Source organism: Streptomyces sp. NPDC015139, assembly GCF_043079785.1.
Classification (GTDB): Bacteria; Actinomycetota; Actinomycetes; order Streptomycetales; family Streptomycetaceae; genus Streptomyces; species Streptomyces albidocamelliae.
This window is the reverse complement of record NZ_JBIBUW010000005.1, coordinates 340532-397515: the sequence shown is the minus strand read 5'-3', so window position 1 is coordinate 397515 and position 56984 is coordinate 340532. Positions and strand designations below refer to the sequence as shown.

50 protein-coding genes and 2 pseudogenes (2 of these 52 running past the window's edge) are annotated in these 56984 nt (G+C 71.3%); 21 read left to right on the top strand and 31 right to left on the bottom strand.

Annotated features, from left to right (window positions below; genetic code table 11):
• The 13 genes and pseudogenes from pgi to uvrC form a co-directional block, all read right to left on the bottom strand.
• Window positions 1-822 carry the 5' portion of a glucose-6-phosphate isomerase gene (gene pgi / locus ACF08B_RS16720; protein WP_392318000.1) on the bottom strand. Its footprint begins 831 nt before the window's first position, so 822 of the gene's 1653 nt are visible here — the first part of the coding sequence; its start codon is at window positions 820-822; its stop codon lies off the left edge, out of view.
• 73 nt (window positions 823-895) lie between these two features.
• Window positions 896-1441: an MFS transporter gene (locus tag ACF08B_RS16715; RefSeq protein ID WP_392317999.1), complete on the bottom strand. Its 546-nt coding sequence runs from the start codon at window positions 1439-1441 to the stop codon at window positions 896-898.
• 1 nt (window position 1442) lies between these two features.
• A pseudogene (locus ACF08B_RS16710) lies at window positions 1443-1973 on the bottom strand (MFS transporter); the annotation flags it as partial.
• Window positions 1974-2170: 197 nt separating this feature from the next.
• A complete protein-coding gene (locus ACF08B_RS16705; protein WP_003957010.1) occupies window positions 2171-2506 on the bottom strand; it encodes an RNA polymerase-binding protein RbpA in 336 nt (111 codons plus the stop codon).
• 213 nt (window positions 2507-2719) lie between these two features.
• The gene (gene secG, locus ACF08B_RS16700) at window positions 2720-2956 is read right to left on the bottom strand and encodes a preprotein translocase subunit SecG (protein WP_073892607.1); all 237 of its coding nucleotides are present in this window, start codon (window positions 2954-2956) and stop codon (window positions 2720-2722) included.
• Window positions 2957-3064: 108 nt separating this feature from the next.
• Window positions 3065-3841: a triose-phosphate isomerase gene (gene tpiA, locus ACF08B_RS16695; protein WP_392317998.1), complete on the bottom strand. Its 777-nt coding sequence runs from the start codon at window positions 3839-3841 to the stop codon at window positions 3065-3067.
• Between the two features lie 5 nt (window positions 3842-3846).
• Window positions 3847-5058: a phosphoglycerate kinase gene (locus ACF08B_RS16690; protein ID WP_392317997.1), complete on the bottom strand. Its 1212-nt coding sequence runs from the start codon at window positions 5056-5058 to the stop codon at window positions 3847-3849.
• Between the two features lie 134 nt (window positions 5059-5192).
• Window positions 5193-6203 carry a type I glyceraldehyde-3-phosphate dehydrogenase gene (gene gap / locus ACF08B_RS16685; protein WP_392317996.1) on the bottom strand — a complete coding sequence of 337 codons (1011 nt, stop codon included), beginning with the start codon at window positions 6201-6203 and terminating at the stop codon, window positions 5193-5195.
• A gap of 310 nt (window positions 6204-6513) precedes the next feature.
• The gene (locus tag ACF08B_RS16680) at window positions 6514-9468 is read right to left on the bottom strand and encodes a M14 family zinc carboxypeptidase (protein ID WP_392317995.1); all 2955 of its coding nucleotides are present in this window, start codon (window positions 9466-9468) and stop codon (window positions 6514-6516) included.
• 174 nt (window positions 9469-9642) lie between these two features.
• The gene (gene whiA, locus ACF08B_RS16675) at window positions 9643-10632 is read right to left on the bottom strand and encodes a DNA-binding protein WhiA (RefSeq protein WP_073892612.1); all 990 of its coding nucleotides are present in this window, start codon (window positions 10630-10632) and stop codon (window positions 9643-9645) included.
• Window positions 10623-11717 carry a uridine diphosphate-N-acetylglucosamine-binding protein YvcK gene (gene yvcK / locus ACF08B_RS16670; protein ID WP_093478574.1) on the bottom strand — a complete coding sequence of 365 codons (1095 nt, stop codon included), beginning with the start codon at window positions 11715-11717 and terminating at the stop codon, window positions 10623-10625. The genes whiA and yvcK overlap by 10 nt, the downstream gene beginning before the upstream one ends.
• A complete protein-coding gene (rapZ, locus tag ACF08B_RS16665; RefSeq protein WP_392317994.1) occupies window positions 11714-12730 on the bottom strand; it encodes an RNase adapter RapZ in 1017 nt (338 codons plus the stop codon). The genes yvcK and rapZ overlap by 4 nt, the downstream gene beginning before the upstream one ends.
• Window positions 12727-14850 (bottom strand): excinuclease ABC subunit UvrC, encoded by a 2124-nt coding sequence (gene uvrC / locus ACF08B_RS16660; RefSeq protein WP_392317993.1) that lies wholly within the window; start codon window positions 14848-14850, stop codon window positions 12727-12729. Before uvrC ends, rapZ begins: the two co-directional genes overlap by 4 nt.
• A gap of 472 nt (window positions 14851-15322) precedes the next feature.
• Here uvrC and ACF08B_RS16655 point away from each other — a divergent pair, with 472 nt between their 5' ends.
• Window positions 15323-16270, top strand: a complete 948-nt coding sequence (locus ACF08B_RS16655) for a hypothetical protein (RefSeq protein ID WP_392317992.1) — start codon at window positions 15323-15325, stop codon at window positions 16268-16270.
• Window positions 16271-16356: 86 nt separating this feature from the next.
• Here ACF08B_RS16655 and ACF08B_RS16650 read toward each other — a convergent pair whose 3' ends face one another.
• On the bottom strand, window positions 16357-16785 hold the full coding sequence (locus ACF08B_RS16650) for a Rieske (2Fe-2S) protein (protein WP_392317991.1): 429 nt from the start codon (window positions 16783-16785) through the stop codon (window positions 16357-16359).
• Window positions 16786-17092: 307 nt separating this feature from the next.
• On the opposite strand from ACF08B_RS16650, the gene ACF08B_RS16645 reads away from it, so the two are divergent.
• Window positions 17093-18124, top strand: a complete 1032-nt coding sequence (locus ACF08B_RS16645) for a LacI family DNA-binding transcriptional regulator (RefSeq protein ID WP_392317990.1) — start codon at window positions 17093-17095, stop codon at window positions 18122-18124.
• A gap of 47 nt (window positions 18125-18171) precedes the next feature.
• Entirely contained in the window at window positions 18172-19083 is a 912-nt protein-coding gene (locus ACF08B_RS16640; protein WP_392317989.1) for a carbohydrate kinase, read from the top strand.
• A gap of 198 nt (window positions 19084-19281) precedes the next feature.
• Here the strand turns inward: ACF08B_RS16640 and uvrA are convergent, their stop codons facing one another.
• On the bottom strand, window positions 19282-22308 hold the full coding sequence (gene uvrA, locus ACF08B_RS16635) for an excinuclease ABC subunit UvrA (RefSeq protein ID WP_392317988.1): 3027 nt from the start codon (window positions 22306-22308) through the stop codon (window positions 19282-19284).
• 224 nt (window positions 22309-22532) lie between these two features.
• Between uvrA and ACF08B_RS16630 the strand changes: the two genes are divergently transcribed.
• The 5 genes from ACF08B_RS16630 to ACF08B_RS16610 all read left to right on the top strand — a co-directional run bounded on the left by ACF08B_RS16630 (window position 22533) and on the right by ACF08B_RS16610 (window position 26932).
• On the top strand, window positions 22533-23219 hold the full coding sequence (locus tag ACF08B_RS16630) for a maleylpyruvate isomerase family mycothiol-dependent enzyme (RefSeq protein WP_392317987.1): 687 nt from the start codon (window positions 22533-22535) through the stop codon (window positions 23217-23219).
• Window positions 23220-23265: 46 nt separating this feature from the next.
• Entirely contained in the window at window positions 23266-23922 is a 657-nt protein-coding gene (locus ACF08B_RS16625) for an MBL fold metallo-hydrolase (protein ID WP_392317986.1), read from the top strand.
• A gap of 465 nt (window positions 23923-24387) precedes the next feature.
• Complete coding sequence (locus ACF08B_RS16620; protein ID WP_392317985.1) at window positions 24388-25272, top strand: ABC transporter substrate-binding protein; 885 nt, start codon at window positions 24388-24390, stop codon at window positions 25270-25272.
• On the top strand, window positions 25269-26183 hold the full coding sequence (locus ACF08B_RS16615; protein ID WP_392317984.1) for an amino acid ABC transporter permease: 915 nt from the start codon (window positions 25269-25271) through the stop codon (window positions 26181-26183). The genes ACF08B_RS16620 and ACF08B_RS16615 overlap by 4 nt, the downstream gene beginning before the upstream one ends.
• Entirely contained in the window at window positions 26180-26932 is a 753-nt protein-coding gene (locus ACF08B_RS16610) for an amino acid ABC transporter ATP-binding protein (RefSeq protein WP_093478556.1), read from the top strand. The genes ACF08B_RS16615 and ACF08B_RS16610 overlap by 4 nt, the downstream gene beginning before the upstream one ends.
• A 10-nt stretch (window positions 26933-26942) precedes the next feature.
• Here ACF08B_RS16610 and aroQ read toward each other — a convergent pair whose 3' ends face one another.
• Complete coding sequence (aroQ, locus tag ACF08B_RS16605) at window positions 26943-27416, bottom strand: type II 3-dehydroquinate dehydratase (protein WP_392317983.1); 474 nt, start codon at window positions 27414-27416, stop codon at window positions 26943-26945.
• Between the two features lie 210 nt (window positions 27417-27626).
• Here aroQ and ACF08B_RS16600 point away from each other — a divergent pair, with 210 nt between their 5' ends.
• A complete protein-coding gene (locus tag ACF08B_RS16600) occupies window positions 27627-28898 on the top strand; it encodes an MFS transporter (protein WP_392317982.1) in 1272 nt (423 codons plus the stop codon).
• Window positions 28899-28953: 55 nt separating this feature from the next.
• Here the strand turns inward: ACF08B_RS16600 and ACF08B_RS16595 are convergent, their stop codons facing one another.
• The 6 genes from ACF08B_RS16595 to ACF08B_RS16570 form a co-directional block, all read right to left on the bottom strand.
• Entirely contained in the window at window positions 28954-30054 is a 1101-nt protein-coding gene (locus ACF08B_RS16595; protein ID WP_392317981.1) for a calcium:proton antiporter, read from the bottom strand.
• Window positions 30055-30188: 134 nt separating this feature from the next.
• Complete coding sequence (locus ACF08B_RS16590) at window positions 30189-31157, bottom strand: TerC family protein (protein ID WP_392317980.1); 969 nt, start codon at window positions 31155-31157, stop codon at window positions 30189-30191.
• A 234-nt stretch (window positions 31158-31391) separates the two neighbouring features.
• Window positions 31392-33410, bottom strand: coding sequence for a TerD family protein (locus ACF08B_RS16585; RefSeq protein WP_392317979.1), 2019 nt, complete (start codon window positions 33408-33410; stop codon window positions 31392-31394).
• Between the two features lie 62 nt (window positions 33411-33472).
• Complete coding sequence (locus ACF08B_RS16580; RefSeq protein ID WP_093478548.1) at window positions 33473-34051, bottom strand: TerD family protein; 579 nt, start codon at window positions 34049-34051, stop codon at window positions 33473-33475.
• Between the two features lie 157 nt (window positions 34052-34208).
• Window positions 34209-36356: an excinuclease ABC subunit UvrB gene (uvrB, locus tag ACF08B_RS16575; RefSeq protein ID WP_392317978.1), complete on the bottom strand. Its 2148-nt coding sequence runs from the start codon at window positions 36354-36356 to the stop codon at window positions 34209-34211.
• A 40-nt stretch (window positions 36357-36396) separates the two neighbouring features.
• Entirely contained in the window at window positions 36397-37278 is an 882-nt protein-coding gene (locus ACF08B_RS16570; protein WP_392317977.1) for an MHYT domain-containing protein, read from the bottom strand.
• A gap of 279 nt (window positions 37279-37557) precedes the next feature.
• Here ACF08B_RS16570 and ACF08B_RS16565 point away from each other — a divergent pair, with 279 nt between their 5' ends.
• Window positions 37558-38448 (top strand): glycerophosphodiester phosphodiesterase, encoded by an 891-nt coding sequence (locus tag ACF08B_RS16565; RefSeq protein ID WP_392317976.1) that lies wholly within the window; start codon window positions 37558-37560, stop codon window positions 38446-38448.
• 40 nt (window positions 38449-38488) lie between these two features.
• Window positions 38489-39043 carry a methylated-DNA--[protein]-cysteine S-methyltransferase gene (locus ACF08B_RS16560; protein WP_392317975.1) on the top strand — a complete coding sequence of 185 codons (555 nt, stop codon included), beginning with the start codon at window positions 38489-38491 and terminating at the stop codon, window positions 39041-39043.
• Window positions 39044-39048: 5 nt separating this feature from the next.
• Here the strand turns inward: ACF08B_RS16560 and ACF08B_RS16555 are convergent, their stop codons facing one another.
• Window positions 39049-39480 carry a VOC family protein gene (locus ACF08B_RS16555; RefSeq protein ID WP_093478541.1) on the bottom strand — a complete coding sequence of 144 codons (432 nt, stop codon included), beginning with the start codon at window positions 39478-39480 and terminating at the stop codon, window positions 39049-39051.
• 97 nt (window positions 39481-39577) lie between these two features.
• Between ACF08B_RS16555 and ACF08B_RS16550 the strand changes: the two genes are divergently transcribed.
• Together ACF08B_RS16550 and ACF08B_RS16545 are read left to right on the top strand one after the other, a co-directional pair.
• The gene (locus ACF08B_RS16550; RefSeq protein ID WP_392317974.1) at window positions 39578-40486 is read left to right on the top strand and encodes a pseudouridine-5'-phosphate glycosidase; all 909 of its coding nucleotides are present in this window, start codon (window positions 39578-39580) and stop codon (window positions 40484-40486) included.
• The gene (locus ACF08B_RS16545; protein WP_392317973.1) at window positions 40471-41409 is read left to right on the top strand and encodes a carbohydrate kinase family protein; all 939 of its coding nucleotides are present in this window, start codon (window positions 40471-40473) and stop codon (window positions 41407-41409) included. The genes ACF08B_RS16550 and ACF08B_RS16545 overlap by 16 nt, the downstream gene beginning before the upstream one ends.
• 135 nt (window positions 41410-41544) lie before the next feature.
• Here ACF08B_RS16545 and ACF08B_RS16540 read toward each other — a convergent pair whose 3' ends face one another.
• Entirely contained in the window at window positions 41545-42339 is a 795-nt protein-coding gene (locus ACF08B_RS16540) for a methyltransferase domain-containing protein (protein ID WP_392317972.1), read from the bottom strand.
• Between the two features lie 375 nt (window positions 42340-42714).
• Here ACF08B_RS16540 and ACF08B_RS16535 point away from each other — a divergent pair, with 375 nt between their 5' ends.
• Entirely contained in the window at window positions 42715-43842 is a 1128-nt protein-coding gene (locus tag ACF08B_RS16535) for a magnesium and cobalt transport protein CorA (RefSeq protein WP_392317971.1), read from the top strand.
• 43 nt (window positions 43843-43885) lie between these two features.
• Here the strand turns inward: ACF08B_RS16535 and ACF08B_RS16530 are convergent, their stop codons facing one another.
• Window positions 43886-44518, bottom strand: a complete 633-nt coding sequence (locus ACF08B_RS16530) for a uridine kinase (RefSeq protein WP_392317970.1) — start codon at window positions 44516-44518, stop codon at window positions 43886-43888.
• Between the two features lie 303 nt (window positions 44519-44821).
• Between ACF08B_RS16530 and ACF08B_RS16525 the strand changes: the two genes are divergently transcribed.
• From ACF08B_RS16525 to ACF08B_RS16515, 3 genes are all read left to right on the top strand, one after another.
• Entirely contained in the window at window positions 44822-45517 is a 696-nt protein-coding gene (locus tag ACF08B_RS16525) for a DUF2293 domain-containing protein (protein WP_392317969.1), read from the top strand.
• Window positions 45518-45724: 207 nt separating this feature from the next.
• Window positions 45725-46204, top strand: coding sequence for a DUF1772 domain-containing protein (locus ACF08B_RS16520; RefSeq protein ID WP_392317968.1), 480 nt, complete (start codon window positions 45725-45727; stop codon window positions 46202-46204).
• 281 nt (window positions 46205-46485) lie between these two features.
• Window positions 46486-47973: a glutamate synthase subunit beta gene (locus ACF08B_RS16515; protein ID WP_093478533.1), complete on the top strand. Its 1488-nt coding sequence runs from the start codon at window positions 46486-46488 to the stop codon at window positions 47971-47973.
• A 75-nt stretch (window positions 47974-48048) separates the two neighbouring features.
• On the opposite strand, the gene ACF08B_RS16510 is transcribed toward ACF08B_RS16515, so the two are convergent.
• Complete coding sequence (locus ACF08B_RS16510; RefSeq protein ID WP_392317967.1) at window positions 48049-48597, bottom strand: carboxymuconolactone decarboxylase family protein; 549 nt, start codon at window positions 48595-48597, stop codon at window positions 48049-48051.
• A 46-nt stretch (window positions 48598-48643) separates the two neighbouring features.
• On the opposite strand from ACF08B_RS16510, the gene ACF08B_RS16505 reads away from it, so the two are divergent.
• A complete protein-coding gene (locus ACF08B_RS16505; RefSeq protein WP_392317966.1) occupies window positions 48644-50092 on the top strand; it encodes a PLP-dependent aminotransferase family protein in 1449 nt (482 codons plus the stop codon).
• A gap of 210 nt (window positions 50093-50302) precedes the next feature.
• Here ACF08B_RS16505 and ACF08B_RS16500 read toward each other — a convergent pair whose 3' ends face one another.
• Together ACF08B_RS16500 and ACF08B_RS16495 are read right to left on the bottom strand one after the other, a co-directional pair.
• The gene (locus ACF08B_RS16500) at window positions 50303-50557 is read right to left on the bottom strand and encodes a DUF397 domain-containing protein (protein WP_073892674.1); all 255 of its coding nucleotides are present in this window, start codon (window positions 50555-50557) and stop codon (window positions 50303-50305) included.
• Window positions 50558-51418, bottom strand: a complete 861-nt coding sequence (locus ACF08B_RS16495; protein ID WP_392317965.1) for a helix-turn-helix domain-containing protein — start codon at window positions 51416-51418, stop codon at window positions 50558-50560. It lies immediately after the preceding gene.
• 216 nt (window positions 51419-51634) lie between these two features.
• On the opposite strand from ACF08B_RS16495, the pseudogene ACF08B_RS16490 reads away from it, so the two are divergent.
• From ACF08B_RS16490 to ACF08B_RS16480, 3 genes and pseudogenes are all read left to right on the top strand, one after another.
• A pseudogene (locus ACF08B_RS16490) lies at window positions 51635-52348 on the top strand (ATP-binding protein); the annotation flags it as partial.
• 329 nt (window positions 52349-52677) lie between these two features.
• Entirely contained in the window at window positions 52678-53133 is a 456-nt protein-coding gene (locus ACF08B_RS16485; RefSeq protein ID WP_392317964.1) for a hypothetical protein, read from the top strand.
• 178 nt (window positions 53134-53311) lie between these two features.
• Window positions 53312-55255 (top strand): ABC transporter ATP-binding protein, encoded by a 1944-nt coding sequence (locus tag ACF08B_RS16480; protein WP_392317963.1) that lies wholly within the window; start codon window positions 53312-53314, stop codon window positions 55253-55255.
• A 45-nt stretch (window positions 55256-55300) separates the two neighbouring features.
• On the opposite strand, the gene ACF08B_RS16475 is transcribed toward ACF08B_RS16480, so the two are convergent.
• From ACF08B_RS16475 to ACF08B_RS16465, 3 genes are all read right to left on the bottom strand, one after another.
• The gene (locus ACF08B_RS16475) at window positions 55301-55477 is read right to left on the bottom strand and encodes a hypothetical protein (RefSeq protein WP_093478526.1); all 177 of its coding nucleotides are present in this window, start codon (window positions 55475-55477) and stop codon (window positions 55301-55303) included.
• Between the two features lie 152 nt (window positions 55478-55629).
• Complete coding sequence (locus ACF08B_RS16470; RefSeq protein ID WP_392317962.1) at window positions 55630-56274, bottom strand: DUF899 domain-containing protein; 645 nt, start codon at window positions 56272-56274, stop codon at window positions 55630-55632.
• 259 nt (window positions 56275-56533) lie between these two features.
• On the bottom strand, window positions 56534-56984 hold the end of the coding sequence (locus ACF08B_RS16465) for an FUSC family protein (protein ID WP_392317961.1). The gene runs 1562 nt beyond the window's last position; 451 of the gene's 2013 nt are visible here — the last part of the coding sequence; its start codon lies beyond the right edge, outside the window; it ends in the stop codon at window positions 56534-56536.

Sequence of the window (56984 nt, the reverse complement as noted above, 5' to 3'; positions counted from 1 at the left end):
GTACCGGCCCCCCACCCAGTCCCAGAACTCGAACATGTTCGCCACGTCGATACCGAACTCCGACACCTTCTCGGCGTTCGTCGACAACGCCACGAAATGCCGTGCCACCGCCTCCTGATCACCCAGCGCGTCCAGCACCCACTTCCGCGCCGACGTCGCGTTGGTGATCGTCTCGATCGTGGTGAACGTCTTCGACGCGATGACGAACAGCGTCTCGGCCGGATCCAGATCCCGCGTGGCCTCGTGCAGATCCGCACCGTCCACGTTGGAGACGAAACGCACCGTCAGATCACGGTCGGTGAACGCGCGCAACGCCTCATAGGCCATCGCCGGGCCCAGATCCGACCCACCGATCCCGACGTTGACCACGTTCCGGATCCGCCGGCCGGTATGACCCCTCCACTCACCCGAACGCACCCGGTCCGCGAAAGCGGCCATCTTCTCCAGCACGGCATGCACAGCGGGCACGACGTTCTCACCATCGACCTCGACCACCGCGTCCCGCCGCGCACGCAACGCCGTGTGCAGCACCGCCCGGTCCTCGGTCACATTGATCCGCTCACCACGGAACATCGCGTCCCGCAACGCGAACACGTCTCTCGCCGCGGCCAGCTCGCGCAGCAGCCGCAGCGTCTCGTCGGTGACGAGGTGCTTCGAATAGTCGATGTACAGGTCACCGACCTGGAGCGTGTACCCGTCGCCGCGCTGCGGATCGGCGGCGAACAGATCCCTCAGACGGGTGTCCGCGAATTCCTCGCGGTGCTTGGCGAGAGCGGCCCATTCGGGCGTCTGGTTGAGCCTGGTACGGCCGTCTGCGTTCATTTCCGACCTCAGCCTTCTTTCCTGCACCTGTCCTGCTGCGTACCTTGCCCGCTGCCGGTCCCAACCTAGTTGATCACCACGCGGGAGGAGCGCTCGCGACGCTGTCCTCACGGGCAACAACAGGTACGTCCGGCCGGCGCGCCGGTATCAGCGCGGTGACGGCCGGCGTGAAGAGGACAGCGGCGAGAAAGGCCGGCCCGTTCAGCCCGTACACCCTGGCGGCCACTCCGCCGAGGAGGGCACCGAGCGGGGCGCCGGAGGTCGAGGCCGTGCGGAACGCGGAGGAGACGCGGCCCACCATGGCGGCGGGGCTGCGCTGCTGCATCAACGTGACTTGGTTGACGTTCCACACCATGTTCATGGCCCCCAGCAGCAGCATGCCGGCGATCAGCGCGGACAGGTGCCCTACGGAGCCGATGAGCAGCAGCGAGCCGGTCTGCACCGCCCCACCGAGCAGCAGGGCCCGTACCCGCCCGGTGCGGCGCGCGATCCGCTGGGCGACGAAACCGCCGGTCAGGCTGCCGGCCGAGTACGCCGTCATGGCGGCGACGTATCCGGTACCGCCGGCGTGCAGCCAGCGGGTCACGTGCAGCGCCAGGGTGGCGATCAGGGCGCCCATGCCGACGTTGCGGCCGTGTCCGCAGGGACGCCACGAGGACGGCCGCCAGCGCGTAGGTGCCCGCGTCCGCCGCGAACGGCATGAACGCACCCGCCGTGAGCAGCAGCGGCACGAACGGGCCCGCGAGCAGCCCGCCCGCCAGCTGCTGACCGGTCATCAGCCGCGCGTTCGCGCCGCCGAGGGCCTCGCTCCGCACGAGGGAGGGCAGCAGGGCGGTGGCGGCGTTGTCGAAGAGCGTCTGGAGCGCGGTGAGCGAGAAGGCCAGCGCGATCAGCAAGGGGATCGAGGCGTGCCCCAGTCCGACGGCGAGGGCGAAACCGGCGACGAGCAGGCCCCGTACCGTGTCCACGGACCACGTCGCCCGCCGCTGGTCGACGCGGTCCGCCACGGCTCCGCCGAACAGCCCGAACAGCAGCCAGGGCACATAGCCGCACGCGGTCACCGAGGCGACGACGAGCGGATCGTCGGTCAGCCGCACGGCGAGCAGCGGCAGCGCGGCGGTCCGCAGCGCGTCCCCGAACCGGGAGACCACCGCTGCCGTCCACAGCCGTCCGAATCCCCCGCGCCAGGCGGGGGCGCCCTCACCCGCCCCTTCGACCGCAGCCACGCGTCCCCCTCACGATGTGCCGTTGTGGCCAACCGTAGGGGGCACCACTGACAACGGGCCGTCCGCGGCGGGACGAGACGCCTTCGGCCAGGAGCCCGCAGGCGCCCGGCCGATGAGAAGTTCTAGATCTCGCCCCGCAGTTTGGCGAGCGCCTCGGCGAGGATGGCCTCGCCGTCCGCGTCGCTGCGCCGCTCCCGTACGTACGCGAGGTGCGTCTTGTACGGCTCGGTGCGCGGCGGGTCCGGCGGGTTGTCCCGGTCCTGGCCGGCCGGGAAGCCGCAGCGCGGGCAGTCCCAGGTGTCGGGGACCTGAGCGTCGCTGGCGAAGCTCGGCTGGGTCTCGTGCCCGTTGGAGCACCAGAAGGAGATGCGCAGACGCGGCGCGGACTCGCCGCGCTCGGCCTCGCCCATCGGCCCCGCACCGACCCGGCTTCCCCGGATCGCGTTGCCACTTGCCACGGTCGTAACTCCCTGCGTGATGGTGCCGCGAAGCGAGTCGGCGTTCCGCTTCGCCGCGAGCGCCTCAGTCTACGTAAGGCCCAACGCGCGTCCAGTGATTGGAGTTACAGGCCCCATATCAAGACGCAAGCCCCATGATAGGCCGCGCTCGGGAGCGCGTACCGAACATGGGGCGTTACGTGCGGAATATGCGTGATGTGCCTGCTGTGCGAATCAGCTGTTCGTCTTCATCAGCATGCCGAGGACGATGATGCACGCGAACCAGCACAGACCGATCACGATGGTGATCCGGTCGAGGTTGCGCTCGGCGACCGAGGAGCCGCCTACGGAGGACTGCATGCCGCCGCCGAACATGTCGGAGAGGCCGCCGCCCTTCCCCTTGTGCATCAGCACCAGCAGCATCAGCAGCAGGCTGAAGACGATCAGGGCGATCGAGAACCCCAAAACCACGGCTGGACCAACTTCCTCGGATTCGGATGGACGACGGGGGCACAGCGTCTCGGCTGCGCCCCCGCAAGGGTACGACGTATCGCCGCTACCGCCTACTCGCGGACATGATCACTGATCGCGGAAACGCACGATCTTGACGAACTCGTCCGCGTCCAGCGAGGCGCCCCCGACCAGGGCTCCGTCGATGTCGGCCTGGGCCATGATCTCGGCGACGTTGCCCGCCTTCACGGAGCCGCCGTACTGGATGCGGACCTTGTCGGCCAGCTCCTGCGAGTACAGCTCGGCGATCTTGGTGCGGATGGCGGCGCAGACCTCCTGGGCGTCCTCGGCGCCGCAGACCTTGCCGGTGCCGATGGCCCACACGGGCTCGTAGGCGATCACGACGGTCTCGGCCTGCTCGGCCGGGAGGTCCTTCAGGCCGCCCTCGACCTGCGCGAGGGTGTGGGTGACGTGGTCGCCCGCCTCGCGGACGTCCAGCTCCTCGCCGACGCACAGGATCGGGGTCAGGCCGTGCTTGTACGCGGCCTTGACCTTGGCGTTGACCAGCTCGTCGGTCTCGTCGTGGTACTGGCGGCGCTCCGAGTGGCCGATCGCCACGAAGGTGCACTTCAGCTTGGCCAGCATCGGGCCCGAGATCTCGCCGGTGTAGGCACCGGAGTCGTGCTGCGAGATGTCCTGGGCGCCGTACTTGATCCTGAGCTTGTCGCCGTCGACCAGGGTCTGCACGGAGCGCAGGTCGGTGAAGGGCGGCAGGACGGCGACCTCGACGGCCTCGTAGTCCTTGTCGGCCAGGGCGAAGGCGAGCTTCTGTACGTGTGCGATGGCCTCGAGGTGGTTGAGGTTCATCTTCCAGTTGCCCGCCATCAGCGGCGTGCGCGTGCTCATGTAGGTCAGTCCTCCAGTGCGGCGAGGCCGGGGAGCGTCTTGCCCTCGAGGTATTCGAGGGAGGCGCCGCCACCGGTCGAGATGTGGCCGAATGCGTTCTCGTCGAAGCCGAGCGTACGCACGGCCGCGGCGGAGTCGCCGCCACCGACGACGGTGAAGCCCTTCGATCCGACGAGGGCCTGGGCGACCGCCTTGGTGCCCTCGGCGTAGTCGGGGTGCTCGAAGACGCCCATGGGACCGTTCCAGAAGACGGTCTCGGCGTCGGCGAGCTTCGAGGCGTACAGCTCTCGGGTCTTCGGGCCGATGTCCAGGCCCTCCTGGTCGGCGGGGATCTTGTCCGCGTCGACCACGGTGTTCTCGGTCGGCGCCTTGGTCTTCAGGTCCGGGAATTCCCGGGAGACCACGACGTCGACGGGGAGCAGCAGCTCCACGCCCTGCTTCTCGGCGCGCTCCAGGTACTCGGTGACGACCGGGACCTGGTCCTCCTGAAGGAGGGAGATGCCGACCTCGTAGCCCTTGGCCTTGAGGAAGGTGTAGGCCATGCCGCCGCCGATGAGCAGCCGGTCGGCCTTGCCCAGCAGCTGGTCGATGACGGCGAGCTTGTCGGAGACCTTGGCGCCGCCGAGCGCGACGACATAGGGGCGCTTGACGTCCTCGGTGAGCTGCTTCAGGACGCCGACCTCGGTGGCGATCAGGTAGCCGGCGTAGTGCGGCAGCCGGGCCGGGAGGTCGTAGACGGAGGCGTGCTTGCGGTGGACCGCGCCGAAGCCGTCACCGACGTAGACGTCGGCGAGGGCGGCGAGCCGGTCGGCGAACTCGCCCCGCTCGGTGTCGTCCTTGGAGGTCTCTCCGGGGTTGAAGCGCAGGTTCTCGATGACCGCGACCTGGCCGGGCTGGAGGCCGTCGACGGCGTCGTGCGCGGCGGGGCCGACGGTGTCCTGGGCGAAGGCGACCGGGGCGCCGAGCAGTTCACCGAGGCGCTCGGCGGCGGGCAGCAGCGAGAAGGCGGGGTCCGGGGCACCCTTGGGGCGGCCCAGGTGCGAGGCGACGACCACCTTCGCGCCCGCGTCGGCCAGTGCCTTGACGGTGGGCAGGACGGCGCGGATGCGGCCGTCGTCGGTGATCGTCCCGTCGGCGAGCGGCACATTGAGGTCGGCGCGGACGAATACCCGCTTACCGCTCACGCCGTCGGCGAGAAGTTCGTCGATCGTCTTCATTGAGTGGACTCCTGAGGAGGGCTCGTGGTGCACCTGATCGTAAGAGGACGTGGTCCGGGCGTAGGACAGGGCCCGGACAGCGCGACGGTGCGCTGCCCGAGCCCTGCTCTCACTTCAAGGTCCTGCTTCGACGATCAGAGCTGGTCGCCGACGAAGACCGTGAGGTCCACGAGGCGGTTGGAGTAGCCCCACTCGTTGTCGTACCAGCCGAGGATCTTCACCGAGCTGCCGTCCTGAACCATGGTCAGGGAGGAGTCGAAGGTGCAGGAGGCCGGGTCGCCGACGATGTCCGAGGAGACGATCTCGTCCTCGGTGTAGGTCAGGTAGCCCTTGAGGTCGCCGTCCTCGGAGGCCTTCTTGAACGCGGCGTTGACCTCGTCCTTGGTGACCTCGCGCTGAAGCTGCACCACGAGGTCGGTGGCCGAGCCGGTGGGAACCGGGACGCGCATCGCGATGCCGTCCAGCTTGCCCTTGAGCTGCGGCAGGACCAGGGCGGTGGCCTTTGCGGCGCCCGTCGTGGTCGGGATGATGTTCTCGGCGGCGGCACGGGCGCGGCGCAGGTCCTTGTGCGGGAAGTCCAGGATGCGCTGGTCGTTCGTGTACGCGTGCACCGTCGTCATCAGGCCCTTGACGATGCCGAAGTTCTCGTCGAGGACCTTCGCCATCGGCGCCACACAGTTGGTGGTGCAGGAGGCGTTGGAGATGACGTTGTGCTGCGCCGGGTCGTACTTGTCCTGGTTGACGCCCATGACGATGGTGATGTCCTCGTCCTTGGCCGGAGCCGAGATGAGGACCTTCTTGGCGCCGCCGGCGAGGTGCTTGGCGGCGTCGTCGCGCTTGGTGAAGATGCCCGTCGACTCGATGACGATGTCGACGCCCAGCTCGCCCCAGGGGATCTCGGCGGGGTTGCGCTCGGAGAGCACCTTGATGGTGTGGCCGTCGACGGTGATCGTGTCGGCGGTGTGGGAGACCTCCTGCTTGAGGCGGCCCAGGATCGTGTCGTACTTCAGCAGGTGAGCGGTGGTGGCGGTGTCACCAAGGTCGTTGACAGCCACAACTTCGATGTCGGCACCCTGCTCCAGCAGCGCGCGGAAGTAGTTACGCCCGATACGGCCGAAGCCGTTGATGCCTACGCGGATCGTCACGAACCGATCTCCTCGTTGGTACGCCGGCCATGCGGTGCCGGCGAGCTGTATTTGGGATGTCCCCGACCACCCCCGACCCTACCCCTCCGGGGCCCCCGGAGTGACATCGAGATGCCGCATAGAGGGCAGGCGTTCCGTACCCGTCGGTAGGGGTACGGAACACCAGGGATCGACTGTGGTTTCGCCCGTATTCCTTACTGTTTGCGGCCCGTTTTCGGCGCCTCTTTCACTCGTTCGTGAGCGGGTCTGCTCACCTGTCGACTACCCCATTCCCGCACCCCTGAGAGGGGGTTCCGCTCACCTGTTTCGTTCACCGGCCGAGCGAGGTGAACGCCTTCCTCAGCAGCGCTACCCGATCGGCCGCGGAGGGCACCTGTTCGAGGCCGAACCCGAGCAGCACGGTGTCGCCGGTGGTGACCGCTCCGTACGTCTGGAACAGGGTTCCGGTGCGGGTCCAGTCCTTCAGCACCGCCGGGCTGCCCGGCGGCGGTCCGGCCGCCTTCCACGCCCCCAGTGACGACTCGAAGCCCTCGGTGTCCCTCGCCGTGGTGCCGGTGACGAGCGAGGCGTCGTCGGCGAGCACACCGTGGCCGCCGCTGCCCGGGTCGGTGACGTAGCTGATCGAGAGCTCGACCGACCTGCCGGCGTACGCGCTCAGGTCGAAGCTCACCTGCTGCCAGCCGGCGGAGCTGCCGGTGAGGCTGTTCCAGGTGCCGGTGGTGCCGCTCGCGGCGCAGGTGTTGCCGGACAGCGTCAGATAGTGCTTGAGCCACGGGTGCTCGTTGATCAGGAATCCGGCCCCGCACTCGGCCGGCACGGCCGTCTTCGTGGCCCCGGAGGCCTCCGGCAGGGTCGTCCAGTCGTCGGCGCCCACGGTGTGCGCCTCGATCACCGCGTGGTCGTAGCCGGGTTCGGTGTCCCACAGCAGCCGGGTGCTCAGGGCCGGCCGGTCGGCAGCGGTGACACCGGTGAGGTCGATGGTGCGGGTGAGGCGCTTGTAGGCGTCGTCCGTGTGGACGGCGGCGGCCATGCCCGAGCCGGAGTACGGCCCGTACGGGTTGACCGTCCCGGCGAATCGGCCTGCGCCCGCGCTGCTGAACTGCGGATAGGCGGAGGCAGGCAGCTCGTCGGAGGTGACGCCGTACGTGCCGGCCCTGTCCAGCGGGTTGCCGGGGGCGTCGGCGAGGGCGGCGCCGAAGCCGTCGAGGCCACCCGTCCCGGTGAAGCCGGTGGCCCCCTTCGTCGACGTACGGCTGTACGCGCCCAGGTAGTACTGGCTGAAGTCGTCCGACGGGGTGCCGTCGCCGAGGTCGACGCTGCCGCCGGCGAGTTCGCCGGCCTCGATCAGCCGGCCGCCCTCGTTGAGGTAGGCGCGCAGCTGGAGCTGGACGGGGTTGCCCGGGCCCTCGGCGCCGGAGTAGTGCACGACCGTACGGAAGTGCTTCAGCACGCCGAGCGCGTCCGGCACGCCCTGCGTGGCCACGTCCCACACGATCGCCCTGTGCCCGGCCGCCTTCAGCGCGTCCGCGTACGTGCGTGCCTGCGTGGCGGCCGCGCCCTCCTCGGCGACCACCAGGGTGTCCGCCCCGGGCCGCTGGGCGACGGTGTACGTGAAGTGGGCGCCGGAGACCTTCTTGCCGCCCTTCGTCCTGCCGGTGAACCACACCTCGACCTTGTCGCCGGGCTCGCCGTCGCGCACCGCGGCCCGGTACTCGTCGAAGTAGAGGTCGTCCTCGCCGCCGTAGACCTCGCCGCCCTTCCAGTGCCTCAGCGCCCGGTCGCGGACACGGCCGCCGTTGACGCGGTACCTGAGCTCCTTGTCGCGGATCGCCTTGCGCACGACGACCGAGACCTGCTGGTCCGCGCCCCGGGAGTACGACGTGGTGAACGCGGCCGGGGTGAAGTCGGCGGCGCTCAGGCCGACCGGGGAGACCGGCCGGTCCGGGTGCGCTGCGGTCTCCGCGACGGAGAGCGCGAACGGGACGTTCTTGGCGAACTCCTGCTGGATCAGCTTCTCGTCGTCGGGGAAGTTGAAGACCGACCGGCAGTCCGCGGCCTTCCACGCGTCGTCCGGGTCGACGTCCGACGCGGTCTGACAGGTCGACATCTCGGGGGTGAACATCGCCATCCCGTTGACGTTGGACGCCTGGCCGTCCGCCTCGCCGTTGGTGGTGTACAGCTCCGAGGAGACCTGCGAACGGTAGCCGGGGATGGCCGGGTGGTCGGGGGTGCCGGCGAGTGCCTTGTAGAGGACGTCGTCCGGGGTCGGGGTGGCCACCTGCCAGCCGACGCCGTAGAGGAGGAGCTCGGCGGCGGAGTGGTAGTTGATGCCGTACGTGAATCCGATGCGCTTCTCGAAGGCGTCGAGGGCCCTGGTCTCGGGTTCGGAGGCGGGGCTCGCGCCGCGGAAGGTCTGACTGGTGGGGTTGGGGGACGAACCTTCGTCGTCGTAGCCCCACTTGTAGGCGAAGTTGCGGTTGAGGTCGACGCCGTCGCCGGTGCTGATGGCGCCGTCGCCGTTGACGTCCCGCAGGTTCTTGCGCCACAGGCGGTTGTCGGCGCTCTTGAACGTGTAGTCGTAGCCGTCGGGGTTGGCCGAGAGCACGAACCACAGTTCCGTCGAGTCGACGATCTTCCTGACGCGCTTGTCGGTCCGGTAGTGGTCCAGGTAGTAGTGCATCAGCCGGCGGGTCATCTCCGGCGTGATCCATTCCCGCGCGTGCTGGTTGGACATGTACAGCACGGACGGCTTGGAGCCGTCCTTGGACTTGCGGGCGTTCCTGGTCAGCCTGAGCGCGAGGATGTCCTGGCCGTCGACGGTCTTCCCGATGGACTCCACCTTGGTGAGACCGGGGTTGGCCCGGGCGGCCGCGAGGATCTCCTGCCGGAGCCCCCCGCTCCCGCCGTACGGGCGGAACACGCCCTGTGCGGCGCCCTCCACGCGTGCCTCCGCCTTCGCGGAGAGGGTGTGCTCGGTGAGGTCGACGCCCTGTTTCCTAAGCTTCGCGGCCTGCTCGTCGGTGAGGTAGATCTCGACCCGGGTCCTCCCCCGCGCCGCGGACCGCTCGCCGAGTTCGTGGCCGTCCTGGCCGGCCTTGAGCAGGAGGGGTACCTGCTGCTTGGTGACGTCGGCGCGGAAGACCTTGACCTCGTCCTGGTCGGACTTCGCCGGGTTTCCGCTCTGTGCCTGGGCTACGGGTGCAAGACTCGCTCCGCCGATGAGAAGCGCGCCGACAGCGAGGATCGATCTCGCTCTGTGTCTCATGAACCCCCCTAGCGGTGGTCCGCCACGGCGGCGAACAGGTTGCCAGGCTCATGTCACTCGATGATCGAGTCAAGAGCGCCTCATGGACACGCAAACGGCGGTCGGCCCGGCCCGGAGGCGCCGGTGCCGACGGATCCAAGTGGCCGTCGGCACCGGCGTGTTGTCGTGAGGTGGTCAGCCCGCGAGGTTGTCCGCGAGCTCCTCCGAGAGGTTGGCCTCCGTGCCCGGGATGCCCAGGTCGGACGCGCGCTTGTCGGCCATCGCCAGCAGCCGGCGGATACGGCCCGCGACCGCGTCCTTGGTCAGCGGCGGGTCGGCGAGCGCGCCCAGCTCCTCCAGGGAGGCCTGCTTGTGCTCCATGCGCAGGCGCCCAGCGGCGGCGAGGTGCTCGGGGACCTCGTCGGCGAGGATCTCCAGGGCGCGCTGCACCCGGGCACCGGCGGCCACGGCCGCGCGGGCCGAGCGGCGCAGGTTGGCGTCGTCGAAGTTGGCGAGGCGGTTCGCGGTGGCCCGCACCTCGCGGCGCATCCGCCGCTCCTCCCAGGCCAGCACCGACTCGTGCGCGCCGAGCCGCGTCAGCAGCGCGCCGATCGCGTCACCGTCCCGGACGACCACCCGGTCCACGGTCCGCACCTCGCGGGCCTTGGCGGCGATGGAGAGCCGGCGGGCGGCACCGACCAGCGCGAGCGCGGCCTCCGGCCCGGGGCAGGTCACCTCCAGGGAGGAGGACCGGCCCGGCTCGGTCAGCGAGCCATGCGCCAGGAAGGCCCCCCGCCAGGCCGCCTCGGCGTCGCAGGTGGCCCCGGACACGACCTGCGGGGGCAGACCCCGGATCGGTCGGCCCCGGCCGTCCACCAGGCCCGTCTGACGGGCCAGCTGGTCACCGCCGGCGACGACCCGCACGACGTACCGCGAGCCGCGCCGCAGCCCGCCGGGAGCCATCACGATCAGCTCGGAACTGTGGCCGAAGATCTCCAGGATGTCCCGCTTGAGACGCCGGGCCGCCATCGCGGTGTCCAGCTCCGCCTCGATCACGATGCGCCCGCTCACCAGGTGAAGGCCGCCGGCGAACCGCAGGATGGCGGAGACCTCCGCTTTCCTGCAGCAGGTGCGGGTGACGGGGAGCCGGGAGATCTCATCCTTCACCGCTGCCGTCATCGCCATGGGCCGATCCTTCCATGCATCCGAAAAATACGGTCGTACGCGGCGGCCAACAGCTCCGGGTCGTGCCGGGGGCTTCCGTCGGTCCGGGCGACAGGCGCCAGCTCGACCGCGGCTCCCAGCCGCTTGGCGGCCTCGGTGAGCGAGTCGCGGTCGGGCACGGCGGCCTCGTCGGCCAGCACCACGTCCAGGGCGAGTTTAGGGGCGTGTCGCCCCAAAACCTCCAAATGACGCTGCGGAGAGAAGCCCTCGGTTTCTCCCGGCTGCGGGGCGAGGTTCAGCGAGAGGACCTTGCGCGCCTTGGTCTCGGTGAGCGCGTCCAGCAGCTCGGGGACGAGCAGATGCGGGATCACCGACGAGAACCAGGAGCCGGGTCCCAGCACCACCCAGTCGGCGTCCAGGACCGCGGCCAGGGCCTCCGGCACGGCCGGCGGGTCGTGCGGCAGCAGATGCACCGACTGCACCTCACCGGGCGTGAGCGCGACGGTCGCCTGACCGCGCACGGTGTCCACGTCCTCCGGCCGCTCCGGGTCGTGCCCCTTGACCAGGGCCTGCAACTCCAGCGGTACGGCGGACATGGGCAGCACACGCCCGTGCGCGCCGAGCAGCTTGCCCACCAGGTCCAGGGCCTGGACGTGGTCGCCCAGCTGCTCCCACAGGGCGACGATCAGCAGGTTGCCGACCGCGTGGTCGTGCAGGTCGCCCTGGGACTGGAAGCGGTGCTGGATGACCCGGGCCCAGGTCTGGCCCCAGTCGTCGTCGCCGCACAGCGCGGCGAGCGCCTTGCGCAGGTCGCCGGGCGGCAGCACGCCCAGCTCGTCGCGGAGCCGGCCGCTGGAGCCGCCGTCGTCGGCCACGGTGACGACGGCGGTGAGGTCACCGGTGATCCGGCGCAGCGCGGCGAGCGAGGCGGACAGGCCCATGCCGCCGCCGAGCGCGACGACCTTGGGCTGGGTGCCGCGCCGGCGGGGCCGGCCGCCGCGGGCCTCGACGGGCCGCGCCGTCCGCGACTCGGCCGTGGCGCGGCTCGAGCGGCCCTCCGGCACCATCCGGCGGAGCCTGCTCAGCCGCCGTGTACGTTCCGTCATTCCCGTCCCATGTCCCGGTGTACGACCACCGTCTCCACGCCCTCGGCCGCGAGGCGCGCGGCGAGCTTCTCCGACACCGCGACCGAGCGGTGCTTGCCGCCGGTACAGCCGATGGCGATGGTCACATAGCGCTTGCCCTCGCGCCGGTACCCGGCGGCGATGAGCCGCAGCAGCTCGGCGTACCGGTCGAGGAACTCCTTGGCGCCGGGCTGGTTGAAGACGTAGGCGGCGACCTCCTCGTTGAGGCCGGTGTACGGGCGCAGCTCCGGGACCCAGTGCGGGTTGGGCAGGAACCGCATGTCCGCCACCAGGTCGGCGTCGACCGGCAGGCCGTACTTGAAGCCGAAGGACATGACGGTGGCCCGCAGCTCGGGCTCTTCCTCGCCGGCGAACTGGGCGTCCATCTTGGCGCGCAGCTCGTGCACGTTGAGGCTGGAGGTGTCGATCACCAGGTCCGCGTCGCCGCGCAGCTCGCGCAGCAGTTCGCGCTCGGCGGCGATGCCGTCGACGATCCGGCCGTCGCCCTGCAGCGGGTGGGGGCGGCGCACCGACTCGAAGCGGCGGACCAGGGCCTCGTCGGAGGACTCCAGGAAGACGATCCGCCGGGTGACGTTCTTCGCCTCCAGGTCCGCCAGCGACTCGCGCAGGTTGTCGAAGAAGCGGCGGCCGCGGACGTCCACGACGACCGCGATCCGCGCCACGTTGCCCTGGGAGCGGGCGCCCAGCTCCACCATGGTGGGGATGAGCGCGGGAGGGAGGTTGTCCACGACGAACCAGCCGAGGTCCTCCAGACACTTGGCGGCCGTCGACCGGCCCGCTCCGGACATGCCGGAGATGATCACCAGCTCGGGGATGGCCGCCTCGGGGGCCCCGGCTGTCTCGCTGCCCCTACTCACCTGTGCTCCGTTGTCCTGAACCGTGTCCTGCCCGGCCGTGTCCCGGACGACGTCGTCGCCCGTTCCGCCGTGCGCCCGATCCCGCGGCGCCGTGGGCTGTGTCTCGTGCTCGGTCATGTCTCCTGCCCCCGTCGTTCGTCCGGGGCGCCCGCGGTCACGGGCTCCCCCGAGGAACCCCCCGTCGTGTCGGGTTCCTCGTCCTCAATGATCTCTCCAGTCGCCGTGTTCACGGCGGGTGCGGCCGGGGCCGCCCGGAGGAGGGCCACGGCGATGGTCTCGGCCGTCTTCCGGCCTATCCCGGGCACTTCCTGGATCTGCTCGATTGTGGCGGACCGCAGCTTCTTCACCGAGCCGAAATGCTTGATGAGCGCCTGTTTGCGGGTCTCGCCGAGGCCGGGCACGTCGTCGAGCGGGCTGGAGCGGAAACGCTTCGCGCGTTTGGTGCGCTGGTAGGTGATCGCGAACCGGTGGGCCTCGTCACGGACGCGCTGGAGCAGATAGAGGCCCTCGCTGGTGCGGGGCAGCACCACCGGGTCCTCCTCGTTGGGCACCCAGACCTCCTCCAGACGCTTGGCGAGGCCGCAGACGGCGATGTCGTCGATGCCGAGCTCGTCCAGCGCCCGCCGGGCCGCCGCGACCTGCGGCCGGCCGCCGTCGACCACGACGAGCTGCGGCGGGTAGGCGAACTTCTTGGGGCGGCCGTCGTCGTCCTTGAGGGAGCCGTCGACCACGTCCTCCTCCAGGCCGCGGGTGACCGCGTCCGGGCCGGTGAGAGCCGTGTCACCGTCGGCGAGCGCTCCGTCGGCCCCGCTCCCCTCGGTCCACTCCCCCGTCTTCTCCTTCTCCGCGAGGTAGCGCCGGAAGCGGCGGGTGATCACCTCGTGCATGGAGCGGACGTCGTCCTGCCCGGCGAAGCCCTTGATCTGGAAGCGGCGGTACTCGCTCTTGCGCTGCAGACCGTCCTCGAAGACGACCATGGAGGCGACCACGTCGTCGCCCTGGAGGTGGGAGATGTCGTAGCACTCGATCCGCAGCGGGGCGCTGTCCAGGTCGAGGGCCTCGGCGATCTCCTCCAGCGCGCGCGAGCGGGTGGTCAGGTCGGAGGCGCGCTTGGTCTTGTGCAGGGCGAGGGACTGCTGGGCGTTGCGCTGGACGGTCTCCATGAGCGCCTTCTTGTCGCCGCGCTGCGGGATGCGCAGCGAGACGTTCGACCCGCGGCGGGTGGTCAGCCACTCCTGGACCGGTTCGACCGGCTCGGGCAGCGCCGGGACCAGGACCTCCTTGGGCACGGCGTCCCCGGTCTCCTCGCCGTAGAGCTGCTGCAGGGCGTGCTCCACCAGGGCGCCGGTGGTGACCTCCTCGACCTTGTCGGTCACCCAGCCCCGCTGACCGCGCACCCGCCCGCCGCGCACGTGGAAGATCTGGACGGCGGCCTCCAGCTCGTCCTCGGCGACGGCGATGAGGTCGGCGTCGGTCGCGTCGGCGAGCACGACCGCGTTCTTCTCCATGGCCTTCTTCAGGGCCCCGACGTCGTCGCGCAGGCGGGCGGCCCGCTCGTACTCCATCTCCTCGGCCGCCTCCATCATCTGCCTCTCCAGACGGCGGAGGTAGGTACCGGTGCGGCCGGCCATGAAGTCGCAGAACTCCTCGGCCAGCTCCCCGTGGTCCTCGGGGCTGATCCGGCCGACGCAGGGCGCGGAGCACTTGCCGATGTAGCCGAGCAGGCAGGGCCGGCCGGTGCGGGAGGCGTTCTTGAAGACGCCGGCGGAGCAGGTGCGCACCGGGAAGACCCGCAGCATCAGGTCGACGGTGTCCCGGATGGCCCACGCGTGGGCGTACGGGCCGAAGTACCGGACGCCCTTCTTCTTGTGACCGCGCATCACCTGCACCCGCGGGAACTCCTCGTTCATCGTCACCGCGAGGTACGGGTAGCTCTTGTCGTCGCGGTACTTGACGTTGAACCGGGGGTCGTACTCCTTGATCCAGGAGTACTCCAGCTGCAGGGCCTCCACCTCCGTGGACACCACGGTCCACTCCACGGACGCGGCGGTCGTCACCATCGTCCGGGTGCGCGGGTGCAAGTTCGCCAGGTCCTGGAAGTAGTTCGCCAGCCGCTGGCGCAGGCTCTTCGCCTTTCCGACGTAGATCACCCGGCGGTGCTCGTCGCGGAACCTGTACACCCCGGGAGTGTCCGGGATGTCTCCCGGCCTGGGGCGGTAGCTGGAGGGGTCGGCCATGTCTCACACCCTACTGGCGCGCACCGACACCGCGTCGGGCCTGTGGACAACGGCCGCCCGGCACGGTGCACCGTCCGGGAGGTGCGGGCTTCCCGGTCTTTCCCGGGCAGCCCTCCAGGGGCGCGCCGGCCCTCCGACCGGCGTGTTTCGGCCATGCCGGGGCCGTCCGGCTCTCCCTCCGGCTCTCGGCGCGGCGCCGTTCGGCCCGGTCCGGGCGAACCCGCACGGGCTCTCCGGCGCCCGCCGCGGGGGCCGCTGTCCGGCCAGGACTGTGCGACGGGCGGGTTCCAGGTGTTGTCGGTGTCTGGTCAACACGCTTCAATGCACGGGAATCGGGGCGGTGCGTGCACGCGGACGGGGGCGCGACACGCACGGCCACGGGCGCCCATGGCGCTCACGGGTGTGGCCGCGCCCACACCCGCGCAGACGGTCTGACCAGCCGTAGTGACACTTCACAGAGAGGCCCCTCGGCATGCGGCATGCCACAGAGCACGCGGACTTCCCCACCGCGGAACTGGACACAGCTTTGCGGGGCGGCCCCTTCCACGTGGCGCTGCGCGCCGCGATCGCCGCACGCGGGCTGCCGCTCCAGCGCGTCCAGCATCACCTGTCGCGGTACGGGGTGAAGGTCGGTGTGACCAGTCTCAGTTACTGGCAGCAGGGGGCGCGCCGCCCGCAGCGCCCCGAGTCGCTCCGGGCCGTGCGGGCACTGGAGGAGATCCTGCGCCTGCCGGACGAGTCACTGATCCGGCTGCTCGCCGAGTCCGACGACCGCGCGACGGCCGGCCGCCCGGCGGGCCGCTCCTACCGCTCCCTGATCGAGGCCTCGGACGTCCAGGACCGGCTCCGGGCCGAGCTGGGCGGGTCCCTGGACGGCGGGCTGCACACGCTCGGCCACCATGAACACGTCCGGATCGGCGCCCGGCGCGAGCTGGCCGGACGCGAGGCCCACCACATCGTGCGGGCCCACCGCGACGGCGTCGACCGGTTCCTCGCCGTGCACCACGGCGACGCCGGCAGCAGCCCGCGCGACATGCGGGTGCGGGCGCTGGAGAACTGCCGCACGGGCCGTGTCCACTGGGACCAGGACACCGGCGTCCTGGTGGCCGAGCTGCTCTTCGGCACCCGGCTCCGCTCCGGCGACACGTTCCTCTTCCGGTACGGCGTCGAGGACGGCACGGCCGGCGTCTCCGGCGAGTACCTGAACCGCTTCGACCTCCCCGGCGGGCAGTACTCCCTCCAGGTGCACTTCGAGACGGCCGCACTGCCGGGGCGCTGCCACCGCTTCACCCAGCACTCGGCCGCGGCTCCCCGCAACGGTCGGCAGGAACTCTCCCTCACCGAGCCGCACCACTGTGTGCACGTCGTCGAGCCGCGTATACGGCCGGGCATCCTGGGGATCGCCTGGGAGTGGGAGTGAACGGGCCGCCTGCCCTCTGAGGAACCCGGCTGCCGGGACGGAGGGACGTGGCGCGAGGAGCGTCGGTGACTCCGGGGCCTTCCGGGTCAGTCGGCGGGGCCCGCCACGATCCGGCCGTTCGCGTTCTTCACCGACAGCTCGGTCAGGGGCTCGGTGGCCGGCGCCTGGACCACCTTGCCCGTCGCCGCGTCGAACTGGCTGCCGTGGCAGGGGCAGATCAGAGTGGTGCCCTGCAGCTTGTTGATCGGGCACCCGGCGTGCGTGCACACCGTGCTGAACCCCTTCAGCGTCCCGTCCGCTCCGCGGCTGACCACCACGTTGTGATCCCGGTAGAGCTTGGCGCCGCCCTTCGAGATCTCGCTCTCCGCCCCGAGGTCGACCGGTGCGGTGGGCGCGGAGGAGGCCGTGTCCCCGCCGCCCGGAGCGGAACAGGCAGCCAGGGCGATCCCGGCGACCGGGGCCGCGGCGGCTCCTCGGAGAACGGTACGGCGGCTCGCGGACGATCGGGCGGGCATCTGGAACTCCACGGGTCAAGGGGTGGGCAGGGCGACGATACCCGGGCAGAAAGGCCGCTCGGAGGGCGGGGCCGAGGGCAGGCGCCGAGGGCGGAGAGGCCGCTCGGAGGGCGGAGAGGCCGGTCCGAAGGCGCGGCCGGGAGACGGTGTGGCGTCGGTCGGGGATGATCGGTAGACGTAAACGTTTGCGTAAGCGTTTACGCGAGACCGCCCGCTGGGGTACGTTTCCCGGCCGTGAGGCCGTGAGGTCGAGGTACGTCGCCAGGCGTGCCGACAGGCGGTCGCGCCGTTCCCGGGAGGAGATCCGATGTCCACCATGGCGGACGTGGCCCGCAGTGCCGGAGTCTCCGTGGCCACCGTCTCCCATGTCCTCAACGGCACCCGCCCGGTGCTGCCGCACACCCGCCAGGCCGTGCTGGACGCCGTCGACGCCCTCGGCTACACGCCCAACACCCTGGCCCGCTCGCTGGTGACCTCCAGGACCCGCTCCATCGGCCTCGCGGTGTCGGCGATCAGCAATCCGTACTTCACCGAGATCCTCCAGGGGGTCGAGGCGGCCGCCCTGGAAGCGGGCTACAGCCTCCTCATCGCCGACCCGCACGACGATCCCCGGCACGAACGCAAGGTCGTCCAGCTCCTCCACGAGCGCCGGGTGGACGGCGTGATCGTCGCCCCTTCCGCGGAGCCGCACGATCTCGTCGGCTACCTGGGCCGCCACACCGTGCCGACGGTGTTCCTGGACCGGCTGATCGACCCGCGGGTGCCGGTTCCGTTCTTCGATCAGGTCTGTGCCGAGAGCGCCGAGCCGACGGCCCGGCTCGTGACCCATCTCGCCGGCCTGGGGCATCGCCGGATCGGTCTGGTCGCCGGCCTGCCCGGACTCAGCACGACCGGTGAGCGCATCGCCGGCTACCAGGACGGACTCAGCGCCGCCGGCCTCGGGCACGACGAGCGTCTCCTCGTCACCGGCAATTCCGAGTCCGCCGGTGCCGAGCAGGCCACGGACGCGCTGCTCGCCCTGCCGGACGCGCCCACGGCACTCGTCACCGCCAACAACGCGATGACCATCGGCGCCCTGCGGGCCCTGCGCCGACATGGCCTGTCCGTGCCGGAGGACATCGCCCTGTGCTGCTTCGACAACTTCGCGTGGGCCGACCTGTTCTCGCCACGGCTCACCGCGGTCGCCCAGCCCAGCAGGGAACTCGGCGCCCAGGCCGTCCGCATGCTGCTGGACCGTCTCGCCGAGCCGGACCGGCCGTCCCGGACGGTGCGGCTGCCGTGCGCGTTCATGCACCGCACCTCGTGCGGGTGCCCCGAGAAGCCCGGGCGGACCGAGTAGTCCGGGCGCACTCCCTCCCCCAAGCCGTCCGAGAAGGGAACCGACTCGTGATCGTCGTCGCCGGTGAGGCACTGATCGACCTGGTACCGCAGGGCCCCGGTGCCCTCGCGGACCTGAAGCCGGCGCTGGGCGGCGGCCCGTACAACACCGCCGTGGCGCTCGGCCGGCTCGGCTCTTGTACCGCCTTCTACTCCCGGACGTCCTCCGACGCCTTCGGCGAGGCCCTGCTGCACGGGCTGCGGCGGGCCGGGGTCGACGTGTCGGGAGTGGAGCGCGGGCCGGAGCCGACGACCCTCGCGGTGGCCACACTCGACGGCGGAGGCTCGGCGGCCTACTCCTTCTACGTGGACGGCACCGCCGACCGCCTGTTCACCGTCCCGGCCGCCCTGCCCGCCGGCACGCGTGCGGTGTCCTTCGGTACCTGCTCGCTCGTCCTGGAACCCGGGGCGAGCGCCTATGAGGAGCTGATGCGGGCAGCGGCCGGGCAGGGGCTGTTCACGGCCCTGGACCCCAATGTCCGGGCGGGACTGATCCCGGACGCGGACGCCTACCGGGCCCGTTTCAAGAGCTGGCTGCCCTCGGTGACGCTGCTGAAGCTCTCCGCGGAGGACGCCGCCTGGCTGGGCGGCACTCCGAGGGAGTGGCTGGCCGCGGGGCCGTCGGCCGTGGTGGTCACCCGGGGCGGGGACGGCCTGACCGTGTTCACCCGGGACGGCGGGGAGCACTCCGTGCCGGGCGAGAAGGTCGATGTGGTGGACACCATCGGTGCCGGCGACACCGTGAACGCTGCCCTGCTGCACGGGCTGTCCGCCCAGGACGCGCTGTCCCGGGAAGCGCTCGCCACCCTGGGGGCACAGGGCTGGACGAGGCTGTTGCGCCTCGCGGCACGCGCGGCGGCGATCACGTGCTCGCGGGCGGGGGCCGAGCCGCCGTACGCGGCCGAACTGGGCGAGTGGTGAGCCCTCTGTCTTCCCTGTGGTCTTGTCAAGGTTCGGCCGGATCCGCGGTGTGGGGACCTGGTGGTGCACCTCGGGTCCGGAGCGGCTGATGGTGGAACGAGCGGCGCCCCACGGGGAGTTCCCGTGGGGCGCCAGTTTTTTGATGTTGTGTCAGGCCGGTCCGCCGCCGTGGTCACGGTCCGGACGGGACCCGGCGCTTCAGGCCTTGCGGGCGCGCGTCGTCTTCTTCGCGGGCGTCGCCTTCTTCGCGGCCGTGGCGGCCTTGGCCGTCGTGGTGTTGTTGGCCTTGGCGGTCACCGTCTTCTTCGCCGCCGTGGTGGCGGCCGCCGTCTTCCTGGCCGTCGTGCGGCGCGACGCCTTCACCGGCTCCGCGTCGCTGATGCGCTCGGCGCCCAGGATCTCGCGGAGGAACTTCCCGGTGTGGCTGGCCGGAACCCCGGCGACCTCCTCGGGCGTCCCCTCGGCGATCACGAGGCCGCCGCCGGCGCCGCCTTCGGGGCCCATGTCCACGACCCAGTCGGCGGTCTTGATCACGTCGAGGTTGTGCTCGATGACGATGACCGTGTTGCCCTTGTCCACCAGACCGCCGAGGACCTTCAGCAGCTTGCTGATGTCCTCGAAGTGCAGACCGGTGGTCGGCTCGTCGAGGACGTAGACCGTGCGTCCCGTGGATCGCTTCTGCAGTTCGCTGGCGAGCTTCACACGCTGCGCCTCGCCGCCGGAGAGCGTGGTGGCGGACTGGCCGAGGCGGACGTAGCCGAGACCGACGTCCTTGAGCGTGCGCAGGTGCCGGGAGATGGCCGGGACGGCCTCGAAGAAGTCGGTGGCCTCCTCGATCGGCATGTTCAGCACGTCGGCGATGGACTTGCCCTTGTAGTGGACCTCCAGGGTCTCCCGGTTGTATCGGGCGCCGTGGCAGACCTCGCACGGGACGTAGACGTCCGGGAGGAAGTTCATCTCGATCTTGATCGTGCCGTCGCCCGCGCAGTTCTCGCAGCGGCCGCCCTTGACGTTGAAGGAGAAGCGGCCGGGCAGGTAGCCGCGGACCTTCGCCTCGGTCGTCTCGGCGAACAGCTTGCGGACGTGGTCGAAGACGCCGGTGTAGGTCGCCGGGTTGGACCGCGGGGTGCGGCCGATCGGCGACTGGTCGACGTGGACGACCTTGTCGACGAGGTCGTCGCCGTCCACGCGCGTGTGCCGTCCGGGGACGTTCCGGGCGCCGTTCAGCTCGCGGGCCAGGTGCGTGTAGAGGATGTCGTTGACGAGCGTCGACTTGCCGGACCCGGAGACACCCGTGACGGCCGTGAACACGCCCAACGGGAAGGACACGTCGATGTCCCGCAGGTTGTTCTCACGGGCGCCGTGGACCGTGAGCTGCCGGGACGGGTCGAGGGGACGGCGCACGTCCGGGAGCGGGATCGCCTTGCGGCCCGAGAGGTACGCACCGGTCTGCGACTCGGTGTTGGCGAGCAGCTCCTTCAGGGAGCCGCTGTGCACGACCTTGCCGCCGTGCTCACCGGCGCCGGGGCCGATGTCCACGACCCAGTCGGCGACCTTGATGGTGTCCTCGTCGTGCTCCACGACGATGAGCGTGTTGCCCATGTCCCGCAGTCGGACCAGGGTCTCGATCAGCCGGTGGTTGTCCCGCTGGTGCAGGCCGATGGACGGCTCGTCCAGGACGTACAGGACGCCGACGAGGCCGGAGCCGATCTGCGTGGCCAGGCGGATGCGCTGGGCCTCGCCGCCGGAGAGCGTGCCGGCCGCGCGGTTCAGCGAGAGGTAGTCCAGGCCGACGTCGACCAGGAAGCGCAGCCGCTCGTTGACCTCCTTGAGCACCCGCTCGGCGATCTTCTTGTCGCGGGCGTTCAGCTTGAGCCGGCCCAGGAAGTCCGCGCAGTCACTGATCGACATGGCGGCGACCTCGGCGATCGACTTCTCCATGATCGTGACCGCGAGGACGATCGGCTTCAGGCGCGTGCCCTGGCAGGAGGGGCAGGGCACCTCGCGCATGTAGCCCTCGAAGCGCTCGCGGCTGGCGTCGCTCTCCGCCTCGCTGTGCCGGCGCTTGACGAAGGGCACGGCGCCCTCGAAGGGCGTGGTGTACACACGCTCGCGGCCGTACCGGTTGCGGTAGCGCACCTCGATCTGCGTCTTGTGACCGTGGAGCAGCGCCTTCTTCGCGCGCTGCGGCAGCCCCGCGAAGGGGATGTCCGTCCGGAAGCCCAGCGCGTCGGCGAGGGCGCCGATCAGGCGGCCGAAGTAGTCCTTGGTGTGCCCGTGCGACCAGGGGTGGATGGCACCCTCGTCCAGGGACTTGTCCTCGTCCGGGACGATCAGCTCGGGGTCGACCTCCATGCGCGTGCCGATGCCGGTGCATTCGGGGCAGGCGCCGAAGGGCGAGTTGAAGGAGAAGGAGCGGGGCTCCAGCTCCTCGAAGGACAGGTCGTCGTACGGGCAGTACAGGTGCTCCGAGAACATCCGCTCGCGCTCGGGGTTGTCCTCCGGGAGGTCGACGAAGTCGAGCACGACCATGCCGCCGGACAGGCCGAGGGCGGTCTCGACGGAGTCGGTGAGGCGGCGCTTGGCGGAGTCCTTCACGGTGAGGCGGTCGACGACCACCTCGATGGTGTGCTTCTCCTGCTTCTTCAGCGTCGGCGGCTCGGACAGCTGAATGGTCTGGCCGTCCACACGGGCGCGGGAGTAGCCCTTGGTCTGCAGGTCGGCGAAGAGGTCGACGAACTCGCCCTTGCGCTCGCGCACGAGCGGCGACAGCACCTGGAAGCGGCTTCCCTCCGGCAGCTCCAGGACCCTGTCGACGATGGCCTGCGGTGACTGGCGGGAGATCGGGCGGCCGCACTCGGGGCAGTGCGGCTTGCCGATGCGCGCGAACAGCAGACGCAGGTAGTCGTAGACCTCGGTGATGGTGCCGACCGTCGAGCGCGGGTTGCGCGAGGTCGACTTCTGGTCGATGGAGACCGCCGGGGACAGACCCTCGATGAAGTCGACGTCCGGCTTGTCCATCTGGCCGAGGAACTGCCGGGCGTACGAGGAGAGCGACTCCACGTAGCGACGCTGACCCTCGGCGAAGATCGTGTCGAAGGCCAGGGAGGACTTGCCCGACCCGGACAGACCCGTGAAGACGATGAGCGAGTCACGAGGCAGGTCGAGCGAGACATTCTTCAGGTTGTGCTCGCGCGCGCCACGGACGATGAGACGGTCGGCCACGCCGGTCCGCACCTTTCTTGAGAGAAGTGACAGGGGCGGGGCCCCCGTGCTTCTTCAGACTAGGGGGAGCCACTGACAACGCCGGTCGGATTGCCCGGTCGCATAACAACCCCCGACCTTCCAGCATGCCCGACGCCACCCTCGACGATATAGCACGTGCTTTCGATTTGCGGGCGAGGTTCACCACCTTCACCCGAAGGTGTGGCACGACTAGGGTCAGCACCATGATTGATCACGCTCATGACCTGGCATGTGTACGTGACGCGACCGAGCGGCTCCTCACCGCTGTCGCCAAACTGGACAACGCCTCGCTCGCAGACTCGTCACGGCTGCCCGGCTGGAGCCGGGGGCACGTCCTCGCCCACCTCTCCCGGAACGCCGACGCGATCGTGAACGTTCTGGAGGGCCGGCCCATGTACGCGAGCGCCGAGGCCCGGGACGCCGACATCGAGCGCGACGCCCGGCGCCCGCTGGACGAGCAGCTCGCCGACCTGCGCGAGAGCGCGGCCCGCCTCCAGGCGGTCGCGGACGTCCCCGCGGACTGGGCCCGCACGGTCGAGCTGCGCAACGGCGTCACCGACACCGCGGCCCGGGTGCCGTTCCGGCGCTGGGTCGAGGTGGAACTGCACCACGTGGATCTCGGCATCGGCTACGAGCTGGAGGATCTCCCGGCCGAGTTCGCCGAGCGGGAGACCGGCTTCCTCACGCAGCGCTTCGCCGGCCACGCCGACGTCCCGGCGACCCGTGTCACGGACGGCACGCGCGCGTGGAGCACCGGGCGGGCGGCGGACGAGCCCGAGGTGGAGGTCGCCGGCCGGCCGGCTGAGCTGGTGGGCTGGCTCGCAGGCCGCCGCGACGGCGCGGCGCTGGAGGTGCGGGGCGGGACGCTCCCGAAGCTCCCCCCGCTGTAGTGCGACGGCCGTCCGCCGGCGCCCGGCCCGCTATAGGCTGATCACCATGACGTACACCGGAGAGGTCAAGGTCGGCGGACCGGCGGACGTGCACGAGCTGAAAGACCTGATGATCACCAAGATCGCGGTCGGCCCGATGGACAACAACGCCTATCTGCTGCGCTGCCGGGCCACCGACGAGCAACTGTTGATCGACGCCGCCAACGAGGCCGAGACGCTCCTCGGCATGATCGGTGACGACGGCATCGCGTCCGTCGTCACCACCCACCAGCACGGCGACCACTGGCAGGCGCTGGCCGCGGTCGTCGCCGGCACGGGTGCACGTACTCATGCCGGCCGTGAGGACGCCCCGGGCATCCCCGTGCCGACCGACGTCCTCGTCGACGACGGCGACGTCATCCGGGTGGGGCGCGTGGAACTCACCGCGCGCCACCTCGTGGGGCACACGCCGGGTTCGATCGCGCTGGTCTACGACGACCCGCACGGTCATCCGCACGTCTTCACCGGCGACTGCCTCTTCCCGGGGGGCGTCGGCAACACGCGCAAGGACCCCAAGGCGTTCGCCAGCCTGATCCACGACGTGGAGACGAAGCTCTTCGGCGCGCTCCCGGACGAGACCTGGGTCTACCCCGGTCACGGCAACGACACCACGCTGGGCGCCGAACGGCCGCACCTCCCGGAGTGGCACGCGCGCGGGTGGTAGGCGACCAGGGGTCCGCCGACTCGGGCGGCCCGGTCGACGCGCGGTCGCGTGCACGTGAGCTCGCCGGGCCTACGTGTACGTGAGCCGCCTACCTGAGCGGTCATCCGCGCGCTGTCCCCTCGGCGCGCGCCCCGCTCACGAAGTGCGCGGCTCGCGCAATCGCCCGGCGCGCGCCTCGCTGCGCGCGCCCCGTGTGAACGCTTCGCACGCGCCGGACACCCGTGCGCGCTCCCGCGCACCGCTGCCGCGCGGTCAACTGGTGGCAGCCCCGCGCAGGATGACGGCTCCTGAGCGGTATGGGCCGCCGGCCTCCAACCCCGCCCTCGGCCGGCGGCCCAGGCAGGGGCACCCGTCGCGAGCGCAGGCCACGGACGGCGTTCACACGGCCGCAACACCCGTTCCCAGCATGCGGACTTTGACGGCCATGACCTCGACAAACGCAGAGTTCGCTGCCACTCTCCCGCCATGCACTCCGCCCCTCGCACTCTGCGCCGTGCGGTGGCCGCCGCCACCGTCGCCCTGCTCGCCACCGCCGTCGGCTGTGCTCCGCAGCCCGAGGAGAAGGCCTCGACCGCCCCCTCCGGACCGGCCGCGAAGAGCTGCGTGCGGGGCAAGTTGACCACCAGCACGTCCGGGAAGCTGACGATCGCGACGGACGAGCCGGCCTACGAGCCGTGGTTCAAGGACGACAAGCCCGCCAGCGGCAAGGGGTTCGAGTCGGCGGTCGCCTACGCCGTGGCGAAGCGGCTGGGGTACTCCGAGGACAGGGTCGTCTGGCAGAGCGTCCCGTTCAACAAGGCGTTCGCTCCCGGTGTGAAGACCTTCGACTTCGACATCAACCAGGTGTCGATCAGCGCCGAACGCAAGAAGGCCGTGGACTTCTCCTCCGGCTACTACGACGTGCGCCAGGCCGTCGTCGCGCTCAAGGGCGGAAAGGCGTCCGGAGCGAAGAGTGTCGCGGACCTGAGGGACCTCAAGCTCGGCGCCCAGGTGGGCACCACGAGCCTCGACTACATCACCGACGTGGTGAAGCCGAAGCAGGAGGCCGCCGTCTACGCGAAGAACGACCAGGCCAAGTCCGCGCTGAAGAACGGTCAGGTGGACGCCGTCGTCGTCGACCTGCCGACCGCGTTCTACATCACCGGCGCCGAGGTGACGAACGCGAAGATCGTCGGCCAGTTCGAGAACCGGGGCGGCACCCCCGAGCAGTTCGGGCTCGTGCTTGACAAGGGCAGCGCGCTCACCGCGTGCGTCACCGGCGCGGTGGACGCCCTGCGCAAGGACGGCACCCTGACGGACCTCGAGAAGCAGTGGCTCTCCGACGCCGTCGACGCCCCGGTCCTCAAGTGACGGTCACCAAGGGCGAGTCCGCCCGGGAAGGAGCCGACGACGAGGGTGACCTGACCGCCGCAGGCGCCTACACACCCTCCGAACGGCGTCTGGAGCGCGAGCGCCACAAACGCGCGCGTGCCCGTCGCGCCACGGCCCTCGCCGCGATCTCGACGCTCGTCACGGCCGCCGTGCTCTACCTGGTCGTCGTCAACGCGCCGGGCTGGCCACGCACCCGGGAGACCTTCTTCAGCGCGCGGTACGCGCGCGAGGCGTTCCCGAAGGTCCTCGACGGGCTGTGGCTGAACATCCGCCTGCTGCTGGTCTGCGGTGCCGCCGTCCTGGTCCTCGGCATGCTGATCGCCGTCGCGCGGACGCTGCGCGGCCCGGTCTTCTTCCCGCTGCGGGTGCTGGCGGCGGCGTACACCGACTTCTTTCGCGGCCTCCCCCTGATCATCAATCTGATGATCGTCGTCCTGGGCGTGCCCGCACTCCGGCTGCAGGGTGTGACGGTCGACCCGGTACTGCTGGGCGGTACGGCGCTGACGCTGACGTACTCGGCCTACGTGGCGGAGGTGTTCCGGGCCGGCATCGAGTCCGTCCACCCCTCCCAGCGGGCGGCGGCGCGCTCACTGGGCCTGACCAACCGGCAGGCCCTGCGCCACGTCGTGCTGCCCCAGGCGGTGCGCCGGCAGGTGCCGCCCCTGCTCAACGATCTGGTGTCGCTGCAGAAGGACACGGGTCTGGTGTCGATTGGCGGCGCCGTGGACGCCGTACGGGCGGCCGACATCATCGTGGGTCGCAGCCTGAACTACACGCCGTACATCGTCGCCGGGCTGGTGTTCGTCGCGCTGACCATCCCGATGACCCGCTTCACGGACTGGGTGACGGCGCGGATGGACCGGCGGCGCGCCCAGGGAGGAGCACTGTGAGCGAGGCACCCGTCCTGCGTCTGGAGTCCGTCCGCAAGACCTTCGGCGACGCCGTCGTGCTGCGGGACGTCGATCTGGAGGTCGCTCCACACACGGTCACCGCGCTGATCGGTGCCTCGGGCTCCGGCAAATCCACGCTGCTGCGCTGCGCGAACCTACTTGAGGAGATCGACGACGGCGCGATCTGGCTGGACGGCGAGGAGATCACCGACCCGCGCGTCGACCAGGACGCGGTACGGCGCCGGATCGGCGTGGTCTTCCAGTCGTACAACCTGTTCCCGCACATGACCGTGCTGGACAACATCACCCTCGCGCCGCGCCGGGTGCACGGCGTCTCCCGCGGCGAGGCCGAGGAACGGGCCCGTGAGCTGCTGGAACGCCTCGGCCTCGCGGGCCGGGCGGACGCCTATCCGGACCGGCTCAGCGGCGGCCAGCAGCAGCGTGTGGCGATCGTCCGGGCCCTCGCCGTACGGCCCCGGCTGTTGCTGCTGGACGAGATCACGGCGGCACTCGACCCCGAACTCGTGGGCGAGGTGCTGGAGATGGTCCGCGGTCTGAAGGACGACGGCATGACCATGGTGCTGGCGACGCACGAGATGGGGTTCGCCCGTGACGTCGCCGACCAGGTCTGCTTTCTGGACGGAGGGGTCGTGCTGGAGCGCGGAACCGCCGAGCAGGTCTTCGGCGATCCGCGGCAGGAGCGCACCCGGCGCTTCCTGCGGCGGATCGTGGACGCCGGCCGCCTGTAGCCGCCGCCGGCTACGCGTCGGCCTGTGCCGCTCCCACCAGAGCGGCGACCCGCTCCACGCCGAACACATAGCCCTGCACTCCGCAGCCCGCGATCACACCGTCGGCGCGCAGGGAGACGTACGAGTGGTGCCGGAACGCCTCGCGCTGGTGGACGTTGGAGATGTGCACCTCCAGCACGGGCAGGCCGTCGCAGGTGTTGAGCGCGTCCAGAATCGCGACCGACGTGTGGGAGTACGCGGCCGGGTTGATGACGATCCCGCAGTGGTTCAGCCGTGCCTCGTGGATCCAGTCGACCAGCTCACCCTCGTGGTTGGACTGCCGGAAGTCCACCGTGCCACCGTGCGCGGCCGCCGCCTCGGCGCACATCGCCTCGACGTCGGCCAGTGTGTCCTTGCCGTAGATCTCGGGCTGGCGCTGGCCGAGCAGGTTCAGGTTGGGCCCGTTGAGGATCATGATCGGGGCGTTGGCCAGGGTGCGGGGCACGGTTCCTCCGGTCCGTCGGGGCGGTGCGTCGACGACCGCCGCTCGCACCCGGTGTATCACGCCGGCCGGAGCGGGCGGCCGGCCGTGTGCGCCGTCGCCTCGGCGCACGCTCCAAGGGCGTTCGGCCGCCACCACACGCCCCCGTAACCCATGATCACCGCTGGTGGTTGACGCGGCATGCACGATGTACGCACCGTAGCCACACCCTCCATGTCGCGGCTCGCCGCCGCGTCCCTCGCCGGGACCGCGATCGAGTTCTACGACTTCTTCGTCTACGGCACCGCCGCCGCCCTGGTCCTCGGGCCGCTGTTCTTCCCGACCTTCTCACCGGTCGCGGGGACCCTGGCGGCCTTCGGCACGTTCGGTGTGGGCTTTGTCGCCCGGCCGCTGGGCTCGGTGCTGTTCGGGCACCTGGGCGACCGGCGCGGACGGCGGCCGGTGCTCGTCCTTTCGCTGCTGCTCACCGGCGCCTCGACGGTCGCCGTCGGCTGCGTGCCGTCGTACGGGTCGATCGGTGTCGCCGCGCCCGTGCTGCTGCTGGTCCTGCGCTTCCTGCAGGGGCTGGGGCTCGGCGGGGAGTGGGGCGGGGCCGTGCTGCTGACCGCCGAACACGCGCCTCCCGGGCGGCGTGGGCTGTGGTCGAGCTTCCCCCAGGTGGGGCCCGCGGTCGGCTTCGTGCTCGCCAACGGGGTGATGCTGGCGCTGTCGGCGGCGCTGTCCGAGGCGCAGTTCGCGAACTGGGGGTGGCGGGTGCCGTTCTGGGCGGCCGGAGCGCTGGCGCTGGCCGGTCTGTGGCTGCGGTCGTCGCTCACGGAGAGCCCCAGGTTCCTGGAACTCGACGATCTCGCGCGCGTGCCCCTCGCCGAGGTCGTGCGGCACCACGGGCGGCTGGTGCTGCTGACCGCGGGGGCGCTGGCCGCCGGGTACGCGGTGTTCTACGCGGTGACGACCTGGTCGCTGTCCTACGCCACGGAACGGCTCGGCGTGAGCCGCACGGTCATGCTCACCTGTGTCATGGCCGCGGTGGTCGTCAAGGGAGCGCTCACGCCCCTCATGGCGCTGCTCGGCGACCGTTTCGGGCGCCGGCCGATGTGCCTGGCGGGGTGCGCCGCCTGCGCGCTGTGGATGCTGCCGATGGTCGCGCTGCTGGCCACGGGCGAGCCGCTGCTGATGTTCCTCGGCATCCTGGGCGCGCTGCTGGCCTTCGTCACCATGTTCGCGGTGATCGCCGCCTACCTGCCGGAACTGTACGACGCGCGGGTGCGCTGCACGGGTGCTGCCGTGGGCTACAACCTCGGCGGGGTCCTCGGCGGCGCGCTCACCCCGATCGTGGCCACGGCCCTCGCGGCCCACGGCGGGCGTGTCCCCTGGGGCGTGGGCCTCTACCTGACGGGCATCTCGCTGCTCAGCCTCGGGTGCTTCGCGCTGCTGCCGGAGACCCGGCCGGTCCCGGTACCGGCGGTGGAGCCGGTGACCGGATGACGGGTGCGGGGGCGCGGCAGGGTCCGTCTTCGGACTCCCTGTTCACGTCCCGTTCTCAAGGGTTGACCGCCAGCTCCAGGTAGGCCGCGAACAGCACCAGATGGACCCCGCCCTGCAGGGGTGTCGCGCGTCCCGGCACGACCGTCAGGGAGCTGACCACGATGGTCAGCGCGAGCAGCAGCATGTGTACCGGGCCGAGGCCCAGGACGAGCGGCCCGGACAGCCAGACGGAGGCCAGGGCCACGGCCGGGATGGTCAGGCCGATGCTGGCCATGGCCGAGCCGAGCGCGAGGTTGAGACTGGTCTGCACCCGGTCGCGACGGGCGGAGCGCAGCGCGGCGATCGTCTCGGGCAGCAGGACGAGCAGGGCGATGACCACACCGACGACGGCCTGGTTCAGGCCGGCGGCCTTCACGCCCGCCTCGATGGTCGGCGACACGCCCTTTGCCAGGCCGACCACACCGATCAGGGCGAGGCCGAGCAGGCCGAGGCTGATCCAGGCGGTGCGCGCGGACGGGGGCTCGGCGTGGTCGTCGGCGGTGATGACCTCGCCCTGCCGGGTGAGCGGCAGGAAGTAGTCCCGGTGGCGCACGGTCTGGGTGGTCACGAACAAGCCGTACAGGATCAGCGAGGACAGCGCGGCGAAGGTCAGCTGGACGGTGGAGAACTCGGGTCCGGGCTTGCTGGTGGTGAAGGTCGGCAGGACCAGGCTGAGCGTGGACAGCGTCGCCACGGTCGCCAGGGCGGCGCCGGTGCCCTCGGGGTTGAAGACGGCGGTGCCGTGCCGCAGGGAGGCGACGAGCAGGCAGAGGCCGACGATGCCGTTGCAGGTGATCATCACGGCGGCGAAGACCGTGTCCCTGGCGAGGGTGGCACTCTTGTCGCCGCCGTCCACCATGAGGGTGACGATCAGGGCCACCTCGATGATCGTGACGGCGACGGCCAGGACCAGGGAGCCGAAGGGCTCGCCGACCCGGTGGGCGATGACCTCGGCGTGGTGCACGGCCGCGAGGACGGAGCCGGCGAGCACCAGAGTCACCAGGGCGACGACCGCGCCGGGCAGATCACGGCCCCAGGTGAAGACCAGCAGGATGATGGCGAGCACCGGCACGAGGACCGTCCATTGCCCGGTGAGCGACCTCAGCCCAGTGATCATGCCGCGATGTTCGCAGAGACGTACAGGGTTCGCATTCCGTTCTTTCCGGATACCTCTTGTCCTTTCCGGTGGGCGGCCCGGTCCTGGCGGACCGGGCCCCACGTCGTCTCGCTCCTCCCGAGCGGTCGGCGGGGTCAGGCGCCGATGCTGTCCTTCTGGCGGTCCTCGGCGGCGGCCTGCTTCTTCGTCGCCATCAGGCTGGTGATGGTGGTGACGACCAGGACGGCACAGATCACGCCGAGCGAGACCGGAATACTGATCTCGGGGACGTGGACGCCGGACTCGTGCAGGGCGTGCAGCACCAGCTTGACGCCGATGAAGCCGAGGATGATCGACAGGCCGTAGGAGAGGTGGACCAGCTTCTTCAGCAGGCCGCCGATGAGGAAGTACAGCTGCCGCAGACCCATCAGCGCGAAGGCGTTCGCGGTGAAGACGATGTACGGGTCCTGCGTCAGGCCGAAGATCGCGGGGATGGAGTCCAGCGCGAACAGGACGTCCGTGGTGCCGATCGCGAGCATCACGACCAGCATCGGGGTCATGACCCGCTTGCCGTTCTCCTGGATCCACAGCTTGGTGCCGTGGTACCTGTCGGCGACGCCGAACCGGCGCTCCGCGGCCTTGAGCAGCTTGTTCTCCTCGTACTCCTCGTCCTCCTCGTCGGCGCGCGCCTCCTGGACGAGCTTCCACGCCGTCCAGATCAGGAAGGCGCCGAAGAGGAAGAACACCCACGAGAAGCTGGCGAGGATGGCGGCTCCGGCGGCGATGAACACGGCCCGCAGGACCAGGGCTATGAGCACGCCGACGAGCAGCACACGCTGCTGGTACTGAGCGGGCACCGCGAACTTCGCCATGATCAGGACGAAGACGAAGAGGTTGTCCACGCTCAGGGACTTCTCGGTGATGAAGCCCGCGAAGAACTCTCCGGCCGGCTGCCCGCCGCCGAAGACGAGGAGACCGAGACCGAAGAGTCCGGCCAGGGCGATCCAGACGACGGTCCAGATTCCGGCTTCCTTGATCGACACCTCATGCGGCTTGCGACCGATGAAGAAGTCGACGGCGATCAGGGCGGCGAGGCCCACGATGGTGAGGACCCACAGGCCCATGGTGACTTCCACTGCACCTCCGGCATTGCGTGACGGCAAACATCAGCGTTGTCGCTGCCGGAGGTCTCTTCCACCCGCGCGGGGCCGACGACCCGGGACCTGGAACCGGTCCGTACTGACGGGTGCGCCGCAGTCAGGGAGTACTCCCCTCCGTACGGAAGAGAGTACCCCAATCACCAAGGGAAGGTAAAGAGCAGAGTAAAGGAAAGGCCAAGTGTGCAGTTCATAGGCGCTTTACCTGTGCTTGGTCCGTTCTCTCGCCACCTCGGCGAGCACCTGCTGGACGATCTGGCTGCCACCCGGCACGAGCGAGGGCTCGTAGGTCCAGGCATGGCCGACCCAGGGGTCGGCGAGGTGGTCGTCGGGCACCGGAGTGAGTCGCATCAGCGAACGCCACAGCGGGTCGAGCAGGGGGCCGTACGCGGCCGCATCCTCACGGTCGGCGACCATCACCAGGTGGACGCCGACCGCCGGGCCCTCGTCCGCGAGGTAGCGCAGCCGGGTCACCGCGCGGTCGTCGAAACCGTGCGGGAAGTCGTTCACGATGAGCAGTTGCTGCGCCATGTCGACATCGGCCGGCAGCGCTGCGGCCGCTCCGCCGCGCAGTGCCATCTGCACCAGGTCCACCCGCCGGGTGAGCCTCTCCAGAATCTCCGTCACACCCGCCGCGCCCGTCGCCGGCGGAGCGGCGAGCACCCCGGCCCCCGTCAGCGGCAGCAGCGCCCGGACCCCGGCACCGGCCGGGTCGATGACCTGCACGGCGAACTCCCCGGCCGGATGCACCGCGAGCAGCCGGGCGGCGAGCGCGACGGCGACCTCCATGGCCAGGTGCCGCAGCTCGGCGGAGTCCCGGAAGGAGTCGTCGAGCGCCGCCGTCGGTCCGCTGTCGATCCACAGGCCCCGCTCCAGCGGCAGCCTGACCAGCATGGGGATGCGCAAGGGCACGCTCTCGGGCAGGTGGAGCTCCCCCAGTCGTAGCGCCAGCGGCGGCTCACTGGGCACGCGGTAGCCGTGCCAGGCAGGACTGTCCCACCCGGCGTACGCGGGCGGCAGCGCGGGCTCGACCACCTCTCCCTCGGCCGTGAGCTGGGCGAGATCACGATCGAGGACCGCGCGGGCCTGGTCGACCAGCTGGGTCCGGCGCGCCTGCGCCGCCTCGCGGGCGGCGTCTCCCGAGCTGCCGAGCCGGTCACGGGGGTCGGCGAGGGCCTGGTCGATCTCCTTCTCCAGACGGGTGTCGGCGAAGTCGACGGCACTGCGGTACGCGGCGGTGGTGCGGGCCAGGTCCTCGAACATGCCCCAGACCTGGTTGTAGAGCCGTTCGTCCATGGACCAGCCCACGGCGTCGCCTGCCACGGGTGGGGCATGCTGTCCGTCACCGGCCGGGGTCGCGGAGGGCGGGGGCGGGGGCGGAGTGCTGTGGCGGCGCGGATGCGTGTAGTCGACCGGGCCGCCGGCGGCCCGCGCCTGCGGGGCGGCGCCGAGGGTCTCGGCGTCGTACGGATTCGCGTCGGCGGCGTGCGGCTGCGGTGCGGCGTCCGCCGGCCCGTCGTAGGGGTTGCCGCCGCCACGGGAGAGGTGCTGCGGGTCGTACGGCGAGGTCGACTCGCCCGTCGCGGAGGTGGACGGCGTCGCCGCGGAGGTGTCCTGGGGGGCGGACGTCGGCACGGGCCTGGCGGACGGTGCCGGTATCGCACGGGCCAGGCTCTGGGCCGTCGCCTCCTGGATGGCGGCCGCGAGATCGCCGGCCTGGGGCAGCCCCTGGTCGTCGAGGAGCGCGTGGAGGCCGCCCGCGTAGCCCTGGCCCATGGCGCGCACCTTCCATGCACCCTGTCTGCGGTACAGGCTGAGGGCGAGCACGGCGGTCTCGGTGTCCAGACCGGTGAGGGTGTACGAGGCCAGTTCGGTGCCGTCGGAATCCTCGACGGCGCTGTAAGGCGACGGGACGGCACCGAAGCGGCGCGGCCCGGCGGTCGCGGGCGGCAGGGCGAGGAACACGTCGACCCGGTGCACGGCCTCGGGCAGGGCGTCCAGGTCGACGGCCAGGCGGTGTTCGGCGGCGGCCTGCCGGGACACCTCGACACCGGGGAGCGCGGGAGCGCCGGGATGGGCCACCCACTGGGGGCCACGCACCGTGCCGCTCTCGTCGCCGAGTGCGGCTCCGACCAGGACCGGCACGCCGGCCGAGATCCGGATCGTCAGCCGTACCTGGGACAGCGGGTGGTTCTGCCCCCGCACCAGCTCGGCCGTCATCGCCGTCGCCCCCCTGTGTCGTGAAGTGGTGCGCGCCCGCCCGTGGGCGGGCGCTGTCGGTCCTACAGGTGCGGCAGGATCGCCGGCATCAGGTCCTGGAAGGTACGGCCGTTGGCCGGGGTGCCCAGGGCGGTCATCGTCCAACTGGCGCCCGCGCGGGTCACCTTGGCCATGATCTGGGCGGTGTACTGGCCGCCGCCGGCCAGCGTGTAGCGGGCGAGTTCCTGGCCGTTGGTCTCGTCGACGAGGCGGCAGAACGCGTTCTCCACCTCCTGGAAGGTCTGGCCCGTAAAGGAGTTGACGGTGAAGACGATCTGGTCGATGTGGACCGGCACGCGCTGGAGGTCCACCAGGATCGCCTCGTCGTCCCCGCCCTGGCCGACACCGCCGACGAGGTTGTCACCGGTGTGGCGCACGGAACCGTCGTCGCTCACCAGGTGGCGGAAGAAGACCACGTCGACCGGCTGCTTCTCGGCGAACAGCACGGCCGAGGCGTCCAGGTCGATCTCACGGGTGCGGGAGCCGAACAGGCCGCGCCGCTTCGCCGCCTGCCAACCGAGCCCCATGCGGACCGCGGTCAAGGTCGCCCCGTCGTTCTTGGCGAGACTGATGGCCTGACCCTTGGTCAAATTGACGGACACGGCTGGTTCCCCTCTCGACGTCCCCTGCTGCCGCGAACTGCGCGGTTGCCAGAACCCTACGCAGGGGCACTGACAGTGCCGAACCCCGGCTCGCGCTTTGTGTCGGTGTTGCAACACTTGGCGCCCGCACCGGGGTCCGGGACGGTCGTCGGCGAGGTCAGGCGATGCCGGCCTCCCGCATCTGGCGGAGTTCCTTCTTCATCTCGGAGACCTCGTCCCGCAGCCGGGCGGCGATCTCGAACTGCAGCTCCGCGGCGGCGGCGCGCATGCGTTCGGTCATCTCCTCGATCTGCTCGGCGAGTTCGGCCGCCGGACGGTCCGTGGGAACCGTCGCGCCCTTCGAGGACTTGGCGGCCTTGCCCGCCTTGGCCCCCTTGAGCGCCTTGTCACCGAGGGACGGGACGGGCGCCTTGGCGCCCTTGCCGTCCTTGCCCTTGCGGTAGCCGGACCCGAGGAGCTGCTCGGTGTCGACGTCCTCGCGGGCGATCTGCGCGACGATGTCGTTGATCTTCTTGCGCAGCGGCTGCGGGTCGATGCCGTTGGCCGTGTTGTACGCGACCTGCTTCTCCCGGCGGCGATTCGTCTCCTCGATGGCCTTCTCCATCGCCGGGGTGATCTTGTCGGCGTACATGTGGACCTGGCCGGAGACGTTGCGCGCCGCGCGGCCGATGGTCTGGATCAGCGAGGTGCCGGAGCGCAGGAAGCCCTCCTTGTCCGCGTCGAGGATCGCCACCAGGGACACCTCGGGCAGGTCGAGGCCCTCACGGAGCAGGTTGATGCCGACCAGGACGTCGTACTCGCCGGCGCGCAGCTCGCGCAGCAGCTCGACACGGCGGAGGGTGTCGACGTCACTGTGCAGGTACCGGACCTGGATGCCGAGTTCCAGGAAGTAGTCGGTGAGGTCCTCGGCCATCTTCTTGGTCAGCGTGGTGACGAGGACCCGCTCGTCCTTCTCGGTGCGCATGCGGATCTCGTGCACCAGGTCGTCGATCTGGCCCTCGGTGGGCTTGACCACGACCTCCGGGTCGACCAGGCCGGTCGGGCGGATGATCTGCTCCACCGTGCCGTCGGAGCGGGACAGCTCGTAGGTGCCCGGGGTGGCCGACAGATAGACGGTCTGCCCGATGCGCTCCTGGAACTCCTCCCACTTCAGGGGGCGGTTGTCCAGGGCGGACGGCAGGCGGAAGCCGTGGTCCACGAGGGTGCGCTTGCGGGAGGCGTCGCCCTCGTACATGGCGCCGATCTGCGGGACCGTGACGTGCGACTCGTCGATGACGAGCAGGAAGTCGTCCGGGAAGTAGTCGAGCAGCGTGTTCGGCGGGGAGCCGGGCGAACGGCCGTCGAAGTGCATCGAGTAGTTCTCCACGCCCGAGCAGGTGCCGATCTGGCGGAGCATCTCGATGTCGTACGTGGTGCGCATCCGCAGCCGCTGGGCCTCCAGGAGCTTGCCCTGCTTCTCCATCTCGGCGAGGCGCTCCCCCAGCTCCTTCTCGATGTCGTTGACGGCCCGCTCCATGCGTTCGGGGCCGGCGACGTAGTGGGACGCGGGGAAGATGTACAGCTGCTGGTCGTCGCTGATGATCTCGCCGGTGAGCGGGTGGAGCGTGGAGAGGGCCTCGATCTCGTCACCGAACATCTCGATGCGGACGGCCAGCTCCTCGTAGACCGGGAAGATCTCGATCGTGTCGCCGCGCACCCGGAAGGTGCCGCGGCTGAAGGCCATGTCGTTGCGCGTGTACTGGATGTCCACGAAACGGCGCAGCAGCTCGTCCCGGTCGAACTCGTCGCCGACCCGGAGGGGGACCATGCGGTCGACGTACTCCTGCGGAGTACCGAGGCCGTAGATGCAGGACACCGAGGCGACCACGATGACGTCACGGCGGGTCAGCAGCGAGTTCGTCGCCGAGTGGCGCAGGCGCTCCACCTCCTCGTTGATCGAGGAGTCCTTCTCGATGTAGGTGTCCGACTGCGGGACGTACGCCTCGGGCTGGTAGTAGTCGTAGTACGAGACGAAGTATTCGACCGCGTTGTTCGGCAGGAGCTCGCGGAACTCGTTGGCCAGCTGGGCGGCCAGTGTCTTGTTCGGCGCCATCACGAGTGTGGGGCGCTGGAGCTTCTCGATCATCCACGCCGTGGTGGCGGACTTGCCGGTGCCTGTCGCGCCCAGCAGGACGACGTCCTTCTCGCCGGCCTCGATGCGCTTGGCAAGGTCGGCGATGGCCGTCGGCTGGTCGCCGCTGGGCTGGTAGGGGCTGACGACCTCGAAGGGCGCCACCGTGCGTTCGATCTGGGAAACGGGCCGCATGCCATCAACCGTACGACCCCCCACTGACAACGGGTCCCGGTCAGCGGTTCTGCGGGGTGCGGGAGCCGTGGTACTCGGCTCGGCGGACCGGCCTGCGGCCCTGGTGGAGGGCGGTGCGGCGGTCGTGGCGCGGGGCGACGGCGGCGGCCGGGACACCCGGCTTGTCCTCGTCGGGCGTGCGGGCCGGCCGCCCCATGACGGTCAGCGGTTCGTAGACCACGACCACGCCCGCCAGGAGCAGGAAGGCGAGCGGGCCGATCAGCATCGGCACGAGCACCGACGCCTCGGGGCCGCCTCCGGCGGCGGCGTGGTGGGTGCCATGGAGCTGGACGCCGAGGGCTGCCATGCCCATGTAGTGCATGCCGCTGACCGCCAGTCCCATGACGAGGCTGGCGCCCACGCTCCACAGCGCGCCCCGGACGTGCCCGGCGGCCCACAGCGCTGCGGTGGCCGCCACGACGCCTATGACCACGGAGGCGGCGACGGTGAGCGTGTTGTACGTGAAGTGGCCGTCGAACTGCACGCCCGCCATGCCCAGGTAGTGCATCGAGGCGACGCCCAGACCGGTGATCGTGCCGCCGGTGAACAGAGCGGTGCCGCTGGCACCCCGGTAGCCGACGATGAAGATCCCGACACCGACCATGACGATGGCGAGAGCGAGGCTCGCGTAGGTGATCGGCTTGTCGTAGTGGACCGAGGTCTCCTCGACGCTGAAGCCCATCATGGCGACGAAGTGCATGGTCCAGATGCCGGAGCCGATCGCGGCGGCCCCGAGGGCCAGCCACGCGGGCCGCCGGGAGCGCGCGACCAGCAGGGACCGGCTGGTGCAGCGCAGACCGAGGGCACCGCCCAGGCAGGCCATGAGGTAGGCCACCACCGGGGTGACGGCCCCGTAGCTGAATCCGTCGACCGTGCCTTGCATGCGCGGCTGCCCTTCCGCCCTGTTGCGTCCCGGAATACCGGCTGTGTGCCCCCGTCCCAGGACCGCGGGGGCGGTCAGGGTTGTCGCAGAGAGTATGACCCCCACCGGAATGGTCGAACGATTTTCCGGCAAAGAAACACGGCCTTGCCGCACTTGTGCGGCACTCGTGAGCGCACTTGGACATCTGCATTCAATCTGTGGTCGTCGTGCACCCGCGTGCCGGTTACCATCTGCTGTCAGTCTGTTGCTGTCGGTATTCGCTCGACGCGAGGAGACTGCATGCACGCGCGCGTTGTTGCCGCCACGGCCGCCACGATCCTGGGGACGGGGCTGTCCCTGCTGAGTCCCGGCTCCGGTGCCCGGGCCGGCGAGGTGGGTGAGGCGGCCGAGCCGGGCGGGCCCACGGTGATCGCCCACCGGGGCGCCGCGGCCTACGGGCCGGAGAACACGCTGGCCGCGATCGACAACGCGGCGGATCTCGGCTTCTCCTGGGTGGAGAACGACGTCCAGCGCACGAAGGACGGCCAGCTCGTGGTGATCCACGACGACAGCCTGGAGCGCACGACGAACGTCGAGGACGTCTTCCCCGGCCGGGCGCCGTGGAAGGTGAAGGACTTCACGGCCGCCGAGATCGCCCGGCTGGACGCGGGCAGCTGGTTCTCCCCCGCGTACGCGGGCACGCGCGTGCCGACGCTCCAGCAGTACATGCGCCGGGTCGAGCGCAACCACGAGAAGCTGCTCCTGGAGATCAAGAACCCCGATCTGTACCCGGGGATCGAGCGGGACACGCTCAAACTCCTCGGCAACGAGGGCTGGCTGGACCCCGGCCACCTCGGGCGGCTCGTCGTGCAGAGCTTCAGCACCGACAGCGTGCTGGCCGTCCACGAGCTCAAGCCTGCGGTGACCACCGCCTACCTGGGCAAGCCCGGCGCGGGACAGCTGCCCCGGTACGCCCGGTTCACGGATCTGATCAACCCCTCGTACGGCTCGCTCTCCCGTGGGTACGTCTCGGCCGTGCATGCCTTCGAAGGGCCGCACGGCAGGCGGCTCGGAGTGTTCGCCTGGACGGTCGACGACATGGCCACCGCCCGCAAGGTGGCCGGATACGGCGTCGACGGGATCATCACCAACAAGCCCGACGTGGTGCGGTCGGCGACCGGCGCGGACTGAGCCGGGCGGCGTTGTCAGTGGCGGGTCGTACCGTGGGCGCATGGACAGCCATGGGCAGGGTGAGCAGCGGGTCGTGTGGGCCGTCGTCGGCAGCGACATCGGCCCGCTGATGCTGGCGGCGACCCGGGAGGGCCTGGTCAACGTCGTGTTCCACGCCACCGAAGCGGTGCGCGACCGGGCCCTGGAGCGGCTGGCGGCGCGGCTGGGCGGCGAGCCCGTGGAGGACCCGGACTCGCCGCTGCTGGCCGAGGCGATACGCCAGCTGCGCGCGTACTTCGCGGGCGACCTCCTCGATTTCGATCTGCCGCTGGACTGGTCGCTGATCTCCGGGTTCAACCGGCAGGTGCTGCGTGAGCTGGCGTCCGGCGTGCCGTACGGCGCCGTGGTGGGGTACGGCGATCTCGCCGGGCGGGTCGGGCAGCCCGGCGGGGCGCAGGCGGTCGGCGCCGCGATGGGCGCCAATCCGCTGCCGTTGGTGGTGCCGTGCCATCGGGTGGTGGAGAGCGACGGTGGTATCGGAGGGTTCGGAGGCGGACTGGAGACCAAGCGGAAGCTGCTCGCCCTGGAGGGTGTGCTGCCCGAGCCGCTCTTCTGAGGCGGCTAGTCGTCGTAGTGCCGGGCCTCGAAGACGTTGCCGTCGGGGTCCCGGAAGTAGAAGTTGCGGGTGGCGTCGCCCCGCGCGCCGGACGAGTGGCGCCCGATGTCGCTCATGGGCACGCCGTGCTCGCGGAGGCGGGCGCGCAGGGCGTCGAAGGCGTCGGCGGGCAGGGCCAGGCACACATGGTTGACGGGGTGGCCCGCACTGCCGGCCGAGCCGGGCAACATGTTCATGCGGTCCGCGGCACTGTGCGGGGCGAGATCGAGAATGGTCTCCTCGTTGACGCGCACGGACGGGAAGGTCACCTTCCCCTCGGCGAACTCGGTGACCTTCAGGGCTTCGAAGCCGACGGCCTCCTCGTAGAAGGCGGCGGCTGCCACCGGATCGGCCACCCACAGGACGACGTGGTCGAGTCGTGTGCTGCTGTTCGTCATGCGACCAGGCTGGTGGCGTGCCCCACAGGCCGCAAGCGTTTAACGGTAGTCGGCGCCCGCCAGAGATGAGGAAGGACGACGGACAGGAGGCGGGCGCGTGGTGCTGGTGGTGTCTGAAGAGGTCCGGGAGGCGATCGCCGGGCGACGGCCGGTGGTGGCCCTGGAGTCCACGATCATCGCGCATGGTCTGCCGCGCCCACGGAATCTGCAGGTGGCGCTGGAGCTGGAGGACACGGTCCGGCGCGAGGGCGCGGTGCCCGCGACGATCGCGGTGCTCGACGGCCGCCCCCTGGTGGGCCTGGACAAGGAGCAGCTGGAGCGGGTCGCGAACGATGAGGGCATCCGCAAGCTGGGCCACCGTGATCTGCCGCTCGCCGTGGCGGCCGGTGCGAGCGGGGCGACGACGGTGTCGGCGACGGCGCAGCTTGCCGCGCTGGCGGGCGTACGGGTGTTCGCGACGGGTGGTCTGGGCGGTGTGCACCGGGAGTGGACGGTGACGCAGGACGAGTCGGCGGACCTGGGGCTGCTGGCCCGCACGCGGATCACGGTCGTGTGCGCGGGCGTGAAGTCGATCCTCGATGTGCCGGCGACCCTGCAGCGGCTGGAGACACTGGGCGTGGCGGTCGCCGGGTACGGCACGGATCGCTTCCCCGGCTTCTACCTGGCCGACTCGGGGTATCCCGTCGACTGGACGCTGGGCAGCCCGGAGCAGGTCGCGGGCGTGATGCGGGCCCAGGACGCGCTCACCGCACCGGAGTCGGCGCTGATCGTCGCCAACCCCGTGCCGGAGGCGGAGCAGCTCGATCCCGGGCTCCACGCGCGCGTGCTCGCCGACGCCCTCGCCGCCTGCGCGGAGCGGGGTGTCACCGGGCAGGCGGTGACGCCGTTCCTGCTGGATTATCTGGTCCGGCACACGGACGGTGCTTCTCTGAGCGCCAATCTGGCGGCGGTGCGCGGAAACGTACGGCTGGCGGCGCGGATCGCCTCGGCGTGGGCGCGGGGGTGACGTCGGGGCAGCGGCACGGAGCGCTACTGGTCGTCGGTGATGTGGTCACCGACGTGGTCGCCCGGCACCTCGGGCCGTTGGCGGCGGGCACCGACACGGCCGCCGTGATCCGCACGCTGCCGGGCGGCGCGGGCGCCAACGTGGCCTGTTGGGCCGCGCACGCGGGCTGCACGGACGTACGGCTGCTGGGACGGGTCGGCGCCGACGCGGCCGCGTGGCACGAGAGGGAGCTGGCGGCGGCGGGAGTGCGGCCGCGGCTCGTGGTCGACCCGGAGGCGGCGACCGGGACGGTCATCTGCCTGGTGGACAAGGCAGCGGCGGCCGAGCGCACGTTCCTCACGGACAGCGGGGCCTCATTGCGGCTCGAACCCTCCGACTGGTCGGAGGAGCTGCTGGACGGGGTCGCCCGCCTGCATCTGTCGGGCTATCTGCTGTTCACGGAGACCAGCCGGGCGCTCGCCGAGAGAGCCCTGGCGGCGGCACGCACGCGTGGTGTGCCGGTCAGCCTCGACCCGGCGTCGGCGGGTTTCCTGGTGGAGCTGGGGGTGGACCGGTTCCTGACGTTCGCCGAGCAGCTGGACGTGCTGCTGCCCAGCCGGGACGAGGCCTGCCTGCTGACGGGGCTGCCGGACCCGGCGGACGCGGCGGCGAAGCTGAGCCGTCTTGTTCCGCTGGTCGTGGCCAAGGCGGGTGCGGACGGTGCACTGGTGGCCCGGTCCGGCACCGTGGCTGCCCGGGTCCCGGCCGCGTCGGCGATTCCTCGGGACACCACGGGCGCCGGTGACGCCTTCACCGGCGCGTTCCTCGCAGCTCTGGTCGCGGGCGCCGCCCCGGAGGAGGCGGCGGCACTCGGGTGCCGGGCAGGGGCGGAGGCGGTCGGACGGGTGGGCGGCAGACCACCGTGTCCGGGGACCGGCGGGTAGGGGCCGGGCCTTCGCGGCGAGCAGGTGTGCAGGGCTCGAGTAGGCGTGCAAGGGCTACTGGTCTCGCTTTCCGCGCACTGTGGCCGGTGCCGGTGCCGGTGCCGGTGCCGGTGCTCACGCTTGCGGTGTCGGTGCCTACGGCTTCCGGCCCCACGCCGAGATCATCGGGGCGGTGACCAGGTCCATGTCGCCGGCCTCGACATGGGCGAGGTGCAGATCGATCTCCTCGTCGGTGGCCAGCCCCGCGGCGACGAGCCGGTCACGGATCTGGCGGACGGTCGCGGCCTCCAGGGCGGTGCAGGCAGGGGAGGCCACGGGGAAGTAGGCGTCGGCCTCCACCTCCCGCAGCCCCGCCTCGCGGAGCAGTCGCGGCAGCTTACGGCCGTAGGCCAGGTCGGCGCCGCGTTCGGCGAGCAGCTTGCGGAAGCCCTGGCGCAGCCGGTTGGCGAGCCGCTGCTCGGGACCGTGCTCGTCGGGGCAGATCAGGGGCTGGAGCGCGGGGTCCGCGTCCTCGATCAGCAGGCGGCCGCCGGGACGCAGTGCCTGAATCATGGACCGCAACGCCCTTTCCCGATCGGGCACATGGACGAGGACGAGCCGGGCGTGGACGAGGTCGAAGCCGTCGCCCGGCGGTTCCTCGGCACCGACGTCGTGTACGCGGACGTCCACCGGCGGGCGGGCCACGGAAGCGAGCCGCGTGGTGTCGATGTCGGTCGCGACCACCGTGCCCGTCGGGCCCACCCGCTCGGCGAGCCAGGAGACGACGGAGCTGCCACCGGCTCCGACTTCCCAGCAGCGCCAGCCGGGGCGGATGCCCAGGCCCTCGATGTGCCGGAAGGTCGTGGGGTCGAACAGGTCGGCGAAGGCGTCGAAACGCCGGGCCGCCTCGCTCTGCCGATTGTCGAGGAGGTACCCGTCGGATTCCGTCATGCCGCGATCATCCCAGTCACCCGGCTTGTCCGGAGCGCCCGGCAGACCCGCCGACCTACCGCTTCTACCGCTTCTACCGCTTCTACCGAACAGCGACCTGTCCCCTGCCCTGCGACGGTGAGCATGCCGAGGTGAGCGATGGCTCACATCCGTGTTTGGAGGGAACCGAGTTGAGCAGGGGTTCGACACTCCTGGCATGGATGGTGCCCAGGTGAGCGCCCGGTTCAAGGAGCGATCCGACGCGTCCGTCCACAGGCGGGAACCAAGCGGAACTCGACGTTCCCACAGGCTTGCCCGCCCTTTGCCCCCAACTGGCAGACTTGCCGGGCAAGGCGCGCAAGCGTCGCGCGAGGAGATCCACACGAGGAGATCCAGATGTCCATGGCAGGGAATCTGCGGAAGGTCACACGGCTGGACCGGGTCGGCGGCCTGCGCAAGGTCGCACGGCTGGCCAAGCGGCGGCCTCGCGTGGACCTGAGCCATCCCGCCCGGTCGCCGCTGGGCTCCTCGGTGGTGAATTGCGTGATGTACCAGGACGGCGCGCGGGTGCCGGAGTGCGCCGACCTGGAGGACGCCGTACGACTGGTGCGCAAGAGGGGCGACGGGTTCGTCTGGCTGGGGCTGCACGAGCCGACGGCCCGTGAGTTCGCGGGGATCGCCGAGTTGTTCGACCTGCATCCGCTGGCGGTGGAGGACGCGGTCGAGGCACACCAGCGCCCGAAGCTGGAGCACTACGGGGACACGCTGTTCGCGGTGTTCAAGACCGTCTGTTACGTGGAGCACGAAGAGCTCACGGCGACCAGCGAAGTGGTGAACACCGGCGAGATCATGGTGTTCGTCGGCGAGGACTTCGTCGTCACGGTGCGCCATGGCATGCACGGCTCGCTGGGACCGTTGCGGGAGGAACTGGAGTCGGATCCGCAGCAGCTCGCCAAGGGGCCGGCGGCGGTGCTGCACGCGATCGCCGACCACGTCGTCGACGACTTCCTGAGCGTCACGGACGCGGTGCAGGCCGACATCGACCAGGTCGAGACGGAGGTGTTCTCGGAGATCGGCGCGCGGCTGGACCCGGGCCGCATCTACCAGATGAAGCGCGAACTGCTGGAGCTCAAGCGGGCGGTGGTACCACTGGGCCGCCCCGTGGAGGATCTCGCCACCCGGCCCATCCGGGTCGTGGCCCCGGAGATACAGGCGTACTTCCGCGACGTACTGGACCATCTGATACGGGCCAAGGAACAGATCGCCGCGTTCGACGAACTCCTCAACTCCATTCTGCAGGCGCACCTAGCGCAGGTGACCGTCGCGCAGAACGAGGACATGCGGAAGATCACGGCGTGGGCGGCGGTGATCGCTGTGCCGACCATGGTGTGCGGGGTGTACGGTATGAACTTCGACCATATGCCGGAGCTGCACTGGCAGTTCAGTTATCCGCTGGTCATGGTCGTGATGGCGGGAGCGTGTCTGGCCCTGTACCGGGGGTTCCGACGCAACGGCTGGCTCTGACGGCGATGCCCCGGAGCGTCCGGCTCCGCCGCGCGGCTCCGGGTCACCCGCCCCACGCGGGATGGCGCGGGTCGTCGGCCCTGACGAGGACGTCCGCCGTGCCGGCCGGATCCGTCTCGGCCTCGTAGCGCTCGAACGCGGGGAGCGTCCAGTGGTCGGCCTCGGGAGTGCGGCGACGCAGGGCGCCCGGGGTGAGGAGGACGTGCACGGTCAGGTCGAAGGGGAACCAGTGGCGCAACAGGAGGGGGCCGTGGAGCAACAGGATTCCGCCGGGCGGAAGCTGGGAGTAGGGGCTGCGGGTGGCCCGGTCGGTGGCCGGATCCCACAGGTCGGGCAGGACACGGCCGCTGCCGCCGGGATCGAGCGGGCCGAACACCTCGCGCCACAGAGCGGCGGTGTCGAACCATCCGCTGTAGTACGACTCCTCGTCCCGGCGGCCGTGTTCCAGGCGCAGCGAGGCGGGGCGCAGGAAGCCCTCGGTGCCGACGACGAGCGAGGGCCGGCCGCGCACCCGCAGCGCCTCGCCGACCCGCTCGGCGAGGTCTCCGGGCCGGGCGGCCGGGGCCCCGTCGAGACCGACCCGCGGCCAGGCTCCTCCGTCGGCCGGTGCCAGGCCGGTCAGCCGGTCGGCCAGCAGATCGGCGAGCCGGTCCCAGGTGATCGCTTCGAGTCGCACAGAGCCCATGATGCCGGGTGGGCCCGAAGACCGGAGACGGGCGGGCGCCGGCGCCTGACCTGAGCCGGGTCCCCCCGGAGGAGGGCACGGGTGCCGTCTCCGGCCGACCGTCGCCGGGTCGGCCGCCAGCGGCACCGCCTGGGCGGGCCCAGCGAGCGGGGGTACGGCGATCGGTCGGGAGGCAGCGGGCCGAGCACGGCACCAAGGAGGGACACGCCGCTGATGAAGGGGCGGATCGGGAGGCGGCGGGCCGAGCACGCCCCGGGGAGGGACACGCGGCTGGTGACGGGGAAAATACCGCGTATGGCCCTTCCCGCAACTCCCCACTCCCCCGGTCGTCTTGTCGCCGTCCAGCCGCTGAAGCAGAAGCGGTGTGCCGCTTGCCTCCGCGGTCCGCTGTCGTTGCTCGTGCTGGAGGACGGGGCACCTCGTTGTCTGGCTTGTGCCGACCTCGGGCACCTGGTGTTCCTGCCGCGCGGTGACACCGCGCTGACCCGCAGGTCGCGGGAGGAGAGCGGGCTGTCGGTGGTGGTCGTCCGCTACAACCGGCGCAAGAGCCGATACGAGCGGCAGGGCGTGCTCGTGGAAGAGGCTGCTCTGGCGCGGGCCGAGGAGCGCTGCCTGGCGGACGCGGAGGCGCGGCGCCGACGTCGGGCGCGGGACGCGCGGCGCAGGGCGGCGGAGGACGACCGGTTCGCGGCGGCGTTCGCGGCCGAGATTCTCCGGCTGTTCCCCGGCTGCCCGGTGGAGCGGGCCCGGGCGATCGCGGCGCACGCGTCCCTGCGGGGCAGCGGGCGGGTCGGTCGCAGCGCCGCCGGGCGGGCGCTGACCGAAGGGGCGGTGATCTCGGCGGTCGTGGCGGCCGTGCGGCACGTGGACACGCCGTACGACCAGCTGCTGATGAGCGGGGTCGGACGGTTCGAGGCGCGTCGCCGGATCGCCTCGGCCGTGGACGGCGTGCTGCGGGGTTGGCAGGGCGCCGGGGAGGACGTGGGCTGAGGCGGATGGCCGAAGGGTGAGAGAGGAGGCCGTGCGCGGTAGTGCCGAGCGGAGGTGGTCCATGCGACTCACGGCGGGCGGCGTATGGACGCTCGCGTATGGCGTCGCGTCCCTCGGCCATGGTCGGCCGCTTGCCGCGGGCTTTCACTGGAAGTGATGGTGATGCCGGGCTTCCGGGCCCGGGTGGAACGACAAGGGGGTGTGGAGATGATCGACGGGCCGTACTTCGTCCTGGTGGTGCTGGGGATCCTCGGGACCGGGCTGGTGGCGGGCGTCTTCTGCGGGTTCTCGACGTTCGTGATGCGGGGGCTCGCCGCGCTGCCGCCCGCGCAGGGGGTCGCCGCGATGAACGCGATCAACGTGGCCGCGGTGCGACCTGCCTTCATGGCCGTTTTCACGGGTTCGGCGGTGCTGAGCGTACTGATAGCCGTGGTGACGTTCGTGGTCTGGCCGGGCGAGGGGAAGGTGGAGCTGCTGCTGGGCAGTGCGCTGTACCTGGCCGGCTCCTTCGGGCTGACGCTCGTCGCGAACGTGCCCCGCAACGACAGGCTGGCCCGGATGACCGCGGGTGCACCGGAGGCCGCCGTGTACTGGCCGGCGTACGTGCGCGAGTGGACGTTCTGGAACCATGTCCGGACCGTGGCGTCCGCCGCGGCCGCCCTCGTCTACGTGCTGGCGCTCACGTGACAACCCGGCTGCCCCTCTTCTCTTCCCTGCCCTCCCCGGTCCTCCCCTATCCTTCCCTGTCCTTCCCTGTCCTCTCCCTCCTCGCGACCCGGCCCTGCCCCCTGCTGATCAGTGGCGGAGCGGCTTCCGGTCGTGCGCCGGGCGGCTCCTCGGCATGAGCTGTCCGCCGCTCTGCGGGGCTGTCGGGGCGGACGTATCGTGGCCGGAAGAGTGCCGCCCGATGACGCACGGCCCGCCGTACACCCGGTGCCCTCCGGTGCCGGTACGCGAGGAAGACCGCCATGGCCGATCCCAAGGGGTTCATGACCACGCCGCGCCAGGAGTGGGCGCGGCGGCCCGTCGAGGAGCGGGTGCGGGACTGGGACGAGGTGTACGTCCCGGGAGCGCTGCTGCCGATCATCAGCAAGCAGGCCGACCGCTGTATGGACTGCGGTGTGCCGTTCTGCCACGAGGCCTGCCCGCTGGGCAACCTCATCCCCGAGTGGAACGACCTGGTCTCGCGCGAGGACTGGAAGGCGGCGAGCGAGCGGCTGCACGCCACCAACAACTTTCCGGAGTTCACCGGCCGACTGTGTCCGGCGCCCTGCGAGGCGGGATGTGTGCTGGCGATCAACCAGCCGGCGGTCACGATCAAGAACGTCGAGTGCGCGATCGCCGACCGGGCCTGGGAGGAGGGCTTCACGCCCGCGCGGCCTCCGGAGCGGCTGTCGGGGAGGACGGTCGCGGTCGTCGGGTCCGGGCCCACGGGGCTCGCGGCGGCGCAGCAGCTGACACGGGCCGGGCACACGGTCGCCGTGTACGAGAAGGACGACCGGATCGGCGGGCTGATGCGGTACGGCATCCCCGAGTTCAAGATGGAGAAGCGGCATCTGGAGCGGCGGATCGCGCAGATGCTGGCGGAGGGGACGAAGTTCCGTGCGTCCACGGCGGTCGGGCGGGACATCTCGGCGGCGGATCTGCGGGCGCGGTACGACGCGGTGGTGCTGGCCACGGGGGCGACGGCGTGGCGGGAACTTCCGGCGCCGGGTCGGGAGTTGAGCGGCATTCATCAGGCGATGGTCTATCTGCCGCTGGCGAATCGGGTGTGCGAGGGGGATCTGGAGGTCTCACCGCTGTCGGCGGCCGGGAAGCACGTCGTGATCGTCGGCGGCGGGGACACGGGGGCCGACTGTCTGGGCACGGCGGTGCGCCAGGGGGCGGCGTCCGTGACCCAGTTGGACATCTACGCGCAGCCGGGTGCCGAGCGCGACGAGGACGTCGAGCCGTGGCCGACGTACCCGAAGGTCTACCGTTTGTCGGCCGCGCACGAGGAGGCGCGGGATCTGCGGACGGCGCCGGCGGCGGACGCGGACGCACGGCTGTTCGCCGCGTCCACGCTCCGCTTCACCGGGGACGCGGACGGGCACGTGCGGGAGCTGCATCTGGTGGAGGTCGACGTACGGCGTGAGCCGGTGCCCGGGACCGACCGCGTGCTTCCCGCCGACCTCGTGCTGCTCGCGCTGGGGTTCAACGGGCCGGACCAGGAGGACGGCCTGGTCGACCAGCTGGGGCTGGTGCTCCAGCCCCGCGGCACCATCGCGCGGGACGACGGCTTCGCCACCAATGTCCCCGGGGTGTTCGCCGCGGGGGACGCGGCGCGCGGACAGTCGCTCATCGTGTGGGCGATCGCGGAGGGGCGGGCGGTGGCGGCGGCCGTCGACCGCTACCTCATGGGCACTTCGCAGCTGCCCGCGCCGGTCGCTCCCGGCGACCGGCCGATGAGGGTGTGAGAACGGCACCGAGGCCTTGGGGACGGATCGTACGCCGGGCAGGGGAACCCCGGCCGAACCGCGCGAGGCGCGGGGTCAGGGGCGCCTCTCGTCCGTGCCGGCGACCTTGCCCGTGGCGAGGGCCACACGGTTCCACGTGTTGATGGTGAGGATCAGGGCGAGGACGTGGGCCAGTTCCTCCTCCTCGAACTGTGCGGCGGCCTCGGCGTAGACGGCGTCGGGGACGCCCGCGTCGGAGACCAGGGTCACCGCCTCCGTCAGTGCCAGGGCCGCCTGCTCCTTCGGAGTGAAGAAGTGGCGGGCCTCCCGCCAGACGGCGACCATGTGCAGCCGGTCCTCGCTCTCGCCGGCCTTGCGGGCGTCGTTGGTGTGCATGTGCAGGCAGTAGGCGCAGTGGTTGAGGTGCGAGGCGCGGATCTGGATGAGCTCGACCAGCGCGGGGTCGAGCCCCGTGCGGGCGGCGATGTCGAGGCCGACGATGGCCCGGAAGACCTTGGGGGCGGCCTTCGCGAAGTCCAGGCGCGTACGGGCGGCCTCGGCCGCGGCGATGCCGGCGGTGGTGTCGACGGTAGCGGTGTCAACGGTGGTGTTGGCCTGGGCAGTTGCGGTGGTGTTCGTCGTCATGTCTCCAATTTAGGCCGTGGAAAGACCGGCTGTAGGGTGCATTTCCATGACGGAATCGTGGGTCAATTCCGCGGAGCGGATCGGCGTCGATCTGCACCTGGAGCTGTCGGGACCGGGCGGACGGCGGGCCGCGCTGACCCGGGCCCTGCGGGAGGCGGTGCGCAGTGGGCGGCTCGCGCCGGGCACCCGGCTGCCGCCGTACCGTTCGCTCGCGGCCGACCTGGGCGTCGCCCGCAACACGGTGGCCGACGCCTATGCGGAGCTGGTCGCGGAGGGCTGGTTGACCGCCCGGCAGGGCTCGGGGACGCGGGTCGCGACGGGCATGGCTCACTTGGGGCGGCCGGGAAAGCCGGAGCCGAGGCGGGCCGCGGCACGGACACAGGTGGCCGCGCCGCCACGCGCGCGCGGGCCGCGGCACGATCTGCGGCAGGGGTCGCCGGACCCGTCGGCGTTTCCGCGTACGGCCTGGTCGGCCTCGTACCGGCGGGCGCTGCAGGCGGCACCGAGCGAGGCGTTCGGGCCGGGTGACCCGGCCGGGCGGTGGGAATTGCGGGAGGCGCTGGCGGAATACCTGGCACGCGCGCGCGGGGTGCGTACCGAACCGGGCCGGATCGTCGTCTGCTCGGGTTTCGCGCATGCGCTGCGGCTGCTGTTCGGACAGGGGGCGGGCGGGGTGCTGCGCGGACCGCTGGGCATGGAGGCGTACGGGCTGGACTTCCACCGGGGGCTGCTCGCGACGGCCGGGGTGCGGACGGTGCCGTTGCCGCTGGACGAGCACGGGGCGCGAGTGGAGGCGCTCGGGCGGGAGCGGGCCGTGCTGCTCACGCCGGCGCACCAGTTCCCGACCGGCGGCCCGTTGCACCCGGAGCGGCGGGCAGCGGTGGTCGACTGGGCCCGCGCGCAGGGGACGGTGGTGCTGGAGGACGACTACGACGGCGAGTTCCGGTACGACCGCAGACCCGTCGGCGCGCTTCAGGGCCTCGATCCGGAGCGGGTGATCCACCTCGGCTCGGTCAGCAAGAGCCTGTCCCCGGCGCTGCGGCTCGGTTGGATGGTGCTGCCGGAGCACCTGGTGGGGCCGGTGATCGGGGCGAAGGGCGAACGGGAGGGCTGGGCGAGCGCGCTGGACCAGCTCGCCCTGGCCGACTTCGTGCGCTCGGGGTCGTACGACCGTCATGTGCGGCGCATGCGGCAGCGGTACCGTCGCCGGCGTGACCGGCTCGTCGCGGCGCTCGCCGCGCAGGCGCCGCACGTGGAGGTGACGGGGATCGCGGCCGGGCTGCACGCGGTGCTGCGGTTGCCGCAGGGAAGCGAACGGTCCGTGGTGAAGGCCGCCGCGTGGCAGGGGATCGCCCTCGACGGCCTCGGCGCGTTCCGGCATCCGGAGACGGGGATGCCGCCGTCCGACGGTCTGGTGATCGGGTACGCCGCACCGGCTGAACACGCGTACGGCGCGGCTCTGGACGCGCTGTGCGCGGTGCTGCCACCGGAGTGAGGGCGGTTGGAGCCCGCCAGGCCCCGGGCTCCCGGCCCCGCGGATCTCGCCGCGCGCCTCTCGACTCTCGGCTCCCATCCTCCCGGCTCCCGGCTCCCGGCTCCCGGCTCCCGAGGAGACGGGACCTGTTGCCCCGTCAAGCCCGGCGGCACAAAGGGGGGTCGAGCTCTGTACAGAAACGGTTCAGCAAGGGGCGTCCGCGACCCGGCCTCAGGACAGCAGGAAGTCGGCCTCGCCCGCCTTGGCGCCTTCGATGAACGCGGTCATCTCGTCCGAGGTGTAGATCAGCGCCGGGCCGTCGGGGTCGGTGGACTGGCGCACGGCGATCCGGCCGTCGGCCAGCTTCATCGCCTCCAGGCAGTTCCCGCCGTTCCCGCCGCTCCAGGGCTTGTGCCAGCCCTCGCTGCCCAACTCCCGCGCGGGCATGCCGTTGTAGACGTGTCCGCGCGGCTTGATGCGATCCATTCACAGCTCCTTGCGGAGATCCCGGAGGATCTCCTTCGTGCGTTGCGCCGTAGCGGCCTGCGCCGCCATGCGGTCCATGACCTCCAGGTGGGTCGCCACCTCGGCGCGCGCGTCCAGGTAGACGGCGCCGGTCAGGTACTCGCTGTAGACCATGTCCGGCAGTTCTGACATGGCAAATCGGAACAGCACGAAGGGCCCGTACGTCCCCGGGTGCGGCCCGTTGGCGAACGGGGCGACCTGGAGCGTCACATTGGGCAGCTTCGTGGCCTCGAGCAACTTGTCGATCTGTGCGCGCATCACCTCCGGGCCGCCGATAGGGCGACGCAGGGCGGTCTCGTCCATCACCGCCCAGAAACGGGGGGCGTCTGGACGGGTGAGCAGTTCCTGACGTTGCATGCGCAGGGCGACATGGCGCTCGATGTCGTCCGGGCTCGTCTGGCCGATGGCGCCGGACTTCAGCACCCCGCGCGCGTAGTCCTCGGTCTGGAACAGGCCGGGGACGAAGTGCGGCTCGTAGGAGCGGATGAGGGCGGCCGCACCCTCCAGGCTGACGTACATGGAGAACCAGCCCGGCAGGATGTCGTGGAACCGCTGCCACCAGCCGGGCCTGTTGGCCTCCTCGGCCAGCTGGACGAAGAGCTCGGCCTCGTCGTCGGGGACGCCGTAGGACTTCAGCAGCAGTTGCAGATACGGGATTTTGAGGGAGACCTCGGCCATCTCCATGCGGCGGACGGTGGCGGGGGCGACACGGAGGACGCGGGCGGCCTCCTCGCGCTTCAGCCCGGCGCGTTCCCGCAGGTCCAGCAGGCGCCGGCCGAGGACCACCTGGCCCACCGTCGGCGCGGACCGCGGCTCGCTCACGCTCCCACCTCCACCGAAAGCCTCCACCGAAAGTTCCACGACAGCCCTGCGGCGCCATTCGAAGATTCTTTCGAAGACCGGGTCGGCTCTCCGATGACTCCAATTGGCGCCGCGCGACGTGCTGTTGCGAGCAGTGTGCCACGGCGTCTGACCGAGTCACACAGCACTCTGCAATTTTCAGAGTGATACTTGCCAAGTGTCCATGGCGGGGAGATAGTGGCAGGCGTGATTCCGTCCGCGCCCTTAGGAACAGACGCCGCCGCAGACCGTTCCGGTCTCGGTGACGCAACGGGAGCGACCCCTCCGGGGGGTCCCGCCCAGCGCCGGTTCCGCTTCGAGCTGGCCGCACATCCGGGTTCCGTCGCTCAGGCGAGACGGCTCGCGCACGCCCGGCTGACCGGCTGGTCGGTGTGCGCGGACACCTGCGACAACGCGGCTCTGGTCATATCCGAGCTGGTCACCAACGCGATCGTGCACACCGCGAGCACGCATGTGGTGTGCGAGCTGCACGACCACGACGACATGGTGCGCATAGCCGTGGGCGACGAGGGCTGTGCTCCCGGCGATCCCCACCCGTCCCCGCAGCGCCCTGACGAGGAGCACGGGAGGGGACTGCTTCTCGTCGACGCCCTGTGCCGGGTCTGGGGCGCACACGAACAGGGTTCCGGGCTGCTGGTCTGGGCGGAGCTGGCCCGCGGGACGGACACGTTGCCCGGCACCGGCGCCGGCACCGACATCGGCACCGACATCGACGCGGCCTCCGGCGGCACCGACATCGACACGGCCTCCGGGAGGGACCCGGTCCACGGCACGGGCGCGATCTCCGGCACAGGCGCGCCGCGCGGCACCGCAGAACCGTGCAACGACCTGGGCTGGGGCGCTCGGCCGAAGCCCGGCCGCCCGGAGGACTCCGGCGACGACGACCCGGCCGAGGCACACCGCCACACCCCCGCGCACCACCGGCACCGCGCTGCGGACCAGCCGCTGCAGCGGACCCCGGAGCAGTACGGCCACGGAATCCAGGGAGGCCCGCAGCAGCACGGGCACGGCGGCAACGGCACCCCGGAACAGCGCCGGCACGGGAACCCTGAGCCGTACAGGACCGTGGGCCCCGAGCAGCACGGGCACAAAACCCCTGACCAGCACCGGTACCGCGGGGCCGAGCAGCCCTCGCATCCGGCGTTCGAGAAGCACCGGCACCGCGCGGTGGACCAGCCCCTGCGCCGGGCCCCGGAGCAGCATCGCGCCGGGGAGCGGCCGTGACCGCCGCCGAGGACGGCTTCGGCCGGGGAGCCGGCAGCGGCCCCGAGGGGCCGATCGGCCTGGACACCCTGGTGCGTCTGCAGCGGCGGCGGCCGGCCACGGAGGTACCCCGCCGGCTGCCGATGCCGGAGGGCATGACGGTTCCGCTCGGCTGTGACGCCGTGGCCGTGCCCGACCGTCTCGGCCCGCTCGTCGTCCCCAGGCTGCCGCGGCTGGGCTGTGTGTACGCCGACGGGACGCACTGGTGGTGGATCGTGCCGGCGGACTCCGACCACGCCCTGCGCTGGCCCGCCCCCGCCCACTACGCGCCCGGCGCCCTGATCACCGGCACCGCCCGGCTCATCCACCGCCCGGACGGCACGGTTCCCTACACCCCGCCGATCCCGCTGTACCTGGCCCTGTGCCGGGCGACCGGGACGCCCCCGGACTGGTCGAGGGCCGTGTCGGCGTAGGGGCGGCGCAGGTTCGTCGCAGATGGAGCGCATCCGGCCGCCCGGGGTGAACCCGTCCCCGCGCCACCCGCGCACACTTCGCGCCCCCTCCGCGCCCCCGATTCCTTCCTCTCGCGCCCTGCCGACGTGCCGGGCGCGCCCGCGATAGTGGCCGTTCCGCGACGGTTCGGGAGGTCACGTGGGGAAGCGACGGGGGGCGGCCGAGTCCGCGGTGTCGGAGTCGGAGCGGCTGCTGTTCGGCGGGCCGCTGCGGTACGACACGGGCTGGAACAAGCACGCGGACGCGTTTCTCGAGCTGAACTTCCGGGCGATGGTGGCCCGGCTCCCCGGGATGCTGCTGTCGAGTCTGCGCCTGGCCCGGCAGGCGGATCCCCGGGCCGCCTGGATCGTCCTGGCCGCCGAGGCGGGCCGGGGCGTCGCCCAGGCGGTGAGCCTGCTGGCCGTGAACAGCGCGCTCGGGAGGCTGCTCACCGGCCCGGACATCGCGCGGCGCCTGCACTCGGCCGCGCCCGCCCTGGTCGTCGTCGCCTGTGTGATGCTGCTCGCCGCGCTGCTGCGGGCCGCCTCCGTCTACGCCACCGGGCGGCTGGAGCCCAAGGTGGAGCGGGTGGCGACGGAGCTGTATCTGGAGCGGGCGGCGAACGTGGAGCTGGCCGCGATCGAGGACCACGCGTTCCACAAGCTGCTGGACACGGCACAGTACGGCGCCCGGTCCGCGCGGCGCATGATCGGGTACGGCACCCAGGTCGTCAACGCGATGATCTCGCTGGTCGCGGCGGCGGGCGTACTGACCGTGCTGCATCCGGCGCTGCTGCCGCTGCTGGTCACCATGACGCTGCCGAGCGCCTGGAGCGCGCTGACGAACGCACGGCGCCACTACGAGTCGTTCCACACCTGGGTGCAGCACGCCCGCGCCGGTCAGCTGATCAGCAGCCTGCTCACCGAGCCGGGCGCGGCCCCGGAGATCCGTGTGCACGGGGTGGGGCCCTTCCTGCTGCGGCATTTCCGGGCGATGTCGGAGACCGCCGAGGCGGAGCAGGCCCGGCTCTCCCGGCTGGCCGCCCGGACCGGTCTGATCGCGGCCGCCTGGACGGGCCTCGCCACGCTCGCGACGTACGCCACGCTGGGCGCCCTGCTGCTGTCCGGGGCGATGGCCCTGTCCGTGGCCGGTACGGCGGTGCTCGCGATCCGTACCGGGGCGGCGAGCCTGGACACTCTGGTGCTGCAGATCAACCAGCTGCACGAGGAGGCCCTGTTCGTGGGCGATCTCGAGCGGATGTACGTCGAGGCCGCCGAGCGGGCGATCCCGGTGGGCGGGGAGGCGCTGCCGGAGGATCCCCGGGAGATCAGGTTCGAGAACGTCACGTTCAGCTATCCGGGTGACGCGGCCCGGCCGGCGCTGGACGACGTCACCCTCACCCTGCCCCTGGGCCGGATCGTGGCGCTCGTCGGCGAGAACGGCTCGGGCAAGACGACCCTGGTCAAGTTGCTCGCGGGCCTGTACACGCCGGACCGGGGGCGGATCCTGTGGGACGGGGTCGACGCCGCGCGGGCGGACCGGCGGCTGCTCGCCGAGCGCGTCGCGATGGTGGCGCAGGACTTCAAGAGGTGGCCGTTCACCGCCCGGGTGAACGTGGCGGTCGGCCGTTCCTCCGTGCCCATGACCGAGGAACGGCTGGCCGCGTCGATCGCCGAGGCGGGCGCCGGTGAGGTCGTCGAGGACCTGCCGCGCGGTCTGGACACGCTGCTGGCTCGCGTCTTCAGCGGTGGACACGAGCTGTCCGGCGGCCAGTGGCAGCGCCTCGGCATCGCCCGGGCCGCGTACCGGCGCGGACGGATCCTGATCGTGGACGAGCCGACCGCGGCCCTCGACGCGCGGGCCGAGCTGGAGGTGTTCGAGAAGATCCGGGCGCTGGCGGGCAGCGGGCAGACGGTCGTGCTGATCACCCACCGGCTGGCCTCGGTCCGGCACGCCGATCTCGTGCACGTACTGGAGGGCGGGCGGCTGGTGGAGTCCGGCACCCCGGAGGAACTGCTGGCCGGCGGCGGCGTCTACGCCGAGCTGTACGCACTCCAGGCGGAGCAGTTCACGATGCGGATCCCCGCGCCGAAACCGGCCTGACCCGGCTCGGTGTCACCGGCCGCCGCGCGGACGGCGACGGCGGTGTCACTCGACGGCTTCGCCCCCGCGCACGATCACGAGGAAGGTGTCCGTCGCGAGGTCCATCACGACCTCGGCGGGCAGGCCTTCCTGACGTCGTGCGTGCGCGAACTCCTCCGCGGGCCAGGATCCCCGCGGACCACCGGCGGGAAAGCGTTCGAGCACCGTTCGCCCGTTCACCATCTCGCACCTCCAGAAGCGTCGTACTTGTTGGAGTTAACGCCCTGGAGAGGGGAAACGGCTCGCTCGGTGACGGGACTGAGACATTGTCTACACCTGTTGGGCGCGGACGGTGAGAGTCCGTTCACGTTGTGACAGGAACGGCACCCTCCGTGTCAGTTCTCGTACTCGTCGTGAAGGCGGAGGGGGTCGCTTCCGACCGGGCTCCGGCCGAGCGCGGTCAGGTCGAGCAGGCCGGCGAGGGTGCCGACTCCGTCCAGTCCGTCGTCGTACACCGAGTAGGTGTGGAAGACCCGGTCGTGGTCGCGCAGGAAGCAGCTGACGCCCGGCCGTTCGACCTGGTCCCCGCCCGAGGGGACGGTGGCCTGGAAGTCGCGGTTGAAGTCGCCGTGGCCGGAGGAGTACCAGGGCACCGCCCAGCCCATCCGTGCCTTGAACGGCAGGATGCGGGTGAACGGGGCCCGGGACACGGCCGCGAACGAGGTGTTCCTGGCACGCAGATGCGCGAGGTGGCCGACCTGGTCCAGGAAGGCCGCGCAGCAGGGGCAGCCCTCCTCCCACTCCGGCGCGAACATGAAGTGGTGGACGACGAGTTGCGCGCGGCCTTCGAAGAGGTCCAGGAGGGTGGCCTTGCCGTCGCCGCCCTCGAAGACGTACTCGGGGTCGACCTCGACCATGGGCAGCCGTCGCCGCTCGGCGCCGAGGGCCTCGCGGGCCCGCGTGACCGCCTCCTCCTTCCGCAGCAACTCCTCGCGCGCCGCGCGCCATTGCTCACGCGAGACGATCTCGGGAAGCGACATGGGCCCTCCTGTCCGACGGTCGGTCACGGTGGTGACCGACCTCGGATACGAAACTCATCGCCGCGCGCGGAGATTCTTTTCGGCCGGTTTCCCGGCGGGCCGCGACGGCTCGCCGTCGGTGAGTTCCGTCTCGGGGAAACCGCCTGCTCGGCTGCCGTACGCCTGGACGCGTCGTACGTGCCTGCGGTCGGCCGGGACTGCCGGCTCTCCTTCAACTGCCGTACGGCGGCCGGGACACGATGAGACGGCCGCGGCCGGCTCAGGCGGCGGGTGCCGGCGCCCGCATCCCCTGGAGTTCCAGCTCGGTCAGTGCCGCGCGCAGCTGCCGCACGTGGCGGGGGGTCAGGCGGCCGGTGTCGTCGAGGTGGACGGCGCAGGCCGTCGTCGTGTCCACCAGCCGTTCCAGCACCTCCGCGACGGCGTCCGTCCCCTCGGTGTGCCGGGCCAGGGCGGGCAGTTCGGCAGCGGCGAGCTCGATGGCGGTACGGGCCTCCGCGAGGGTGCGGTAGGCCTCCCGGCGCAACGCCCACCGCTCCGGGCGGTCATCACACCCGGCGAGCGCCCCTGACGTGGGCCCGTCCCCCGCCGGCCGCGCGGCTCGACCGGCGGGCTCTTCCTGTGCCCATCGCCCGGCCAGGTGGGCGGGCCCGCTCGGCGCCCTCCGCCCGGCCCCGTCGGCGGGGTGGCCGGGGTCGCCGAGGACGTGGGCG

Bases quoted from the DNA above. Each gene is read 5' to 3' on its own strand.
- ACF08B_RS16715 (WP_392317999.1), bottom strand. From the start codon at position 1,441: ATGGGCGCCCTGATCGCCACCCTGGCGCTGCACGTGACCCGCTGGCTG.
- tpiA (WP_392317998.1), bottom strand. From the start codon at position 3,841: ATGAGCACGCGCACGCCGCTGATGGCGGGCAACTGGAAGATGAACCTC.
- ACF08B_RS16690 (WP_392317997.1), bottom strand. From the start codon at position 5,058: ATGAAGACGATCGACGAACTTCTCGCCGACGGCGTGAGCGGTAAGCGG.
- ACF08B_RS16680 (WP_392317995.1), bottom strand. From the start codon at position 9,468: ATGAGACACAGAGCGAGATCGATCCTCGCTGTCGGCGCGCTTCTCATC.
- whiA (WP_073892612.1), bottom strand. From the start codon at position 10,632: ATGGCGATGACGGCAGCGGTGAAGGATGAGATCTCCCGGCTCCCCGTC.
- yvcK (WP_093478574.1), bottom strand. From the start codon at position 11,717: ATGACGGAACGTACACGGCGGCTGAGCAGGCTCCGCCGGATGGTGCCG.
- rapZ (WP_392317994.1), bottom strand. From the start codon at position 12,730: ATGACCGAGCACGAGACACAGCCCACGGCGCCGCGGGATCGGGCGCAC.
- uvrC (WP_392317993.1), bottom strand. From the start codon at position 14,850: ATGGCCGACCCCTCCAGCTACCGCCCCAGGCCGGGAGACATCCCGGAC.
- ACF08B_RS16655 (WP_392317992.1), top strand. From the start codon at position 15,323: ATGCGGCATGCCACAGAGCACGCGGACTTCCCCACCGCGGAACTGGAC.
- ACF08B_RS16650 (WP_392317991.1), bottom strand. From the start codon at position 16,785: ATGCCCGCCCGATCGTCCGCGAGCCGCCGTACCGTTCTCCGAGGAGCC.
- ACF08B_RS16645 (WP_392317990.1), top strand. From the start codon at position 17,093: ATGTCCACCATGGCGGACGTGGCCCGCAGTGCCGGAGTCTCCGTGGCC.
- ACF08B_RS16630 (WP_392317987.1), top strand. From the start codon at position 22,533: ATGATTGATCACGCTCATGACCTGGCATGTGTACGTGACGCGACCGAG.
- ACF08B_RS16625 (WP_392317986.1), top strand. From the start codon at position 23,266: ATGACGTACACCGGAGAGGTCAAGGTCGGCGGACCGGCGGACGTGCAC.
- ACF08B_RS16620 (WP_392317985.1), top strand. From the start codon at position 24,388: ATGCACTCCGCCCCTCGCACTCTGCGCCGTGCGGTGGCCGCCGCCACC.
- ACF08B_RS16600 (WP_392317982.1), top strand. From the start codon at position 27,627: ATGTCGCGGCTCGCCGCCGCGTCCCTCGCCGGGACCGCGATCGAGTTC.
- ACF08B_RS16595 (WP_392317981.1), bottom strand. From the start codon at position 30,054: ATGATCACTGGGCTGAGGTCGCTCACCGGGCAATGGACGGTCCTCGTG.
- ACF08B_RS16590 (WP_392317980.1), bottom strand. From the start codon at position 31,157: ATGGGCCTGTGGGTCCTCACCATCGTGGGCCTCGCCGCCCTGATCGCC.
- ACF08B_RS16585 (WP_392317979.1), bottom strand. From the start codon at position 33,410: ATGACGGCCGAGCTGGTGCGGGGGCAGAACCACCCGCTGTCCCAGGTA.
- uvrB (WP_392317978.1), bottom strand. From the start codon at position 36,356: ATGCGGCCCGTTTCCCAGATCGAACGCACGGTGGCGCCCTTCGAGGTC.
- ACF08B_RS16570 (WP_392317977.1), bottom strand. From the start codon at position 37,278: ATGCAAGGCACGGTCGACGGATTCAGCTACGGGGCCGTCACCCCGGTG.
- ACF08B_RS16565 (WP_392317976.1), top strand. From the start codon at position 37,558: ATGCACGCGCGCGTTGTTGCCGCCACGGCCGCCACGATCCTGGGGACG.
- ACF08B_RS16560 (WP_392317975.1), top strand. From the start codon at position 38,489: ATGGACAGCCATGGGCAGGGTGAGCAGCGGGTCGTGTGGGCCGTCGTC.
- ACF08B_RS16555 (WP_093478541.1), bottom strand. From the start codon at position 39,480: ATGACGAACAGCAGCACACGACTCGACCACGTCGTCCTGTGGGTGGCC.
- ACF08B_RS16540 (WP_392317972.1), bottom strand. From the start codon at position 42,339: ATGACGGAATCCGACGGGTACCTCCTCGACAATCGGCAGAGCGAGGCG.
- ACF08B_RS16535 (WP_392317971.1), top strand. From the start codon at position 42,715: ATGTCCATGGCAGGGAATCTGCGGAAGGTCACACGGCTGGACCGGGTC.
- ACF08B_RS16525 (WP_392317969.1), top strand. From the start codon at position 44,822: ATGGCCCTTCCCGCAACTCCCCACTCCCCCGGTCGTCTTGTCGCCGTC.
- ACF08B_RS16520 (WP_392317968.1), top strand. From the start codon at position 45,725: ATGATCGACGGGCCGTACTTCGTCCTGGTGGTGCTGGGGATCCTCGGG.
- ACF08B_RS16515 (WP_093478533.1), top strand. From the start codon at position 46,486: ATGGCCGATCCCAAGGGGTTCATGACCACGCCGCGCCAGGAGTGGGCG.
- ACF08B_RS16510 (WP_392317967.1), bottom strand. From the start codon at position 48,597: ATGACGACGAACACCACCGCAACTGCCCAGGCCAACACCACCGTTGAC.
- ACF08B_RS16505 (WP_392317966.1), top strand. From the start codon at position 48,644: ATGACGGAATCGTGGGTCAATTCCGCGGAGCGGATCGGCGTCGATCTG.
- ACF08B_RS16500 (WP_073892674.1), bottom strand. From the start codon at position 50,557: ATGGATCGCATCAAGCCGCGCGGACACGTCTACAACGGCATGCCCGCG.
- ACF08B_RS16475 (WP_093478526.1), bottom strand. From the start codon at position 55,477: ATGGTGAACGGGCGAACGGTGCTCGAACGCTTTCCCGCCGGTGGTCCG.
- ACF08B_RS16470 (WP_392317962.1), bottom strand. From the start codon at position 56,274: ATGTCGCTTCCCGAGATCGTCTCGCGTGAGCAATGGCGCGCGGCGCGC.